The 57671-nt window shown below is 62.6% G+C and carries 46 protein-coding genes and 3 tRNA genes (2 of these 49 cut by a window edge); 27 read left to right on the plus strand and 22 right to left on the minus strand.

The window, feature by feature from the left end:
* The 3 genes from NFG57_RS10870 to NFG57_RS10880 all read left to right on the plus strand — a co-directional run.
* On the plus strand, window positions 1-1126 hold the 3' portion of the coding sequence (locus tag NFG57_RS10870; protein WP_124804832.1) for a TRAP transporter large permease subunit. The gene continues 179 nt to the left of window position 1, outside the view; 1126 of the gene's 1305 nt are visible here — the last part of the coding sequence; its start codon lies beyond the left edge, outside the window; its stop codon occupies window positions 1124-1126.
* A gap of 176 nt (window positions 1127-1302) precedes the next feature.
* Window positions 1303-2319 (plus strand): AraD1 family protein, encoded by a 1017-nt coding sequence (gene araD1, locus NFG57_RS10875; RefSeq protein ID WP_108133192.1) that lies wholly within the window; start codon window positions 1303-1305, stop codon window positions 2317-2319.
* Window positions 2320-2450: 131 nt separating this feature from the next.
* Entirely contained in the window at window positions 2451-4028 is a 1578-nt protein-coding gene (locus NFG57_RS10880; RefSeq protein ID WP_108133191.1) for an aldehyde dehydrogenase (NADP(+)), read from the plus strand.
* Between the two features lie 578 nt (window positions 4029-4606).
* On the opposite strand, the gene NFG57_RS10885 is transcribed toward NFG57_RS10880, so the two are convergent.
* Window positions 4607-5572: a LysR substrate-binding domain-containing protein gene (locus NFG57_RS10885; RefSeq protein ID WP_348814301.1), complete on the minus strand. Its 966-nt coding sequence runs from the start codon at window positions 5570-5572 to the stop codon at window positions 4607-4609.
* 231 nt (window positions 5573-5803) lie between these two features.
* Here NFG57_RS10885 and NFG57_RS10890 point away from each other — a divergent pair, with 231 nt between their 5' ends.
* From NFG57_RS10890 to NFG57_RS10945, 12 genes are all read left to right on the plus strand, one after another.
* Window positions 5804-7117, plus strand: coding sequence for an L-fuconate dehydratase (locus NFG57_RS10890; RefSeq protein WP_348816175.1), 1314 nt, complete (start codon window positions 5804-5806; stop codon window positions 7115-7117).
* A 119-nt stretch (window positions 7118-7236) separates the two neighbouring features.
* Complete coding sequence (locus tag NFG57_RS10895) at window positions 7237-8325, plus strand: TRAP transporter substrate-binding protein (RefSeq protein WP_083970675.1); 1089 nt, start codon at window positions 7237-7239, stop codon at window positions 8323-8325.
* Between the two features lie 59 nt (window positions 8326-8384).
* On the plus strand, window positions 8385-8876 hold the full coding sequence (locus NFG57_RS10900; protein ID WP_348814302.1) for a TRAP transporter small permease: 492 nt from the start codon (window positions 8385-8387) through the stop codon (window positions 8874-8876).
* Window positions 8873-10129 carry a TRAP transporter large permease gene (locus NFG57_RS10905; RefSeq protein ID WP_108450228.1) on the plus strand — a complete coding sequence of 419 codons (1257 nt, stop codon included), beginning with the start codon at window positions 8873-8875 and terminating at the stop codon, window positions 10127-10129. Before NFG57_RS10900 ends, NFG57_RS10905 begins: the two co-directional genes overlap by 4 nt.
* A 58-nt stretch (window positions 10130-10187) precedes the next feature.
* The gene (locus tag NFG57_RS10910; protein WP_222569917.1) at window positions 10188-11609 is read left to right on the plus strand and encodes an FAD-binding oxidoreductase; all 1422 of its coding nucleotides are present in this window, start codon (window positions 10188-10190) and stop codon (window positions 11607-11609) included.
* A 39-nt stretch (window positions 11610-11648) separates the two neighbouring features.
* On the plus strand, window positions 11649-12809 hold the full coding sequence (locus NFG57_RS10915; protein ID WP_108133187.1) for a fumarylacetoacetate hydrolase family protein: 1161 nt from the start codon (window positions 11649-11651) through the stop codon (window positions 12807-12809).
* A 501-nt stretch (window positions 12810-13310) separates the two neighbouring features.
* On the plus strand, window positions 13311-13922 hold the full coding sequence (locus tag NFG57_RS10920; RefSeq protein ID WP_124804839.1) for a cytochrome P460 family protein: 612 nt from the start codon (window positions 13311-13313) through the stop codon (window positions 13920-13922).
* Between the two features lie 747 nt (window positions 13923-14669).
* A complete protein-coding gene (locus NFG57_RS10925) occupies window positions 14670-15419 on the plus strand; it encodes an SDR family oxidoreductase (protein ID WP_108133185.1) in 750 nt (249 codons plus the stop codon).
* Between the two features lie 93 nt (window positions 15420-15512).
* Window positions 15513-16364 (plus strand): fumarylacetoacetate hydrolase family protein, encoded by an 852-nt coding sequence (locus NFG57_RS10930; protein ID WP_222569920.1) that lies wholly within the window; start codon window positions 15513-15515, stop codon window positions 16362-16364.
* On the plus strand, window positions 16361-17416 hold the full coding sequence (locus tag NFG57_RS10935; RefSeq protein ID WP_253028684.1) for a zinc-binding alcohol dehydrogenase family protein: 1056 nt from the start codon (window positions 16361-16363) through the stop codon (window positions 17414-17416). The genes NFG57_RS10930 and NFG57_RS10935 overlap by 4 nt, the downstream gene beginning before the upstream one ends.
* Window positions 17417-17560: 144 nt before the next feature.
* A complete protein-coding gene (locus tag NFG57_RS10940) occupies window positions 17561-19261 on the plus strand; it encodes an altronate dehydratase family protein (RefSeq protein WP_348814303.1) in 1701 nt (566 codons plus the stop codon).
* Window positions 19262-19298: 37 nt separating this feature from the next.
* Window positions 19299-20447: a mannitol dehydrogenase gene (locus NFG57_RS10945; RefSeq protein WP_348814304.1), complete on the plus strand. Its 1149-nt coding sequence runs from the start codon at window positions 19299-19301 to the stop codon at window positions 20445-20447.
* Between the two features lie 162 nt (window positions 20448-20609).
* Here the strand turns inward: NFG57_RS10945 and nanR are convergent, their stop codons facing one another.
* The 5 genes from nanR to NFG57_RS10970 form a co-directional block, all read right to left on the minus strand.
* Window positions 20610-21341, minus strand: coding sequence for a transcriptional regulator NanR (gene nanR, locus NFG57_RS10950; protein ID WP_213226913.1), 732 nt, complete (start codon window positions 21339-21341; stop codon window positions 20610-20612).
* A gap of 143 nt (window positions 21342-21484) precedes the next feature.
* Window positions 21485-22561, minus strand: coding sequence for an Ldh family oxidoreductase (locus tag NFG57_RS10955; protein WP_108133180.1), 1077 nt, complete (start codon window positions 22559-22561; stop codon window positions 21485-21487).
* Between the two features lie 105 nt (window positions 22562-22666).
* Complete coding sequence (locus NFG57_RS10960; protein ID WP_045995039.1) at window positions 22667-24046, minus strand: TRAP transporter large permease; 1380 nt, start codon at window positions 24044-24046, stop codon at window positions 22667-22669.
* 24 nt (window positions 24047-24070) lie between these two features.
* Window positions 24071-24637 carry a TRAP transporter small permease gene (locus NFG57_RS10965; RefSeq protein ID WP_052704549.1) on the minus strand — a complete coding sequence of 189 codons (567 nt, stop codon included), beginning with the start codon at window positions 24635-24637 and terminating at the stop codon, window positions 24071-24073.
* Between the two features lie 46 nt (window positions 24638-24683).
* Entirely contained in the window at window positions 24684-25682 is a 999-nt protein-coding gene (locus NFG57_RS10970; protein WP_045995038.1) for a sialic acid TRAP transporter substrate-binding protein SiaP, read from the minus strand.
* A 441-nt stretch (window positions 25683-26123) separates the two neighbouring features.
* Between NFG57_RS10970 and NFG57_RS10975 the strand changes: the two genes are divergently transcribed.
* A complete protein-coding gene (locus tag NFG57_RS10975) occupies window positions 26124-27983 on the plus strand; it encodes a DUF4231 domain-containing protein (RefSeq protein ID WP_222516435.1) in 1860 nt (619 codons plus the stop codon).
* 250 nt (window positions 27984-28233) lie between these two features.
* Here the strand turns inward: NFG57_RS10975 and NFG57_RS10980 are convergent, their stop codons facing one another.
* The 3 genes from NFG57_RS10980 to NFG57_RS10990 all read right to left on the minus strand — a co-directional run bounded on the left by NFG57_RS10980 (window position 28234) and on the right by NFG57_RS10990 (window position 36759).
* The gene (locus NFG57_RS10980; RefSeq protein ID WP_348814305.1) at window positions 28234-28902 is read right to left on the minus strand and encodes a hypothetical protein; all 669 of its coding nucleotides are present in this window, start codon (window positions 28900-28902) and stop codon (window positions 28234-28236) included.
* Window positions 28903-28904: 2 nt separating this feature from the next.
* Window positions 28905-33170: an ankyrin repeat domain-containing protein gene (locus NFG57_RS10985; protein WP_348814306.1), complete on the minus strand. Its 4266-nt coding sequence runs from the start codon at window positions 33168-33170 to the stop codon at window positions 28905-28907.
* A 247-nt stretch (window positions 33171-33417) separates the two neighbouring features.
* Window positions 33418-36759, minus strand: a complete 3342-nt coding sequence (locus NFG57_RS10990; protein WP_348814307.1) for an NAD-binding protein — start codon at window positions 36757-36759, stop codon at window positions 33418-33420.
* 229 nt (window positions 36760-36988) lie between these two features.
* Between NFG57_RS10990 and NFG57_RS10995 the strand changes: the two genes are divergently transcribed.
* The 3 genes from NFG57_RS10995 to NFG57_RS11005 are packed head-to-tail and all read left to right on the plus strand — an operon-like array spanning window position 36989 to window position 44789.
* The gene (locus tag NFG57_RS10995; RefSeq protein ID WP_222516436.1) at window positions 36989-37816 is read left to right on the plus strand and encodes a hypothetical protein; all 828 of its coding nucleotides are present in this window, start codon (window positions 36989-36991) and stop codon (window positions 37814-37816) included.
* A 51-nt stretch (window positions 37817-37867) separates the two neighbouring features.
* The gene (locus tag NFG57_RS11000) at window positions 37868-39340 is read left to right on the plus strand and encodes a type IV secretory system conjugative DNA transfer family protein (protein ID WP_348814308.1); all 1473 of its coding nucleotides are present in this window, start codon (window positions 37868-37870) and stop codon (window positions 39338-39340) included.
* Window positions 39341-39362: 22 nt separating this feature from the next.
* Window positions 39363-44789 (plus strand): ankyrin repeat domain-containing protein, encoded by a 5427-nt coding sequence (locus NFG57_RS11005; protein ID WP_348814309.1) that lies wholly within the window; start codon window positions 39363-39365, stop codon window positions 44787-44789.
* A 14-nt stretch (window positions 44790-44803) separates the two neighbouring features.
* Here NFG57_RS11005 and NFG57_RS11010 read toward each other — a convergent pair whose 3' ends face one another.
* Window positions 44804-45553 carry a hypothetical protein gene (locus NFG57_RS11010; protein ID WP_348814310.1) on the minus strand — a complete coding sequence of 250 codons (750 nt, stop codon included), beginning with the start codon at window positions 45551-45553 and terminating at the stop codon, window positions 44804-44806.
* Window positions 45554-46090: 537 nt separating this feature from the next.
* Between NFG57_RS11010 and NFG57_RS11015 the strand changes: the two genes are divergently transcribed.
* The 6 genes from NFG57_RS11015 to NFG57_RS11040 all read left to right on the plus strand — a co-directional run bounded on the left by NFG57_RS11015 (window position 46091) and on the right by NFG57_RS11040 (window position 49742).
* Window positions 46091-46735 carry a response regulator gene (locus NFG57_RS11015; protein WP_045994188.1) on the plus strand — a complete coding sequence of 215 codons (645 nt, stop codon included), beginning with the start codon at window positions 46091-46093 and terminating at the stop codon, window positions 46733-46735.
* 112 nt (window positions 46736-46847) lie between these two features.
* The gene (gene uvrC / locus NFG57_RS11020; protein WP_045994189.1) at window positions 46848-48662 is read left to right on the plus strand and encodes an excinuclease ABC subunit UvrC; all 1815 of its coding nucleotides are present in this window, start codon (window positions 46848-46850) and stop codon (window positions 48660-48662) included.
* A 94-nt stretch (window positions 48663-48756) separates the two neighbouring features.
* A complete protein-coding gene (pgsA, locus tag NFG57_RS11025) occupies window positions 48757-49305 on the plus strand; it encodes a CDP-diacylglycerol--glycerol-3-phosphate 3-phosphatidyltransferase (protein ID WP_108133171.1) in 549 nt (182 codons plus the stop codon).
* A gap of 92 nt (window positions 49306-49397) precedes the next feature.
* Window positions 49398-49472: transfer RNA gene (locus tag NFG57_RS11030), tRNA-Gly, on the plus strand.
* Between the two features lie 25 nt (window positions 49473-49497).
* Window positions 49498-49571 (plus strand) — tRNA-Cys (locus NFG57_RS11035).
* A gap of 84 nt (window positions 49572-49655) precedes the next feature.
* Window positions 49656-49742: transfer RNA gene (locus NFG57_RS11040), tRNA-Leu, on the plus strand.
* 6 nt (window positions 49743-49748) lie between these two features.
* Here the strand turns inward: NFG57_RS11040 and NFG57_RS11045 are convergent.
* The gene (locus NFG57_RS11045; protein WP_348814311.1) at window positions 49749-50591 is read right to left on the minus strand and encodes a site-specific integrase; all 843 of its coding nucleotides are present in this window, start codon (window positions 50589-50591) and stop codon (window positions 49749-49751) included.
* Window positions 50592-50641: 50 nt separating this feature from the next.
* Window positions 50642-50965: a helix-turn-helix domain-containing protein gene (locus tag NFG57_RS11050; protein ID WP_348814312.1), complete on the minus strand. Its 324-nt coding sequence runs from the start codon at window positions 50963-50965 to the stop codon at window positions 50642-50644.
* Between NFG57_RS11050 and NFG57_RS11055 the strand changes: the two genes are divergently transcribed.
* Entirely contained in the window at window positions 50964-51152 is a 189-nt protein-coding gene (locus tag NFG57_RS11055) for a hypothetical protein (RefSeq protein WP_306168797.1), read from the plus strand. The two genes, NFG57_RS11050 and NFG57_RS11055, sit on opposite strands and share 2 nt — an antisense overlap.
* Before the next feature lie 287 nt (window positions 51153-51439).
* On the opposite strand, the gene NFG57_RS11060 is transcribed toward NFG57_RS11055, so the two are convergent.
* The 8 genes from NFG57_RS11060 to NFG57_RS11095 all read right to left on the minus strand — a co-directional run bounded on the left by NFG57_RS11060 (window position 51440) and on the right by NFG57_RS11095 (window position 55398).
* The gene (locus NFG57_RS11060) at window positions 51440-51727 is read right to left on the minus strand and encodes a hypothetical protein (protein ID WP_348814313.1); all 288 of its coding nucleotides are present in this window, start codon (window positions 51725-51727) and stop codon (window positions 51440-51442) included.
* Window positions 51720-52358, minus strand: coding sequence for a hypothetical protein (locus NFG57_RS11065; protein ID WP_348814314.1), 639 nt, complete (start codon window positions 52356-52358; stop codon window positions 51720-51722). Before NFG57_RS11065 ends, NFG57_RS11060 begins: the two co-directional genes overlap by 8 nt.
* Before the next feature lie 77 nt (window positions 52359-52435).
* Window positions 52436-52642 (minus strand): hypothetical protein, encoded by a 207-nt coding sequence (locus tag NFG57_RS11070; protein ID WP_348814315.1) that lies wholly within the window; start codon window positions 52640-52642, stop codon window positions 52436-52438.
* Window positions 52643-52644: 2 nt separating this feature from the next.
* A complete protein-coding gene (locus NFG57_RS11075) occupies window positions 52645-52941 on the minus strand; it encodes a hypothetical protein (protein WP_348814316.1) in 297 nt (98 codons plus the stop codon).
* 94 nt (window positions 52942-53035) lie between these two features.
* Entirely contained in the window at window positions 53036-53254 is a 219-nt protein-coding gene (locus NFG57_RS11080) for a hypothetical protein (RefSeq protein WP_045995234.1), read from the minus strand.
* Window positions 53251-53496, minus strand: a complete 246-nt coding sequence (locus tag NFG57_RS11085; protein ID WP_108133166.1) for a hypothetical protein — start codon at window positions 53494-53496, stop codon at window positions 53251-53253. Before NFG57_RS11085 ends, NFG57_RS11080 begins: the two co-directional genes overlap by 4 nt.
* Window positions 53484-53840, minus strand: a complete 357-nt coding sequence (locus NFG57_RS11090) for a phage protein NinX family protein (RefSeq protein ID WP_348814317.1) — start codon at window positions 53838-53840, stop codon at window positions 53484-53486. The genes NFG57_RS11085 and NFG57_RS11090 overlap by 13 nt, the downstream gene beginning before the upstream one ends.
* Before the next feature lie 97 nt (window positions 53841-53937).
* Window positions 53938-55398, minus strand: a complete 1461-nt coding sequence (locus NFG57_RS11095) for a DNA cytosine methyltransferase (RefSeq protein ID WP_348814318.1) — start codon at window positions 55396-55398, stop codon at window positions 53938-53940.
* A gap of 198 nt (window positions 55399-55596) precedes the next feature.
* Between NFG57_RS11095 and NFG57_RS11100 the strand changes: the two genes are divergently transcribed.
* Entirely contained in the window at window positions 55597-55818 is a 222-nt protein-coding gene (locus NFG57_RS11100; RefSeq protein ID WP_348814319.1) for a hypothetical protein, read from the plus strand.
* A 36-nt stretch (window positions 55819-55854) separates the two neighbouring features.
* On the opposite strand, the gene NFG57_RS11105 is transcribed toward NFG57_RS11100, so the two are convergent.
* Window positions 55855-56265, minus strand: coding sequence for a hypothetical protein (locus NFG57_RS11105; RefSeq protein WP_348814320.1), 411 nt, complete (start codon window positions 56263-56265; stop codon window positions 55855-55857).
* 42 nt (window positions 56266-56307) lie between these two features.
* Window positions 56308-57671 carry the 3' portion of a YqaJ viral recombinase family protein gene (locus NFG57_RS11110; RefSeq protein ID WP_348814321.1) on the minus strand. Its footprint extends 256 nt past the window's final position, so the window shows 1364 of its 1620 coding nt (coding positions 257-1620); its start codon lies off the right edge, out of view; its stop codon occupies window positions 56308-56310.

Here is a 57671-nt window from a genome sequence, read left to right on the forward strand (position 1 = left end):
GCTGGTGGCGGTGCCGATGTTCGTGCTGATGGCCTCGCTGCTCGACCGATCGGGTATCGCCAAGGATCTGTTCAACGCCATGCGGGTGTTCGCCGGGCGACTGCCCGGGGGCGTCGCCGTGCAGACCGTGGTGGTGGCGTTCTTCCTGGCCGCGCTGTCCGGCATCATCGGCGGCGAGATCGTGCTGCTCGGCATCCTGGCGCTGCCGCAGATGCTCCGCCTCGGCTACGACAAGCACCTGTCGATCGGCGTGGTCTGCGCCGGCGGGGCGCTCGGTACCATGATGCCGCCGTCCATCGTGCTGATCATCTACGGCCTGATCGCCAGCGTCTCCATCGCCGACCTGTTTACCGCGGCGATCACCCCGGCGGTGATCCTGATGCTGTCCTACATCGGTTATGTGCTGGTGCGCTGCCTGCGCAACCCCGCCATGGGCCCGCCGATGAGCGAAGAGGACCGCAACGCCGGCTTCGCCTCCAGGGGTGCCGCGCTGCGCTCGATCATCGTGCCGGCGCTGATCGCCTTCATGGTGCTGGGCTCGATCTACGGCGGCGTGGCCTCGGTCACCGAGGCGGCGGCCATGGGCGTGTTCGGCGTGCTGCTGGCGGTGCTGGCCCGGGGCGAGTTCTCGTTCTCGATGATGCACCAGAGCCTGTCCCAGACCCTGGTGACCTGCGGCATGATCATCTGGATCGGCATCGGCGCCGCCGCCCTGGTCGGGGTCTACAACCTGATGGGCGGCAACCGCTTCATCTCCGGCATGATCATGGATCTGGACGTCTCGCCCATCGTGATCATCCTGGTGATGATGGCGATCCTGATCGTGCTCGGCATGTTCCTCGACTGGATCGGGGTGGCCATGCTGACCCTGCCGATCTTCGTGCCGATCATCGTGCAGCTGGGCTACAGCCCGATCTGGTTCGGCATCCTGTTCGCGGTGAACATGCAGGTGTCCTTCCTGTCGCCGCCGTTCGGACCCGCGGCCTTCTACCTGAAGGGCGTGGCGCCACCGGAGATCAGCCTCAAGGACATCTTCGTCTCGGTGCTGCCCTTTATCGCCCTGCAGCTATGCGTACTCGCGGCGCTGCTGGTGTGGCCCGAGATGGCCATGTGGCTGGTGCAATGAAGCGGATCGGCCCCTCTCCGGGACCAGGCGCCAGGCTAGACGCCAGCAAAGCCACCTTTCCATAACGTCAACCCATACCTTTGTATGTTGACCATACACCACCCCAGAGGCGTAAGATGCCTCTGGGGCCAACCGTGAACCGGGACAAGGCGCCCACGTCACGCAAGGATATCGCCATGCATCATGACACCCCCGAGACCCTTCGCATCATCCAGTGCCGCCACCAGGGCAGCGTCAGGGCCGCCCTGGTCGAAGGACCGGACTTTGTGCGACTGACCGACGCCGACACCTATACCCTGGCACGCCGTGCGCTGGCCGAGGGCAAGGGCCTGGCGACCACGGTCAAGGCAAGCCTCGGTGACGAGACCCTCGACTACGCCGATCTGGTCGCGAGCGGTCAGCTACTGCCGCCGCTGACCCATCCGGATCCCGCGCACTGCCTGGTCACCGGCACCGGCCTGACCCATCTGGGCAGCGCCGATACCCGCAGCGCCATGCACGCCGACTCGTCCGAAACCGACGACGCCCAGCTGACCGATTCCATGCGCATGTTCAGGCTCGGCGTCGAGGGCGGCAAGCCCGCCGAAGGCCAGGTGGGCGCCCAGCCCGAGTGGTTCTACAAGGGGGATGGTGACTGCGTGGTGGCCCCCGAGGCGCCGCTGCCCTGGCCATCCTTTGCCGAGGATGCAGGCGAAGAGCCGGAACTCGCCGGGCTCTACCTCATCGATGATCAGGGCCGCCCCCATCGGCTGGGCTTCGCCATCGGCAACGAATTCTCGGATCACATCACCGAACGCTACAACTACCTGTGGCTGGCCCACTCGAAGCTTCGCGCCTGCAGTTTCGGCCCCGAACTGCTGATCGGTGAACTACCCTCTCATCTGGAGGGTACTTCGCGTATCACCAGAGACGGCGAGACCCTGTGGGAGAAGCCGTTCTTGACCGGCGAGGACAACATGGCGCACAGCATCGCCAACCTGGAGCACCACCACTTCAAGTACCCAGGTTTCCGTCGGCCCGGCGACGTCCACGTCCATTTTTTCGGCACCGCCACCCTGAGCTTCGCCGACGGTGTCAGTGTCAAACCGGGCGAGCGCTACGAGATCGAGCTACCGGCCTTCGGGCGTCCCCTGCGCAATCCGCTGGCGCCGCCCACCGAGGACGAAGAACAGACCAGCGTCACGCCGATGTAATCGACCGGAGACAGGCTTCGACTGTCCCGAACAATGACGACACGAGCATTGAACGCAGGTCGAGCCGGCGTTGACACTGGTACCAGACAGCACACCGACAACCCCATCCCCGCAAGCGAAAAGGAGCCAACATGACTCTGGAAGGAAAGCAGCTGATCGGCAGCCAGGCCGTCGAGGCCAAGGGCGAGCCCATCCACGCCGTCAATCCGGCCACCGGTGAGACCCTCGAGCCTGGCTACAAGGCAGGTTCCAAGGCCGAGGTCGAGCGCGCCTGCGAACTGGCCTGGGCGGCCTTCGATAGCTACCGCGAGACCGGCCTCGAGGCCCGTGCGACCTTTCTCGAGACCATCGCCGACGAGATCGAGGCGCTCGGTGACACCCTGATCGAGCGCGCCATGCAGGAGTCCGGCCTGCCCCAGGCACGTCTGCAGGGCGAGCGCGGCCGTACCTGCGGCCAGCTGCGCCTGTTCGCCTCGGTGGTGCGCGCCGGCGAATGGCTCGACGTGCGGCACGATCCGGCCCTGCCGGACCGTGAACCGATGCCGCGGGTCGACCTGCGCCAGCGCCATATCGCGCTGGGTCCGGTGGCGGTGTTCGGCGCTTCCAACTTCCCGCTGGCGTTCTCGGTGGCCGGTGGCGACACCGCCTCCGCCCTGGCCGCCGGCTGTCCGGTCGTGGTCAAGGCCCACTCCGCCCACCCCGGCACCTCCGAGCTGGTCGGCCGCGCGCTGCAGAAGGCGGTGGCCCGCTGTGAACTGCCGGAAGGCGTGTTCTCGCTGCTGTTCGGTTCCGGTCGCGAGGTCGGCCAGGGCCTGGTCAGCGACGCGCGGATCAAGGCGGTGGGCTTCACCGGCTCGCGCAGCGGTGGCACCGCCCTGATGAAGACCGCCCAGGCGCGTCCCGAGCCGATCCCGGTGTACGCCGAGATGAGCTCGATCAATCCGGTGTTCCTGCTGCCCGAGGCGCTCAAGGCCCGTGGCAAGGAGCTGGGTGAGGCCTTCGTCGGCTCGCTGACCATGGGGGCCGGCCAGTTCTGCACCAACCCGGGGCTGGTGATCGCGGTCAAGGGCGAGGCGCTGGACGGCTTCGTCGAGGCCGCCGCCGAAGCGGTCAAGGGTGCCGGCGCACAGACCATGCTGACGCCGGGCATCCACGACGCCTACACCCAGGGAGTCAACACCCTGGGCGGCAGCGACAAGGCCCGTGAAGTGGCGCGCGGCCCTCAGGGCGACGGACCCAACCAGTGCCAGGCCGGCCTGTTCGTGGCCAAGGCCAGCGACTTCCTCAATGATGAGGCGCTGCAGGCCGAGGTGTTCGGTTCGACCTCGCTGGTGGTCGAGTGTGCCGACCTGGACGAGGTCAAGGCACTGGCCGAGGGCCTCGAGGGCCAGCTGACCGCGACCCTGCAGATGGACGACGGCGACATCGACGCGGCCCGTGGCCTGCTGCCGATCCTCGAGCGGCGTGCCGGTCGGGTGATGGCCAACGGCTGGCCCACCGGGGTCGAGGTGTGCCACGCCATGGTCCACGGTGGCCCCTATCCGGCGACCTCTGACTCGCGCACCACCTCGGTCGGCAGCGCCGCCATCCACCGCTTCCTGCGCCCGGTGTGCTATCAGAACCTGCCGGACGCCCTGCTGCCGCAGGCGCTCAAGGATGGCAACCCGCTGAACGTCAGCCGCCTGGTGGATGGCAAGCGCGAGGCGTAAACCGCCTGGCACACGTCTTCAACCAAGGGTCTTGAACCGACGTAGTTGAAGACATCGCTGAAGGCATGGCTGAATACATAGCTGAAGCCATGGTTGAAGCGAACGGACGGAGGCGCCGATCATCGGCGCCTCCTGTCTCGTCTTCTTTTTCTTGTTCTTGTCATTCTGTCCTGGTCTTTCTGGCCCCGCCTTTCTGTCATCGTCCTTCGGTCCGCATCGCCTGATAAAGACCTGCAGGGAACGATGGCCTTGGCTCATGATTCAACGACGGCCATTGGCGCGCTTACCTCGCCATCACGCCTCTTATCAAAATAGCCTTGAAGACAGTCATCGAGACATCCATCCAGACGTCTATCAAGGCATCTACCCAGACACCCATCAAGACACCTATTCAGACATCCTCCCGCTACCGTTCCCTCCTGCCTTTGCAATCACATCCGATCCATAATCGGTGACGTTTCACGCTTATTCGGCGAATATCTTGGCCATTATTGCCGGCATGAAACGCCCAACTTATTGGCCAAGACATCCCAGAAACATCCTTTCACGCCCACGATCATTCCTGCCCACGATATTGCTCATGGCGCATCCTCTTCTCCGACCAGGCTGGCGACAAACTCGGTCAGCAGTTCAGGCCAGGGCTCGCCCTTGCGCGTGAGCACGCCGTAGTAGCCCAGCGGCTCACCGATGGTCAGCGGCAGTACCGCGAAACGACCTTGAGAGAAGGTGGTCTTGACCACCGAGCTTGGCAACAGCGACAGGGTATCGGTACTCGCCACCAGCTGAAGCGAGGCCTGGGTGGAGGTGGTCTCGATGACGTTGCGCGGCGAGGCGACGCCGGCCTCGGCCAGGGCCGCCTCAAACAACCCGCGCATGGGACTCGCCATCGGGTGCAGCACCCAGGGCCAGCGCACCACCTCGGCCAACTCAGGCGTCCCCTGACACAGCGGATGGTCGGGTCGCGCCACCACCGACACCGGCTCCTCCTTGAGCGGCAGAAAGTCGAACAGATGACGCTGGGACGGCTCGGTATAGCGGCCAATGACGGCGTCGAGCAGCTTGTATTCGAGATCCACCAGCAGTCGATCGCTGGAGTTCTCTATCAACGAGATGGCGAGCCGCGGCCGGCGCGACTTCAGCTCCGCCATGGCCCTTGGCAACATCACCGGGGCGGCACCGGGTACCGAGCCAAGCGCCAGCCGACCGTGCCCACCTTCGCGCAGTGAAGCCAGTTCTTCGACCAGCCGATCGGTGTCGTTGAGCAGACGCCGTGCATAGCGCAATACCGTCACACCGGCGTCGGTCGGTTCCATCCGCCCGGGCTCACGCAGAAACAGCGGTATTCCGAGAAATCCCTCGATGTCCTTGAGCATCTTGCTGGCCGCCGGCTGGCTGATGTTTAGCTGCCTTGCAGCCGCGTGCATGTTACGACTTTCGTCCAAGGCGACCAGCAATACCATATGCCTGATCCGTAGCCACGTCTTGGCGTGAATACCGCTGTCATGGGGCATGTAGCGCATCATCCCGATGATTGAAAAACACATGATAACCTGAGGTTATCAAATGGCCAAAAACTTGGATTGGCCGTTCTTTTAGCGCTCTGTTTAGACTGCCCTCACTGACAATAGAACGACGAGACAGCAGCAAGAGAGTAACGGGAGAGCAACCAGAGAGGCAGGCGCTTTCCGCAAGCAGCCAACCGCTGATCGACGCCCATGATGCTTTCCCTGGCCACTCGTCGGACAACCAACAATATTCACCACAAGGCCGCCAGCATGACCACCATCACTCGGGTCGACGCCCGCGATATCCGCTTCCCCACCTCACGCCAGCTCGATGGCTCCGATGCCATGAACGAGGCACCGGACTACTCGGCCACCTACGTCATCCTGCACACCGATCAGGAAGACGAGGGCCACGGTCTGAGTTTCACCATCGGCCGCGGCAATGATCTCTGCGTCGCTGCGGTCAACGCCCTGGCACCCACCCTGGTGGGCCGCAAGCTCGAGGACATCACCGCGAACATGGGCACCTTCTGGCGCGAGCTGACCAGTGGCGATAGCCAGCTGCGCTGGCTGGGTCCGGAAAAGGGCGTGATGCACCTGGCCAGCGCCGCCCTGGTCAATGCTATCTGGGACCTGTGGGCCAAGCGTGAAGGCAAGCCGATCTGGAAGCTGCTTACCGACATGAGCCCGGAACAGCTGGTGCGCTGTCTGGACTTCCGCTTCGTCACCGACGCCATCACCCCCGAGGAGGCCATCGCCCTGCTGCGTCGCAAGGCCGGCACCAAGGGCGAGCGCGAGGCCGAGATGAAGGCCGAGGGCTACCCCGGCTATACCACCTCCGCAGGCTGGCTTGGCTATTCCGAGGAAAAGATGCGTCGACTGTGCCGCGAAGCCCTGGCCGAGGGCTGGCAGCACTTCAAGCAGAAGGTCGGTGGCGACATCGAGGAAGATCGCCGGCGCGCGGCGATCCTGCGCGAGGAGATCGGCGAACAACGCACCCTGATGATGGACGCCAACCAGATGTGGGATGTGGACGAGACCATCGTCAACATGCGCCGTCTGGCAGAGTTCAATCCTCACTGGATCGAGGAGCCCACCAGCCCCGACGACATCCTCGGTCACGCCGAGATCCGTCGTCGCCTCAGGGGCGGCCTGGAGGGTGGCATCGGCGTCGCCACCGGCGAGCACTGCCACAACCGGGTGATGTTCAAGCAGTTGCTGCAGGCCGGCGCGATCGACTTCTGTCAGCTCGACGCGGCGCGTCTGGGCGGGCTCAACGAGGTCATCATCGTGGTGCTGCTGGCGGCCAAGTACGGCGTGCCGATCTGCCCCCACGGCGGTGGCGTGGGCCTGTGCGAATACACCCAGCACATCTCCCTGTTCGACTACATCGCCGTCTCCGGTTCGCTGGAAGGTCGCCTGCTGGAGTACGTCGACCACCTGCATGAGCACTTTGTCGACCCGGTGCGTATCCGTCAGGGTCGCTACCTGGTGCCCGAGGCGCCGGGCTACAGCATCACCATGAAGCCCGAGTCCCTCGAGATGCATCGCTACCCCGAAGGCGCGGCCTGGCAAGACGCCTGAGCCGCTCCACCGGCCAGCGGCCCCGGGATGAAACGCTTCCCGGGGCCGCTGGCCAGCACGCCAAGCAAGGGCCAGAGCGCTACGCAATGGCCAGCACGCCACGCAAATTGGAGAGAAGCATGACAACAATCACAACGTCCGTCGCCCCCTTCACCCGTCGCCGCCTGGGCGCGGCCATCGCCGCCCTGACCATCGGCAGCCTGACGCTGGGTGGTGTTGCCACCGCCCAGGCCGCCAGCGAGATGCCGCCGATCCCCGAGGTCGACGGACCCGTGGTCGAAGGTGACGGCAACGACTACACCCTCAAGTTCAGCATCGGCACCACCCAGTCCGGCGCCCAGTACCGTGGCCTCGAGTACTTCGAGGACATCGTCGAGGCACGCAGTGACGGCCATATCCAGGTCGAGCTGTTCCACAGCGCACAGCTTGGCGATGACCTCCAGGCGGTCAGCGCGCTGCAGTCCGGCACCCTGGAGATGACCGCGCCGTCCACGTCGCCGCTGGTCAACATGTTCCCGGAGTTCGCGGTCTTCGACCTGCCGTTCCTGTTCCCCACTCCGGAAGTGGCCGACGAGGTGCTCGACGGCGAGATCGGTGATCGCATGCTGGAAACCGCCAGCACCAATGGACTCAAGGCCCTCGGCTGGGCCGAGAACGGCTATCGCCAGCTGACCAACAGCCAGAACGCGGTGGCCTCGCCCGAGGATCTGGATGGCCTCAAGGTCAGGACCATGCAGAACCCGATCCACCTGGATATCTGGAAGACCCTGGGCGCCAACCCGACGCCGATGTCCTTCGCTGAGCTGTTCACCGCCCTCGAGCAGGGCGTGGTCGACGGCCAGGAGAACCCCTGGATCACCATTCAGTCGTCCAAGTTCAACGAAGTGCAGGACTACGCCACCGAGTCCAACCACGTCTACACGCCCTTTATCACGCTGGTCTCCGAGCGCTTCTGGAGCCGTCTGCCCGAGGGCTATCAGGATCTGCTGTCCGACGCCGCCAAGCAGATGGGCGACTACCAGCGTGAAGTCAGCCGCACCCTCAACGACCAGATCAAGCAGGAGCTGATGGACGAGGGCATGAACATCACCGAGCTGACCCCGGAACAGGTGGCCACCTTCCAAGAGACCCTGTCGCCGGTCTATGACGAGTGGCGCGAGAAGATCGGCGGAGAGCTGATCGACGATATCCGCGCTGTTTCCCAGTAAGCCCTAGCCCGACCCCGCCGCTGTCGGCGGCGGGGTCGTCGTCACCACGGAGGTGACCCATGACCACCCTATCCTCCACTTCCACCCCGGGACTCCTGGGGTGGTTGATTACCACGCTGCGCATCGCCGTCGGATTGCTGGTGCTCGGCGTGGTGTTCTGCGTGACCGCCAACGTCTTCGGTCGCTTCGTGCTCAATACCTCCTACGCCTGGGCCGAGGAGCTGTCCCGGGTGCTGTTCATCTGGCTGGTACTGCTTGGCGCCGGACTCGGCAGCCTCGAGAAGAAACACGTGGCGGTGACCTACTTCAAGGACCTGGCCCCGGCCGGGCTGCGCCGCGTGCTGGGACTGACCGCCGTGGCGGTGATCTACCTCGTCTGCATCTGCATCCTGCTCGGCTTCAAGGAGCTGATCTCCGGCTATACCAGCGCTACCCCCATGCTCGGCATCCCCAAGACCTGGCTCTATAGCGCCATGCCGGTGATGGCAGGGCTGACCCTGATCGCCAACACCCTGGCCCTGGTGGCCCTGCTCAGGAGGTCCGAACCATGATCCTGTGGAGCATCCTTATCGGGCTTGCCATCTGCATCGTCATTGGCATGCCGATCTCGTTTGGCCTCGGCGCCATCAGCCTGTTCATCTTCTTCTATTCCGACTATTCGCTGTCGCCCATCGTCGCCCAGGCAGTCAACGGCCTGGACTCCTTTCCGTTGCTGGCCATTCCGCTGTTCATCCTGGTCGGCGAGGTGATGAGCGAGGGCGGCATCGCCACCCGCCTGGTCCGACTGGCCAGCGCCATGGTCGGCTTCGTCGCCGGTGGCCTGGGTCAGGTGGCGGTGATGACCTCGATGTTCTTCGGCGGCATCAGCGGCTCCGCCGTGGCCGACGCCTCGGCGGTCGGCAGCATGATGATCGAGCCGATGAAGCAGCATCGCTACAGCGCGCCCATGGCCACCGCCATCGTGGTCGCGGCCTCGGTGGTCGGCATCATCATCCCGCCGTCGATCCCGATGATCCTGTTCGGCGTGGTCACCAACACCTCGATCTCTCAGCTGTTCCTGGCCGGCATCGTGCCCGGCATCCTGATCACCCTGGGACTGGCGGCCACCACCTACGTGCAGTCACGCAAGAACGGCAAGGGCCAGGCCTTCTCCTTCCCGGAACTGACCAGTGCCCTCAAGGACGCCATCCTGGCGCTGCTGCTGCCGGTGATCATCGTCGGTGGCATCCTCACCGGGGTCTTCACCCCCACCGAGAGCGCCGCCATCGCGCTGGTCTATGCCTTCGCGGTGTCCTTCTTCGTCTATCGCAGCCTGTCGCTCAAGCGCTTCTTCGAGCTGTGCGTGAGCACCGGTCGACTGACAGGTGTGGTCATGCTGCTGCTGGCCTTCGCCAGCGTGCTGGCCTGGCTTCTGACCGCCAACATGATTCCCCAGCAACTGGTAGTGAGCCTGTCCGCCATCACCGAAAACAAGCTTCTGCTGCTGCTGATCCTGTCGGCCTTCCTGCTGGTGGTGGGCTTCTTCATGGACCTGACCCCTGCCATGGTGATCCTGGCACCGCTGATGACGCCGGTGGTGGTCAAGCTTGGCATCGACCCGGTGTACTTCGGCGTGCTGATGTCCTTCATCCTGGGTATCGGCCTGATCACCCCGCCGGTGGGCACCGTGCTCTATGTCGGCTGTGGCGTCGGCAAGGTCGGCATGGAAAGCCTGGTCAAGAGCCTGCTGCCCTTCTACTTCACCCTGGTGGCACTGCTGGTCGTGTTCCTGCTGTTCCCGGGAGTGGTGCTGTGGTTCCGATAACCCCGAACTTGAACAACCTGGGCGGCCCCTGGCCGCCCGCCGAGCGGAGAAGCCCCCGATGAGCGCCAACGACGACCTGCTGACCTTTCTGCGAGAGACCCTGGGCAGCACCGGCGTGCTGACAGACGACCTCGAGCGCTATCGGGTCGACTGGGCCGGCGCCCGCGGCGGTCTGCCGTTGGCCGTGGCTCGCCCGGCGACCTCTGAGCAGGTGGCGCAGGTACTCGGCTACTGCCATCGCCACGATATTCCGGTGGTCCCCCAGGGCGGCGGCAGCGGCCTGGTCGAAGGCGCCTTGCCGGACAGCCAGACACCGGAGCTGGTCATCAGCCTGGAGCGGCTTAATAAAATTCGCTCCATCGATCCGATCAACTTCACCGTGAGCGTCGACGCCGGCTGCGTGCTGCAGACCATCAAGGACGCCGCCGAGGCCGAGGATTGCACCTTTCCGCTGGCCCTCGGCGCCCAGGGCAGCTGCCAGATCGGCGGCAATATCGCCACCAACGCCGGCGGCCTGAACGTACTGCGTTACGGCATGATGCGCCAGCTGGTACTGGGTATCGAGGTGGCGCTGCCGGACGGCCGCCTGCTCGACGACATGAAGGCTCTGCACAAGAACAACACCGGCTACGACCTGAAGCAGCTGTTCATCGGTGCCGAGGGTACCCTGGGCATCGTCACCGGCGCGGTACTCAAGCTCTACCCCCGTCCCCAGGTGACACGCACTGCGTTGATCGGCTGCCCCGACGTGGCCTCGGTGCTGAAACTCTACGCCCAGGCAAGACGCAGCTGCTGCGACCTGCTGACCGCCTTCGAGCTGATTCCGCGGGCCTGCATGGAACTTGCCCTGGAGGCCGATCCCTCACTGCCGGACCCGCTGGATGCGCCCCACTCGGTGTACGTGCTGATGGAAGTCGCCGCCAGCGGTCCTGCCGATCTCGACAGCATGATCGAAACGCTATTCGAGCGAGGACTCGAGGACGGCCTGCTGGAGGATGGTGTGCTGGCCACAAGCGATACCCAGGCGGCCCAGCTATGGCAGCTGCGCGAGGCCATGCTGGAAGGCCAGCAGCGCCGCGGCGAGCACCTGCGTACCGACGTCTCGCTGCCGATCTCCCAGCTTACCGCCTTCCATGACCAGGCGGAGGCGGCGATCACCGAGGCCTCGCCAGACTCTCAGGTCATCGCCTACGGCCACGTCGGCGATGGCAACCTGCACTTCAATATCCTGCCGCCGGCGCATCTGGACGACGACGACAAGCGCAGTCTGCTGCATGAGCTGGAAGAGCAGCTGTTTGCCATTGTCGCCGAGTTCGACGGCAGCATCAGCGCCGAGCACGGCATCGGTCGCGTCAAGCAGCCCTACTTCCTCGAAAGCCTGTCGGCGCCGGAGCACGACATCATGCGTGGCCTGAAGCGCCTGCTGGACCCCCGCGGCCTGATGAGCCCCGGGCGTATCCTGCCGAGAATGCAGCGCTGAGCCATCGACTTCCCCTTTTCAACAGATAGAGGTCCTAACATGAGTCCCCGCCTTACCGCCCGCGACATCCTGCCCGACGACGCCGACCGTGCCCTGCTGGTCGGCCGAGTGTGGCGCGACGACCAGCAAGGCCCCGTCCTGGTAACCGTTCGCGATGGCCAGCTTATCGACCTGTCGGCCACCATCAATGTCATGGCCGACCTGCTCGAACGCGACGACGCCGCCGAGCTGATCGCCAACGCCGAGGGCGAGTCCCTGGGTAGCCTGGACAGCCTGCTGGAAAATTCCTGCCAGACACCCCAGCGCGCCCCGCACCTGCTCGCGCCCTGCGACGTCCAGGCGATCAAGGCCTGTGGAGTGACCTTCGCGGTCAGCCTGCTGGAACGCGTCATCGAGGAGCAGGCCGGTGGCGACGCCGCCCGCGCCGGCGAGCTGCGCGAGGAACTCAAGCGCGTGATCGGCGGTGACCTGTCGAAGATCCGCCCCGGCTCCGACGAGGCCATGGCGCTCAAGGCCGAGCTTCAGTCCCGTGGCGCCTGGTCCCAGTACATGGAGGTCGGCATCGGCCCCGACGCCGAGGTCTTCACCAAGTCGCAGCCGCTGTCCGCGGTGGGCCAGGGCGCGGCGGTGGGGCTGCACCCGTCATCGCGCTGGAACAACCCCGAGCCCGAGATCGTGCTGGCGGTGGATGCACAAGGCAACGCCCGCGGCGCGACGCTGGGCAATGACGTCAATCTGCGCGATGTCGAAGGACGCAGTGCCCTGCTGCTTGGCAAGGCCAAGGATAACAACGCCTCCTGTGCCATCGGGCCCTTCATTCGCCTGTTCGATGACCACTTCTCGATCGACGACGTGCGCTCGGCCATGGTCAGCCTGCGCATCGAAGGCAACGACGACGACTTCCTGCTCGAGGACCAGAGCGACATGCGCGAGATCAGTCGCGACCCGCTGGACCTGGTGGGCCAGACCATCGGCGCGCATCACCAGTACCCCGATGGCTTCATGCTGTTCCTCGGCACCATGTTCTCGCCGATTCAGGACCGCGACGGGCCCGGCCAGGGCTTTACCCATCACCTGGGTGATGTGGTCACCATCTCGACGCCTAGCCTGGGCGCTCTGGTCAATCGCGTCGAACGCTCCGACCAGCTGCCCCCCTGGACCTACGGTATCCGCGCCTGGCTCGCCCACCAGCGCGGCTGACACCACGCAAGACCCGCACGAACCGACATCTCCCTTCTGCCTCGCCCTCGGCGAGGCTTTTTTGTTTCAGGCCGCCAACTGTGCCATTACGCGCTGCTACTCAAGCATTTGCGCATGCGGTATGCGAGTTCCCGCGCCGGACATGGCGAGTGACATGGCTCTGACATATACCTTCAAGACCCCTCCCGCCGATGTCAGTCAGTGTTTCGACATATGACGGTTGTTCTTGCGCAAGGCGCGTTGCATCGCGAACGCAAGGTCAGGAACAACGCAAGGTCAGGAACAAGACCGGCAACGTCATCGCTGCACTCGCGCGAGCGAGGGGACCAAGGAACATCGACCATCATCAGACAAGGGCCTCAAGGCCCGGATAAAGGACAGGGAGCAAGCCAAAGGCCACCCAAGAAGCCTGCGCCGCCCTTGCCGTGACTCGTCGCCGTCAGCGCAGCACCCGTGGATGGACGCGTCCAGGTGCGCCTCGGTGACCAAGGAGGACAGACCATGCTCAGGATTTCCCGTCTCACCGCCATCGCCGCCGCCATGGGCGCCAGCCTGATCGCCTTCGACGCGGTCGCCGAGACCTACTTCGAGATCACCGACGGGGAGCTCACGCGACCTACCGGTTTCCGCGAATGGGTGTTCGTCGGTACCCCGCTCACGCCCAATGACATGAACAACGGCAAGGCGCCGTTCCCTGAGTTCCACGCCGTCTACATCGATCCGGAAAGCTGGGATCACTGGAAGGAAACCGGTGAATTCCGCGATGGCGCCATCATGATCAAGGAACTGATCAGCGTCGGCAGCAAGCAGGCGGCCAGCGGCAACGGCTACTTCATGGGCGAATACATCGGCCTCGAGGCGACCATCAAGAGCAGCGAGCACTTCCCGGATGAACCCGGCAACTGGGCCTACTACAGCTTCTCGACGCCGGACCACTCGAGCCTCAAGGAGACAGCGGCGCCCTTCCCCACCGCGGCCTGCAACGCCTGCCACGCGGCGGCGGCAGCCGATGACTTCGTCTTTACCCAGTACTACCCGGTACTGACCGCCGGCAAGGGCGCCGGCGACGACGCCGGTGGCGGCACCCAGTCCCAGCTTGGCAACGACGGCTGATCGCCTGTCTGGCCCCGTTCCGACAGTCCAGGGCCTGAACCATCGGCCAGGGAGTCAGAGTCAGGAACGGGGACCATCTGGAATATGGTGCCTAAAGGTGCCAATGAAAGGTGCCAATGAAAGGTGCTATGTAGAAACGTGCGGTACGTGCACATGCGAACCGCAGCCGGCCGTATAGACATATAAACACCCGATACCCAGTAGCACGAAGGCCGGCAAGACAAGCACCTGGCACCACCGAGCATGAAGCGATGGCGTTGACCCTGCGTCACCCTATGGCCTTGCAGGGTACGTCTACCGGCGAGCCACTGGATTCGCCCCGGAGTCCAGAAGTGGCATAGGGGCTGCCCCGAGAGAAGGATGTCTCTCGGCAGCGATATCCGCCATCCTTCTTGCGTTCCCTGCCCTCCTGGCGGCCCTCCCCGGCCGCCTTTTTTTATGTTCTCGGCGCCCTCTTCCCGCGGACCAGCGATATCCGTCCCCGCTCTTTGCTATCAGCCATATTCCGCTACCCCGGCACTCTTGATCCCTTGCGACCAAAGTCGGCCCTTGGCGCCAATTGCAATCCAGCCAACCTGCGCCATACTACGGATAACGTCATGCTAGCAGCCTGTCATACCACCTAGCGAAAACCCGCGGCACCAGCAGGCTTCAGCTAGAGGGAGAGCACCAGGCCTTCGTCACTACGACACCTGATGTTTCGCCGCCATGACAACAACCTCGTCGCCCCTGCCAACAGGAGACATCATGCGTCTGTCAGGAAAGACCGCCTTGATCACCGCCGCCGGCCAGGGCATCGGTCGCGCCACCGTCGAGCGCTTTATCGCCGAGGGCGCGGAGGTCCACGCCACCGACCTCGATCCGGCCAAGCTTGAGGATCTGGCAGATCGCCGGGGTGTCCGCTGCCACACCCTGGATGTGACCGACCCTGCGGCGATCGCCGAGCTGGGGGCGAAGATTCCGACACCGACCATCCTGTTCAACTGTGCCGGTTACGTGCATAGCGGCAGCCTGCTGGAGTGCTCCATCGAGGACTTCGATCGCTCCATGGCGATCAACGTCACCGCCATGTACCACACCATCTCGACCTTTCTTCCCGGTATGCTGGAGGCCGGTGGTGGCAGCATCATCAACATGGCGTCGGTCGCCAGCAGCCTGAAGGGTGTTGCCGGACGCTTTGCCTACGGCACCAGCAAGGCCGCCGTCATCGGTCTGACGCGCTCGGTGGCGGCGGACTACGTGACCCACGGCATCCGCTGCAACGCCATCTGTCCGGGTACCGTGGAGTCGCCCTCCCTGGCGCAGCGTATTCGCGCCCAGGCCGAGGCTCAGGGACAGGACGAAGCCCAGGTGCGCCAGGCCTTCCTCGACCGCCAGCCAATGGGACGCCTGGGCAGGCCCGAGGAGATCGCCGCACTGGCCGTCTATCTGGCCTCCGATGAATCGGCGTATACCACAGGCACCAGCCAGATCATCGATGGCGGCTGGCTGGCGTGACGACACTGATCGACGCAAAGCGATGACATCGGCGCGATATAACACCATCAACTCAGCAAAAACATCCATCCAATCAACGATAAAGGACACCCCATGAAACTGCTGCGATTCGGCGCCCCCGGCCAGGAAGCTCCCGGTATTCTCGACACCAACGGACGTGTCCGTGACCTGTCCGGCGTCATCGACGACGTTGCCGGAGAGGCCCTCGGACGTGACAGCCTGGCGCGCATCGCCGGCCTCGATCTGGAAAGCCTGCCCGAGGTTCCCGCCGACACCCGTATCGGCCCCTGCGTCGGTCAGGTCGGCAAGTTCATCTGCATCGGCCTCAACTACGCCGACCACGCCGCCGAGAGTGGCGCCGAGGTGCCGCCGGAGCCGGTGATCTTCAACAAGTGGACCAGCGCCATCTGCGGCCCCGACGACGACGTCATCATTCCCCGCGATTCCTCCAAGACCGACTGGGAGGTCGAACTCGGCGTGGTGATCGGCAAGGGCGGTCGCTATATCGACGAAGCCGACGCCCTCGAGCACGTGGCGGGCTACTGCGTGATCAACGACGTATCCGAGCGGGAATTCCAGCTCGAGCGCAGCGGTACCTGGGACAAGGGCAAGGGTTGCGACACCTTCGGTCCCCTCGGCCCCTGGCTGGTGACCCCGGATGAAGTGGAAGATCCCCAGGCGCTGAACCTGTGGCTCGAGGTCGACGGCAAGCGATACCAGGACGGCAATACCCGCACCATGGTCTATCAGGTGGCCTACCTCATCAGCTACCTGAGCCGTTTCATGAGCCTGCAGCCAGGCGACGTCATCTCCACCGGCACGCCGCCTGGTGTCGGCCTGGGCCAGAATCCGCCGGTGTTCCTGCGTCCGGGTCAGACCATGCGCCTGGGCATCGAGGGCCTCGGGGTGCAGACCCAGAAGGTCGTGGCGGATTCGGACGCATGAGCCAGCGCGACCAGCCCATGACCGTGGCGGTGTGCGTCGAACCAGGGCAGATGGCCCTGGAACAGCGCCCCCGCCCCGAGCTTGCCGGCGGCGAGGCCCTGGTGCGCATTTCGCGCATCGGGGTCTGCGGCACCGATATCCACGCCTTCGGCGGCAACCAGCCCTACTTCGACTACCCCCGGGTGCTGGGGCACGAACTGGCCGGTACGGTGGAGGCCCTTGCCGACGACGTGGACGAGGCGACCCGTGCCCGCCTCGAGCACCAGCCGGTGTACGTGATCCCCTACCTGCACTGTGGCGAGTGTCGCGCCTGCCGGCGCGGCAAGACCAACTGCTGTCAGGCGATGCAGGTGATCGGCGTCCATCGCGACGGCGGCATGGCCGAGTGGCTGAAGGTTCCGGTCGATCATCTGGTGGCCTGCCCGGCACTGGAACCAGACGAGCTGGCACTGATCGAGTGCCAGGCCATCGGTGCCCACGCGGTGCGCCGGGCCGCGGTGGAAGCGGATGAACTGGTGGCGGTGGTCGGCGCCGGCCCCATCGGCATCGGCGTCGCCCAGGTCGCGCGGGCCCGCGGTGCACGGGTACTGCTGCTCGATACCAGCGCCGAACGCCTGACCTTCTGCCGCGAAGCGCTCGGCTTCGAGCAGACCCTGGTAGTGGGCGAGGACGATCCGCAGGCGCGCCTGGCCAGTCTCAACGACGGCGCACTGGCCGACGTGGTGTTCGACGCCACCGGCAACCCGAGCGCCATGGAGGCCGGCTTCGGCCTGGCCGGACACGGCGGCCGCTACGTACTGGTCAGCATCGTCAAGTCAGACATTCGCTTTGACGACCCGAGCTTTCACGGCCGAGAACTGACCCTGCTCGCCAGCCGCAACGCCACCCGCGAAGACTTCGACTGCGTCACCGAACTGCTGGAAGAAGGCCGTATCCAGGTGCGCCCGATGATCACCCATCGTGCCAAGCTCGAGGCCCTGCCGGAGACCATGCCGGTGTGGTGCGGCGGTGAGGCCGGCGTGATCAAGGCGATGATTCACCTCGATCGATAAGTCGGCACCAGGACCGGCAAGCCCCCTTCGACGGGCACCGAACACTCTTTCACCAGGCGGCGTACGGCACCCACCGTCATCTGCTGCACCCGATCACCAGGCCGTCACGATAACAACGTCAACGCCTTTGCCGAGGACCGTCCCATGTCCACACAGTCATCGACCACCACGTCATCGACCACCGCTGCATCGAACAAGGCAGCGTCGTCCAACGCGACCATCGCCAGCGACCAGCCCGCCCAGGAAAGCCTGCGGGTCCATCCTGCCGACAATGTGCGTGTCGCCCTGCGCGACCTGCCCCAGGGGCACCGCATCGACGAGGGTGCCGACACCCTGACGCTGGTGGAAGCCGTCCGCCACAAGCACAAGTTCGCCCTCGAGGATCTGGCCGTCGGTGACACCGTCACCATGTACGGCGTCACCGTCGGCCGGGCCACCCGGGCGATCGCCCGTGGCAGCGTGATCCGCACCGACAACCTGGAGCACTTCACCCACTCGGATACCCCGGTCACCCGCCGGGAGCACTGGCAGGCACCGGACGTTTCCGCCTTCGAAGATCACACCTTCGACGGCTTCCATCGTCCGGACGGTGGCGTGGGCACCGCCAACCTGTGGCTGGTGGTGCCGCTGGTGTTCTGCGAGAACCGCAATATCGAGGTACTTCGACAGTGTGTGGCGGACGCCCTGGGTGACGACCCTTTCCGCGACTACAAGCAGATGGCACGCCAGATGCTTCATGGCGATAGCCCGAGCCATGTGACCGAGCCTCCCTCCTCGCCCTTTCCCAACGTGGATGGCGTGCGTTTTCTGACCCATACCCTGGGTTGTGGCGGCACCGACGACGACGCCCAGGCGCTGTGCAACCTGCTGGCGGGCTATATCACCCACCCCAACGTGGCCGGCGCCACGGTGCTGAGCCTTGGCTGCCAGAAGGCCCAGATCGCCATGCTCAAGCAGGCGGTGGCAAGCAAGGACCCGCAGGGCCTGCGCCCGGTGCACTACCTCGAGCAACAGGCCAGCACCAGCGAAGACGCCTTGATCGAACAGGCCCTGGGCACCATCTTCGATGGCCTGCGCGAGGCCAACCAGGTGACCCGTCAGCCGGCGCCGCTATCGGCCCTGCGTATCGGGGTGGAGTGCGGTGGGTCCGACGGCTTCTCGGGTCTGTCGGCCAACCCGGTGGTGGGCGGTGTCATCGATCGCCTGGTTGCCCTCGGCGGCAGCGGCATCCTCAGCGAATTTCCCGAGCTCTGCGGAGTCGAGCACGAACTGCTGTCGCGCTGCGTCGACGACGCCACCGCCGAACGTTTCTCGTCGCTGATGCAGGCCTACCAGCGCCACGCCGACGCCGTCGGCGCGAGTTTCTCGATGAACCCCTCGCCGGGCAATATCCGCGATGGTCTGATCACCGATGCCATGAAGTCCGCCGGGGCCGCCAAGAAAGGCGGCGACAGCCCGGTGGTCGAGGTCCTCGACTACACCGAGACCGCCACGCGACCCGGCCTGGCGCTGCTGTGCAGTCCCGGCAACGATGTCGAGTCCACTACCGCTCTGGTCGGCTCCGGCGCCAACCTGGTGATCTTCACCACCGGGCTCGGCACGCCCACGGGTAACCCGGTGGCACCGACCCTCAAGGTCGCCAGCAACTCGGACCTGGCCCGCCGCATGGCGGACATCATCGACTTCGATAGCGGAGAGGTGATCCGGGGCGAGGCCTCCATCGACGAGCTCGCCGATGACCTGCTGGCGCTGTGCATCGAGACCGCGTCTGGGCGCTACACCACCCGCGCCGTGGGGCTGGCCCAGCACGACTTCATTCCCTGGAAGCGTGGGGTGTCCTTGTGAGAGAGCCTGTGAGCTTCCCTTGAGAGAGCCTGACAACATGCAAAACGCAACCACCGTCACCCTGATGCAGTTCGGCATCGGCCGTTTTCTGCTGGCCCACGTCGACCTGTTCGCCAGCCAGGCCCGGGACGAACACGGCAGTGATATCCGTATCATTGCGGTACAGAGCTCGGACCGTGCGGCCGGGCGAACCAAGGCCCACGCCCTGGCCCGGGACCCGGTCTACCCGGTCAAGATGCGCGGCCGACGTGATGGCGAACTGATCGATACCACCCATCAGGTCGACAGCATCACCACCGCGCTGGTTGCCCGCGAAGCCTGGGCAGAAGTGGAGCGGCGTTTTCGCGATGAGGTGACCCACGTGGTCTCCAACACCTCCGAGGCGGGCTATCAGGTCCCGGCGGGCGATGGCCCACGGCGGAACTGCCCCGAGAGCTTCCCCGCCAAGCTGACGCACCTGTTGAAGACCCGCTTCGACGCCGGCCGTCCCGGCGTCACCCTGCTGCCATGCGAGCTTCTGACCGACAACGCCCTCAAGCTCAAGGACGTCATCCTGGAATTGGCACAGGCCCACTACGACGACGATGGCTTCATGGCATGGCTCGAGCGGGACTGCGTGTGGGCGGTGACCCTGGTGGACCGCATCGTCTCCGCCGAGCTGGATCCGGTGGGCGCCGTCGCCGAGCCCTATGGCCTCTGGGCGATTCAGCAAACGCCCGGGCTGGTGATGCCGTTCTCCCACCCGGACGTACATCTGGTCGACGATATCCGTCCCTTCGAGCGTCGCAAGCTGCACCTCTTGAACCTGGCTCATACCTGGCTGGTCGCTCGCGTCATGGATCTCGGTCTCGGCGAGGAGGTGACACTGGTTCGCCAGGCGATAGACGACCCCCGCCTGGGAGACGAACTGGAGAAGATGCTGCGCCAGGAGGTGGTACCGGTACTCGATCAGGAACTTCCGGGCATGGAACTCGAGGACTACGTCGACAGCATTCTGGATCGTTTCCGCAATCCATGGCTGGACCACCGACTGGCCGATATCGCCCAGAATCATCCCCAGAAGCTGGAGCGAAGGCTGGCGCCGGTGGTACAGATGGCCGCCCGCCAGGGTCGGGACGTACCACGCCTGGCCAGCGCTTTCCCCTCGACGGCTTCCGCGTCGACCTCGTCCCTGTCCTCGACCTGACAACGTCCTGGCCAGGCTGGCGGCTCACTCAAACAAGGCACCCTTCAATAACACGCCGCCGCCGGATGTCATCCGGCGGCGGCGTATGGCTTCGGCTCACGCCCTTGGCCCAAGGCCGTTCTCATTGCCCGGTGCAGCACGGGTGCTTCCGCTCCCTCAGGCTCAGGCGTCGTCCTGGCGACCCTTGAGGCGTTGCTTGAGCTGCATATAGGTGCCGTAGTGACGATCGAGGTGCCGTCGCATGGCGGCCTCGGCGGCTTCCGGGTCCCGGGCGGCGATGGCCTCGACGATCTCGGTGTGGGCCTCCAGGGCAGCCAGGTCCTCCCCGGGCTGCTGCAGCGCCAGGGCGCGACGGTCATCGAGCCACTCGGATAGTGCCTGATGGATGGCGTCGTAGATGGGGTTGTGCCCGATACTCGCCAGGACGCCATGAAAGTCGTTATCGGCCCGCTTGACGGCGGCTTCATCGCCGATCACCGAACGCTGATGCGCCAGAGCGTCGCGCAACGCCTGGATCTCCTCATCGCTTGCGTGCTGCGCCGCCTGACGGGCCAGCGCGACCTCGAAAAGCGCCCGAGCCTCCTGAAAGTACTGCTGCCCTTCGGGTTTGGCCAACAACTGCCGGGTGACCCCGGACAGCCTCGCCATCACGGCCTCGGCGGTGGGCCGGATAACCCGTGCCCGGGTGCCGCTGTTGATCGCGATCAAGCCTAGCTGCTGCAGGTAGAACAGCGCCTCCCGCACCGCCGGGCGCCCGACCCCGAACTGCTCCATCAATTCACGTTCGGACGGCAATTGATCATTCTCGCCCAGCCGCCCTTCGAGGATTTCAGCCTCCAGTTGTTCGGCCACCTGCTCGGACAGCGTCTTGCGCTCCACCCGATATTTGCTCATCGACGCGGGTCTCCCTCGATCCATCACCCGGAGCGTCTCCGGGACACGGCGCACATGGTACTGCAAGGCGCACCCCCTGGGCAGCAAGGCGTCACTGCGGCACACTCACCCCCCGGGCCAGGCCAAGCCTCGACGGCGCTCGATCAATGCTCGGTCAGCGCCGTCAGCGCAAAGCGCTCGGCGATCTGGCGATACTGATCGCGCTGGGCATGGTCCAGGGGAATGCCGGTCTGCTTGCGCTCATCGCGGGTCTGCCACTCGCGATCCCCCGGCGCCAGCACCCGCTGACCCTCTACCGGCGTCATCTCGCGCAGATCCTTGAGGTACTCGGCCAGGCGACGCTCGAAGGCGCTGCGCTCCTCGAAGGCGCCCGGGTCCATCACCAGAAAGAAGTGGCCGACGCCGCGCGGAGTCGACATGTCCGGCCCGCCCATCGGCAGCAGGCGAAAACCGTGGACCATGTTGGCCAGGGTCGAACTCAGCACCTCGACCATGCCACCGAGCCCGGCCCCCTTGAAACCGAAGCCGGCGCCACCTACCGGCAACAAGGCGCTGACCTGGCGGGCATCGGTGGTCGTGCTGCCGTCGCTGGTCGCGGCGATGTCCGCCGGCAAGGGCCGTCCGATGGCCGCATACTGCTGCACCCGATTCATGGGCACCGAGCTGGTGGCCATGTCCAGCAGATACGGATCCTCGCCGGCCACCGGTGCAGCGAAGGCGATCGGATTGGTGCCGTGGAAGGCCCGCTGACTACCGTGGAGCAGGACGAACGGATCGGAATTGCAAAAGGCCATGCCGAGCATGCCCTGCTCTGCCGCGGCGAGGGCGTAGCAGCCGGCGGCACCGAAGTGCGACGAGTTGCCGACCGCCACCGCACCGATGCCGACCTCCCGGGCCATGCTGACGGCATGATCGATGGCCCGATACCCGGCCAGGTGGCCGAAGCCATCATCGGCGTCCAGTACCGCAGTGCCGGCCAGACGCTGCTTGATGCTCGGCGTCGGGCTGCCCTTGATCCGCCCGCCTTGCAGGGCGTTGAGGTAGTGCGGCAATAGCCTCAGGCCGTGGCTGTCGGTGCCCATCAGCGAGGCCGTGACCAACGCCTTGGCCACCGCTTCCCGGGAGGCCTGATCGGCGCCGGCAGCCGCCAGCGCCTGTTCGATAAAGCGATGCAGATCCTTGTAATCGACCCGACAGGCCTCGTATTGACTGGCACTCATGGGGATTCCTTGTGAGGGGGATAAGGGCCGCAAGGCGCGCGCCGATCGCTCGGCGCCGCCTTGACTCGGCCATACCGCGTCACCGCCGCAGCGGCGACCCGGGACTCAGCGGTAGACCAGCGTCGGCAACCACAGCGAAATCGCCGGAATGAAGGTCACCAGCAACAGCGCCACCACCAGAGGGATCAGGAAAGGCAGGGTGCCGCGCATGCACTTCTCGAAGGAGATATGCGACACCCGCGACAGCACGTAGAGCACCATGCCCACCGGCGGGGTCAACAGGCCGATCATCAGGTTGAGCACCATGATCACACCAAAGTGCACCGGGTCCACCCCGGAGGCCACCGCTACCGGCAGCAGCACCGGCACCAGGATGGTAATGGCGGCGATGGTCTCCATGAAGCAGCCCACCACGATCAGCACCAGATTGATGATCAGGAGCACGGCAATGGGATTGTCCTGGAAGGGTCCCAGCAGCCCCATGACGTGCTGGGTGACCTGGTTGCTGGTCAGGATCCAGGCGAAGATCGAGGCGCCGGCAACGATGAACAGGATCACCGCGGTGGTCTCGATGGTTTCCATGCTGACCTTCAACAGTCGCCGCCAGGTCAGGGTACGGTAGACCAGTCCCCCCAGAATCAGCGCATAGACCACCGCCGCGATCGCCGCCTCGGTCGGGGTAAAGGCACCGGTGACGATGCCGCCGACGATGATCACCGGGGTCAGCAGCGACAGGAAGGCCCGCGAGAACGTCTTGCCCAGCACCGAGACCGAGAACCGCGCGTCACGCTTGTAGCCGCGACGCCGCGACAGCCAGGTGATCATCACCATCAGCGTCAGACCCATCAGCAGGCCCGGCACCAGGCCGGCGGCGAACAACTGCCCCACCGAGACCGACGCCATCACTCCGTAGATCACCATGGGCAGGCTTGGCGGAATGATCGGGCCGATGGTCGAGGACGCTGCGGTGATGCCTACGGCAAACTCCTGATCATAGCCGGCGTCGCGCATGGCCTTGATCTCGATGGTGCCGAGGCCACCGGCATCGGCCACGGCGGCACCGGACATCCCCGAAAAGACAATGCTGGCACCGACGTTGACGTGGCCCAGGCCCCCACGCATCCAACCCATCAGCGCCTTGGCGAAGTCAAAGATGCGGGTGGTGATGCCGCCGTTGTTCATCAGGTTGCCGGCGAGGATAAAGAAAGGGATCGCCAGCAGCGGGAAGCTGTCAATGCCGTTGACCATGCGGTGCACCACGACCACGTCGGGCACGCGTCCTGTCAGCAGAACGTACATCAGGCAGGAGCCGGCCAGGCTGATGGCGATGGGCACCCCGCAGACCAGCAGGGTAAATAGGGCGGCAAACAGAAACGAAAGGTAGTTCTCGAAAAACGCCAGCGCGATGCAGCCGACGACCGCCAGTGCCGCCACCACCGGAGGCACTGGCGATCCGCGCCGGGCACTGATCATTGCTTCAGTCATGGGGTTGTTCCTTGTTCGTGGCGCTCAGTCGTCATCGTCGCGAAACATCAATTCGCTCTCGCCGGTGCGCCAGTGACGCACCGCCAGCTGGATCGAGCGCACCAGCATCAGCACCACCCCGAAGAGCACCACGTAATAGAGCAGACTCTTGGGCAGGTCCACCGACACCATCATCGAATTGGTGCGCTGGGCCAGCTGCCAGGTGATCCAGGCCAGCATGCCGAGAAAGGCGATACGCACCAGATCCACCAGGGTCCACATGACCCGGGCGGTGGGCTCCGACAGGTAGCGATAGAAGAATTCCACGGCGATATGCGAGCCCTTGCGGGCGGCCATGGCGCTGCCGAGAAAACCCACCGCTACCAGCAGGTAGCGGGCGATCTCCTCGGTCCAGGCGATGGAGTTGCCGAGCACGTAGCGACTGAAGAACTGAACAAAGACGTCCAACGCCAGAAGCCAGAAGACCACCAGCGTCAGATAGTCCTCGATGCCGTAGTCACCCGGCCGGATCCGGTCGTCGTCATCGGGCACCTCGAAGGCGCTGGTGGTCTCGTGTTCGACGCCAGGGTCACTCACGTCAGATCGGGTCATGAAGGATCTCCCGAGGGAGGGCGCACGGCGCCCTCCCCTCCGTCGTTTACTGGCCGATAGCCTGGAGGCGATCGTAGGTTTCCTGGTCCCAGGTCGCCGCGTCACCGTTGTGAGCCGGCATCACCGCCTCGCGGAACGGTGCGGTGTCGACCTCGTTGACGGTGACGCCCTGCTCCTCGAACCAGGCCACCAGGTCCTGCTCCTGCTGCACGATGTCGGCGGTGATCTTCTCGCCGGCCTCTTCATAGACGTCGCGGAAGATCTGCCGATCCTCTTCGGACAGGCGATTCCACAGCGGACCGCCGGCAATCGTGATCAGGGAGTCGGTGATATGACCGGTCAGGTTGATGACGTCCTGCACCTCGTAGAAGGCCTTGGCCTTGATCGTGGGCAGCGGGTTTTCCTGGGCGTCGACGACACCCTGCTGCAGGGCCAGATAGACCTCGGCGAAGGCGATCGGCGTAGGATTGGCGTCGACCTGCTCGGGGAACATCATGTACATCGGCGCGTTGGGGACGCGGATCTTCAGGTCCTGCATGTCCTCCGGCGTATTGATCGGCTCGTTGGACGTGGTGTGGCGCTTGCCGTAGTAGTTCATCGCCAGCGGCACGTTGCCGGTAGCGTCCTCATAGCCCTGGGCGATCTCGGCGAACAGGTCGCTGTCGACGTAGGCCTGCCAGTGATCGAAGTCACGGAACATGTAGGGCGCACCGGCGATGCCGATGGGACCGTAGGAACGGCCGGCGAACTGATTGCCGGTAAAGATGAGGTCGACGGTGCCGAGGCTCAGCCCCTCGTTGATGTCGGCTTCCTTGCCCAGTGAAGAGGCTGGGTGCACCTCCACCGAGTAGCGGCCATCGGTGCGTTTCTCGATCTCTTCGCCGGCCCAGACGGCCCACTCGTGGTAAGGCTCCGAGGTCTCGTAGACGTGGGCGAAGGTCAGCGTTTCCGCCTGGGCGGCCGCCGACAGGCTGACGCCGACCATGGCGGCGATCAGGCTACGACGAATGAAGCGGGCGGGCGGCTGGCAGTGATTGGGGCGCATCTTGTTGTTCTCCCGGGCTCTTGTGGCGTGTGGAGTGTGCAAGGTGGATGCACGCAATCGAATCGACAGGCTCCATGCCTGGGCGACTGTATACGTGTCATACCACCGAGACTGAATCTAGTTGTCCCCACTGGCCCATGCAAGGAAGTGACGACGAGACTTTGGTCGATGCTCCACCAACGTCGGCCATGAAGAGGCACCAGTGCAAGGGAGCTTTGCAGGCGTGTGCGGAAGATCATGGCGCCTACCCACAGGACCTGGGACTTATCCTGCATCGCCCTGACATCACCGGCCTGAGCCTGGTCCCGCAGACGCTCGCCCTGGACGCCAGCAGCCTGCCGTCAGACTCGCTGGCCGGCGAAACGAGGCGACCTCACCTATGCTCCAGTAAGCCACGACGCGATCCCCAGAGGATCCCTTCGACGAGCCCGGAGACACGCCGTGACCGACAATGCCTATCTTGCCCCTCGACTCACCCTGCGCGTGGGCGTGACCGGGCACCGCCCCAAGGACCTGGCGGAGGCCGACCATGATGCGCTGGGCAAGGCGGCTCAGGACATACTCGAACGCCTCGCCACCGAGACGCGCCGGCTGGGAGCACAGGCCGAACCCGGCCTCTATGCCGATGAGCCTGCCTGCATGCGACTGGCCAGCGCCATCGCCGAGGGAGCCGACCGGCTGGTCGCCGAGGCGGCGGCCTCACGTGGCTACGAGATCAACCTGATCCTGCCCTTTCGACGTCGGCAATACGCCGACGACTTCAATGGCGACGCCCTGGCCGACTACTGGCGCTGGTTCGAGCATCCGGCGGTGACCAGCTGTACCGAACTCGACCTCGGCGAGCCCGGCGATCAGCGGGAAGCCGGTTACGAGGCGGCCGGCCATCTGGTGCTGGCGCATTCCGACGTATTACTGGCGGTATGGGACGGCAAGCCCTCCCGAGGGCGTGGAGGTACCGCCGAGATCATCGACGAGGCACGCCTGCGTGGCCTGATCACACTGTGGCTCGACCTGCAGGGCCAGTTGCACCTGTGGGTCCCCCGAGAGCACGTCGTCGAGCCCCTGGAAGACGGCGACTGGAAAGCCCTGACGCCAGGTGACATCAGCCAGCTACTGAACGACCGACTCGAACAGCTGCTGTTGCTGGGCCGCGGCCCCGACGACGCCAGCTGCCCGCTCAAGGGCCTTGGCGACTTTGCCCGCCAGACCCTACGGCCGCGCACCCGTCACTGTGTTCATGAGTGGCTGCGTGCCCTGCTGGTACGCGACATACCCTTCGCCGCATCGGTCGACCTGGGGCTTGAACGTGAACGCAGCGGAGCCTGGAAGGAAACACTCAGAGCCGCACACCATCTTGGCGGTGATAGCTACGAGGCGACCCTGGACCAGCGCCTGCGACAACGCTGGATCGCCGCAGACAATCGCGCCATCGACTACGCTCACCGCTTTCGCAGCGCCTACACCACCAACTTCCTGCTGGCAGCGCTCGCCGTGCTGGTGGGTCTGCTGGCGGTGCTGGCGTGGGACAGCAAGGGCGTCAAGGCGCTGCTGGTCAGCATGGAGCTTGCGATCATCGCCAGCATCCTGCTCATCACCTGGCTCGGGCGTCGTGGGCAGTGGCAGAGCCGCTGGCTGGCCTACCGAAGCCTGGCCGAGGCGATCCGCCCGGCACGGCTATCGCTGCTGATCGGTACCTCACCCGTCGGCGCCGCCGAGCCGCCGGTGGACAACGGTCGCTTCGACTGGATTCCCTGGTACGTGCGCTGCTCACTGCGGGAAATCGGCCCACCCGACGCCGTCGTCTCCGGTGATAGCCTCAGGCGGGCCCTGGACGTGGCCCTGCACGAAGAGATCGACGGCCAGATCGGCTATCACCAAAAAACCGCCGAGCGCCTGGAGACTCAGGACGATCGCCTCGAGTACCTGGCGAAGGGGGCGCTCTGGCTGACGCTGGCCAGTGGCGTCCTGTATCTGGTGTGCTATCTGGTCTACCTCAACGGTCCGGCACTTCCGGCGGAGCTCTACAAGCCCGTAGCCACCCTGCTCGGCGGCTTTCTGCCGGTGCTGGGCGCGGCCATCTTCGGCATCCGCGCCACCGGCGATCTACGTGCCGCCGCTCAGCAGTCCCGGCGCATGAGTCAACGCCTGAAGCGCCTGGGCAGCAAGCTGACCTCTCGCCTGAACACACCGGAGCGCCCCGTGGTCCGTCGTCTGCTCGGTCAGCTGCAGCTGACGATGGCCGACGACCTCAAGGTCTGGAGCATGATTTACAGCGAGCGGGAACTGGTACCCGGATTCTAGGGCTTGTCTGAAAAGTGCCTGCACTCGGTAATACGGCGTTAAAAATCGGCTGGTGCGCCAGCCCGGTCAAAATGCTCATTTACACCCCGTAAACTGCGCTTTCTCACCGATTTTTGCCTTGTCTAACCTTCGCTCGTCGACTTTTCGGACAGCGCCTAGGCACGAGTTCTAGCCCTCGCTTCCAGCACCTTGAGGCTTTTCAGTGGCGGGCACCCACTTTGCGGCGCTCCGCCACTCCTGAACCGTCAATTCAATGAACGGTCGGCACTACCTTCAGCGGAAAGTTGCAAGCGACCGGCAGTTTCTCGATCAATGGGTCGTCATTGATCATCTCGATGTTTCCGCGAAAAAATACTTTCATATCAGCAGCGAACAGCGCGTTTCCGTAAAAGATCAGAGTGGACAGCAAAAAACTGCTGGTCGCCTCATCGGATCGATGGAGACGGGGAGGCCGGTAGAGCGCATCTGGAGTCGGACCTTCCCCTCGCCCTTCCTTGGTGGCTGACCAGAAGTCCGCTGGTACCAGGGGATCGTCTTTGCGCTCTAGCACATAGAAGGGCCCGGCATCGCCTCGAACAAAGAAGCAGAAGAATGACAGATAGTCCACCACATTTGCCTCGTCAAGACGCAGGCTGGCCTCGGCATTGGCTTGATGAATCGGTGCCGAATCTCCGTTCAGCCTGAGCCTCGCACCACCCGCATGCTCCAGAAAGCAGACTCTTGTCTGGTCTTTCCAGTCGTCACAGACAAGGCTTAGCAGAAACATGTCATCATAAAATGGTAACTGCCTTCGCCAACAGGTAATTTGTGAGTCACGCCAAGGCAAAAGATCGATAGGCGCCTCCTTCTCCAGGATACTGTCAACGATATCTGAGCCAACCTTCTTCCATGAGTCCTCATTACAGAACAATAGCGACATTATTATGTTCCTCTAGACCTTGGATATTTCATCATGGATTCGATAACATCAATGCAGCTCTCTGGCGCGAGGTCTGTCAACCTCCTCCCATACTCATCAACGAGGTCATCGACCTCGATTTCACTCAGTTTCTCAAGTTCCACTCGCAGCGCCTCGACGTTACCTCGCCTTGCCAGATCGGCCAATTCCTCGAACAGGGATTTAGCCTCATGCAATTCATCATTCTGCTCCGCGGGAAGGTCGACAGGATCAGGAGCGCGTTCAAATTCGTGCTGCAATGTCTCAGGCGCAAGATCACCCGGCGTCAACCCCCATTCGTCGGTCGGTGCCTCCTTGTCGCAAGCCTCCACCAGTTGTTGATAGGCAATGAGGTCTCCATACATGGCAGCGGTATGCAGCAACGTACGTTTGGTATTTTTTTGCTTATAGAGAGGGCGCGCGCCCATTTCCAACAGCACCGATAAATAGCGTGATGTTTGACCGGTGCGGATAGTGGCTATGACCGCCTGATTCAATAGATGGCTAAACCCGCCTTTACCAGGATGTTCTTTCGCTTTCCATTTATCAACGATCAGATCGAATATACAGGATGATCTCGCGTAGATCGCCGCGACAAGGCCATTGGACCTTACGCCATACCTTTCCCAAGGGTCAAATTTAGACAGCTTCATAAGTCTAACGGCAATATCACCCATTCCATGTTGAATCAGCAATTCCAATGAAAGTTGTTTATTCTCTCCCGAAGCTCCATCCGTGACCTCTCCTCCTGCCAGAAGAGATTCGACCCCCCTTCGATCACCCGTCGTGATCATATGGTTGAATACCGAACTACCGTCTGGCAATGCCCCTACTATCTTCGTCATAAGATACCGCCGAACGAGCGGAAGGAACTTTGCTCTTTCCAAGACATGGATGCCATCTTCTGTTCTTATGCTAAAATCTATATCTGGGCATGAATCCAACAAAGCCTTTACAGTACGCAATGCCGCTTGTCGTGAGGCTCTGGTTTCGGGTTCCTTGTTTACTTCCTGACCTGACGCTACTCTTTTCTCCGTGTAAAATTCTCGATTCGCACCTGCCAAGGCATAATGCAATGCGGTCCAATCCTTCTCTTGAATGTTGACCGCATTACTGTTCTGTCGATTGACATCACAGGCCGGAGCGAGCAAGGCAACCACCGCCGCATGACGATTTTCGGCGGCAAGCATCAAAGGCGTTTTCCCCGCTTTATTCTTGGCCTCGAACTGGCCGCTAAAGCTCGGGAATCTCTTTATTCTTTCAACAACTTTAATAGATCCATGTGCCGCTGCCATATGAAGCACGGTATCATCAAAGTTTGAAATAGCATTAATGGGCAAACAGTGACAAAAAATCTCGAAAGTGTCAGTCTTGTCTGTCATGGCTGCGTAATGCAACGGTGTAAAACCCTTGCGATCACGAAGCTTTTCAGGATCGAATCCCTGAATGCTCATGAGTCGTTTACAGATTCTTGATGCCCCCCTCAGAGCGGCAATATGAAGCATCGTCGTACCATCCGGCCCTGAAAGACTGTCCCACCCCGCATTTTCATAATTGGGTAAAAGTAACTCAAAGATATCCAGGTTTTTTTGCCATATGGGGGCCGCTATTGTCGGCCATCCATTCACGTCAGTATTTAATGGATGGTGATCATGTCTTAGCAACATCCTGACAGTGCTGCTACTCGTCCAGGCGGCGGCATCCAGTGCCTTTCGCCCTTTCCACGATCGGCATTCTATACATTCTGGACACCTTCGTATAAATTCTTCCAGGGTGTCGTCCATTCCGTACATTGCTGCGATATGTGCGTAAGTTGCAAAGACCTTCCCGCCCCTTTCGACCGGCGTCTTTGGCGCATCACTTCTGGACAGAAGCGATTGGCAGTAGTTCTTCAATGCACGATCTTCTTCCGTCATATCATCATCTAAGATAAACGGCCAGTATCGTATATAACCGTATAGAACAACAGCGGCTTCATGAATGGATTCACGATCTTGCGGATTTTTTTTATCTCCTCGGGTTTCCCGCCAGGTCAGTGAATCCCTACGAAACCGCCTGTCCAGTTCAAGTTCGTCTGCATAGCTTTTCAGCCATTCGTTTGCCAGCGGCCATTGCCGGATAACTGACTGATGAATGAAGCGTTTCAGACCGTTGCTTTCATTGACGACGAGTCTGACATCTGCGAGCGCCTTGATCCTGTCGCGAAAATCCCTGCTACCTCCGTCGCCCACGGCGCGCAGCGTTATTGATTCTTCGACGGAGTTCGATAGGCCGACAAGTGGTTTGAACAGGAAATTCAGGTCAGCGAGTCGCTGAACCTTCTCATCTTCTACCAACTCGGCGTTAAAAGACTTGGCTTCACCGGGCAATGCCTGCTCAACCAACAGCCCAACTTCATTGTCAAGGTCCAGGTAATCCTTTACTTCCTCATAGCTAATAAAGTGGTCCGCACCGTGAAATCGGCTCCACAATGACGGAGACGCTCCGCCTTCATTTTCGGTGTTTTTTTGCTCGACCAACCCGGCTCCGACCAACGACTGCGCCCTTTCATAAAGTTGCTCAAGCAGCAGCGATAGCAAAGGAAGTGGTGACGATAGATGGCCATGCTTCTGATTGTAGTTTCCAAACGAATCAATCAGGCTCCGTGTTATTTTTCCATCCAACTGAATATCTGGAAGAAACGGGCTCTCTATGACTTCCGTCAGGAATTCGTCACCGCTTGATAAACGGATAGTCGCTCCGGGCTTCAAAAATACCGTCGGAATTGATATTAAACTGGGTGAATGACTAATGTTCGCTTCAGAATCAAGATAGTCTACTTTCAATTTCTCGATGGTGTAGAGGCAACAGACCACTCCGCGCTTCGTTGCCTCTTCGATAAAAGCCAGAAAAGGACCCCAAAAATCAGCATAAGGCCGCCTTTCCGCATTTGCCAGATCATCGACAATTTCTTCAAACTGATCCAGCCCAACGACCAGAGGTTTTCCGCCAAAATTATGTTTAATCGCCTCTTCGATAATATTCGTCACTACCGTTGGTGCTCTAGGCCCCACAAGGCGTCCCTCAAGTCTCGCTTCCGCAAGCTGTCCTCCAAATAACGGGTATCTGATTGTGACCTGGTCCAGGAATTTCTCAAGCACGTTGGCATCGGGGCGACCCGTACTATCATGAAGATCGCCTGGGCGTACCGCTACGACAGGAAAAGGGTTCCTCCTGTCCTTTCCGTTGCCTGCCAGTTCCGCCAGTAGCCCTCGACGGAGAAAAGAAGACTTGCCGCAACCACTTTCTCCTACAATGCGAACCGAATAGGCTCTACCATCGTCTAAAAAACATCTAATCTTTAATGCCTCATCGACGGCCCTATGGCTTCTACCCGGCAGTGGACAAGGATCATCCATATCATAGTAGTCCAGTCCTCGATAGGGATTTTCAAATGATGCTGACTCGGGGGTCAATCGCTTGACGAACTTGCTGATTTCCCCACCAGCCTCATCAAAGCTTTGAAAACAATGTAGAGGAAGACTTCTTTCAGAAAATGCCTTGATAAAATTGATCAAAGCACCAGTCTGAACCATATAAACATCTTTTGTCCACTTAATCTGCTTTTCATGATCATCTGTTTTATCGAGTATTTCCTTACTTTCTTCGCTGTACCAACTTCTACCATTAAGGCACACTCCTTCATCTTTGTCGCAGGATACAGGAGAATCACTAAAATAACAGACAAATAGTCGGCTTATTTCTTCATTTGGCTTGTCTTTAAAACTCTGCCAAGCGTCGAGAACCTCAAAGACAGGACCTGTGAGCGGATACCACCCTTGATCTACGAGATCTTGTTGCTCTTTGGGTTCGGAAGGCCAATCACCCGGCATTTTGAGTCGGTAGCGATATACATTATTGGTCTCTGTCCATAACGTAAAATCAGGCATGGGCTGGCACTGGAAATTCGATAACGGTTCACCAATCCTTTCGCCAAGCAGACAGATAACGCCTATACATCGCGGATCGGAGGGACGTAGAATATTTTCCTGATAGGTCTTTAGTTGATCAATCCCCTGTTCCTCGATCCAGGTTCGCCATTCCATAGCTTCGATAAAATTATGCCGCGCCGCCCGCTGCAGTTTCGCACTGGACGTGTCGCGCACCCTTTCCATATAGTCTTTCATATCTCGGGAATAAGAAATGAAAAGCTGATCGTTATCCGCCCGAGAACGTCCTGCCTCTCTCGGCATGATGTTTTTAATTGGCATACCTCCTCCTTCCCGATTTTTTGCCATCTTATATCTGTCGCCATACACTTCAGAACAAAATACATTCTAGAATGCGACTGTTGTAACAAATCTTCCTGTTGGAAATTTTGTATTTCCTCTCTTTCTTGTCGACACCACCCATCAATCATGGCTCGCTAAACACACACGAGCCTCCATGTCGACAAACGCAGTAAATTTAGCGATTCGATATATCCAAAATTTTTTACCTCTCTCGACCGCTCATTACTTATTCAAGCAACCTCATCTTGAGAAGATTGCTTTCGTGCAAAAGACCACCATGTAAAATCGATTGTGGGCTTTTCCATTGAGCCTTCCCGGGCAAATCGCTAGAGAGCGATTCCAGCCTGGCCCAGCGGTCGTCATCTGCTACCACCACCATGTCGCAATACTGAAGTAGCCAGGCATCCGCCAATTGGTACTGTTGGTACAACGGGCACCTTTGCTCCTCCTTGTCACGGCGATGACCCAACCGTTCAAGATTGCCAAAGCGCAGTGGCATTTCCAGATGACGCGTCGCCCTGGCCGCCATGGCGCAATACTCTTCCACCGACTCCAGGCGCTGCTTGTCATCCTCGGCGAAGTCCTGGTACAGAATGTCGAAGGGCAGCGGCAGCACCAGCATCAGATCAGCGTCCAAAGCGTCGATCAGATAGCCGGTCAACTCACGCTCTGGTCCCTCGGTGAGTGCACTATGGATCTCGTAACGGATCGGCATACCAGCGGCAATCGAGGCGGCTCGATCCAACAACGGCTTGAGATCGACAACTGATGTCTTCCCCGACTGCTTGCGTCGCTGACGGCGTTCTTCCCGATCAAGGGTCGCCTTGCCGAGTCGCTCGCACCACTGGCGTCTGACGTCACTGTCCTGGGTCAGACGATCCCGGGGGTGACGAAAACCTCCCGTCACACCGATTCGGATACAGCGACATACCGTCTGCTGGTGACCTGTGGCTTCGGCCAGCAGCATCGGCAGTTGGACGATGCCCTTGCGATCGTAACCCCGGGTCTGATCCGACAAGTCGTCCCAGGAGACCAGGTTGTCGTGGACACGGGCCGGATCGACGCGCGGGCTCCCGCCTCGCCAGCCATTCAGATAGTGAAAGAGGTTCCAGCGATCATGCTCGACTCGCGACAGTCGCTCCCAGGGCGTCAAGGCCGTCTCCGTCGCATCCTGGTGGTCCACCGGCTGTGGGCGCCTCGAAAGCAGCAAGCGCTGCCAGGGGCTGCCCAGTATCAGGTGGGCGGGTCGCGATGGCCCACGCTCGATTTCTACAGCACCGCTCGCTCGACCAATGGCTACCCACCAATCGCCACCTTCTTCCACCAGCAGCGCCAGCGCCGTCAGCCGCGCCCCCTGCTCCAGCACGATGCACTGTTGTCCACCATCGGGAGTCTCCACCTGCAGCTCTCCCTCGCGTGGCGACGATAGCCGGCCACCCTTGTCCACCACGCCAAGGCCAAAGCAGGCTGATACCCAGGATTCCGCAAGTCGATCGAGACGAAGATCTGTCCCTGCCTCGACTCGTTGCTCACCGTCCGACTTCCAGTCCTCGCACGGTTTGAGCGAGGAGTTTGCCTGGTGCTTTTGCCCGTGGGGCAGATCCCACTGCATGACATTGCTCGGCAAGGCCTTGCCCTCGCTACCGAAGGCCACCAGCAGGCGACGATGCTCAGGCTCAAACGCCAGGCCCCAGACCGGCTCCGAGCTGATCCGGGCGTCCTTTTCGGCCCTCTCGATCATGCTCTTTGCCTCGCTCCGCCCTTGTTGCCTGTGACCATCGTCGTCAGGTGTCAGTACCACCGAAGGCTCTGAGGCGACGCAGTGGAGTGCCCGCAGCTTGACCGGTACGTGGTCGGCCTGGGCTCGACTGGAGCGTTTGAAGAATATCTTAAGCTCCTCCCACCCCACCTTGGTCTGCTTTTTCCAGACATTGCCTGGCGCTGCTGCCATCGGGCTGTAGCTCTGTTCATGGAAGGTTCGAGCCAGATTGTCGCGGCGCTCATTGACCAGCGCTTCCCACTTCATGACCTCGTCGAGCATGCCAAAGGGCGTCAGGCCATCGGGTATCTCGTAGCGCCTGGCGTCGCCCTGACGAGTCCCTGCCTGACACCGAGTCATGACATCAAACAACCTGGCGAGTCCTTGACGCCTCTTGAGCCTGACAAAGACGGGGGCGTTCCATGGGCGGATCTCTGCGTTGACGCAAAGCGGCTCACGGGATAGCAATTCGCCCCTTAGTGCCAGGGCAAGCCGTGCCGACAGGCTGTCATCATCGATGCACACAAAGTGCTGTGTCGGAGGAGTCCCGGCGAAACGCGCGCATTCGGTGAGGCCTGCCCTCGGTACCCGACACGCATCCTCCAGAGGGTAGCGTCGAAACTCCACCCAGGAGGCAAGCTCCTCGCGCGCCGGCAGTTCGGCCAGTGAATCCGGCCAGGCGTCTCCTGGTTCTCGCGTAAAACGGCTGATGCACAGCGAGGCACCGCCATGCCGCATCGCGGCAGACAGCTGCAAGAGGTGAATGATCAACGCCTCGGCCATGGGATTGTCGCCGTACAGGGCGATGTGGATTCGATCGGCGTCGGCGACCCGAGCGTAGATGTCCGGTCCGTGCTTCGCCAACACCTGACGCGCGCTGGATTCGAACAGATTGAAGAAACGCAGGCTGACGCTCTGTTGCAGCGACAGCCGACTGGCATCTTCAGCCCGACGCGCCAGGGCAATATCGTCCACGTGCACCATCAGTATGGTGCGGCTGTCATTGGGATCGTTCGACGATGGCCGTTGTGTGAAGCACCCATTGCGAATGGCAATGGCCAGCTCGATATTGCGGGTATCATCGGGCAGGGTCAGCAGAATGGTTCGAGCACGCCCCATGCAGGCGCGCTGGTGAATCTTGCTATCAAAGACGTCGCGCACCAACACCAGATAGCCGCGATCGAGGCACCAGTCGATACCGGGATTCGAGGCATCCTGCTCGATCACCACCAGCCCGCTGCGGTGTCGCAAGCGCTGCAACAAGGGCAATGCCTGTCCCTGGCGGTGGTAGGATTCGACAAACTGCATTCCTAGCTCACCCAGACCACAGACAACGACGCGCCCCTTGCCATGGACGATTCTGGCGGTAGCCTCCAACAGGACCCCGTGGCAATTGCGAAACAGCGCCAACACCAGCGACAGCGTGGCCAACAGGCCGAGCAGTCGAACCCCATGTATTAGCCTGTCTGGCGGACCCTCACCGTGAGCACGCGCCAACAGAGTGCTCGTCCAATCCGCTTGGCCGGCGAACAGCTGCAAGGTGCGATAGACGTTGGTCAACCCCGGGCCGTCATCCACGTGAGTCGCGAGATAACTGCCGAGTATCAGCACCATTGCCGCAGCAAACTGCGGAACACGACCAAGCCAGCGCCTGCGATATTGCAGCACCAGCACCAACAACAGCAGCACCAGCAACAGAGCGCTCAGCGTGCCCCAGGTCTCCAGCACCTGATACAGGTTCTCCCCGCCACCGAAGCCGGCGGGCTCGCGCTCGCTCAGGCACTGTTTCGATTCAGGGTCACACGCCATCGTCGATGGCCTCCCGCCTCACCTCTCCTATCTATAAGAAGATAGCGGCTGACTTGCTCCGCCTTGGCACGGAATTCATGATCACGAAGAACCAGTTTTTTGACGCTCTGTTTGGCGCCGAAGCCGTTGCCAAGACGACAGCGCCTATCTAGGGTGAAGACAGCCCCCCGGCCCCTGCTGCACCACCGGGGCTTCTGAAGCGGTAGCCCCAATACAGGCGGAGGCCTGCATGGACCGAGATCGCTGGGAGACATTTCTCGAGAAGCACCTCACGCCTGCAGACCAGGCCTTTCCCAGCGTGCCGCCCGTCCCGGGGGACTGGAAGACGCTGTCCCCCGAGGACAGTCTGCCGCTGTTGCTGGACCTGACCCAGGCCCAGCTCGCCGACGATATCCGGCCCACCTGCGAGTGCTTTACCGCCCTGGCGATCCGCGCCATGCCACTGTTGTGCTATCGCCGCCATCTGCTCTGCGACGTCCTGCTGGAGACCGAAGAAGGCCCCGGCCTGTTCGCCTTCATCTATGGCCAGAGCGGTGTCTGGCCGCTGGACCTGACCAGCAAGGCGCTGTTTCGACTGAACAGTGTCTATGGCGATCCTGCCACTTCCCCAGCCGCGGCGCTGGAATACCTGCACCTGTTCACCGGGTTCATCATCGGAGGTGCCGAGAGCGGCCGTTTTCGTGTGCTGGAATCCGCCGACTATTTTCCCTGGGTCGATGCCGATCCGCCGCCTCAGGCACTCGATGCGGTCCGTCAGGCGCTGGCCAAGGTGAGCTATCCCCCCCGTGTGGTTTGCGCCAACGACGAAGCCGACGCGCCAGCCCCCATGACCTTGCACAGCGGGGATCTGGCTGAACAGCGCTCTCTCAACAGCGACGTCGACAGTCCGGTCGTCGCCTGGCATATCCAGGTACCGGTGGTCTACGGGCGCTCGCTGTGGGACTGCGACTTCACGGTGCTGCGCGACGGCGAGGTCCACATGGAGGAGGACCGCACCCTGCTCGACGATCTGCCGCTGCGACTGGAACGCTTTATCGGCGCGGTGCGCCTGCCCTGAACCTGTTTGCCCGCGCTGAGCCCCCTTGCCTGCCAACGAGGACCCCACACCATGACCCTGGTACCGGATGATTCGCCTCTGCCCCCTCGTCGCCTGCCGTCATCGGTGGAGGGGGACGGTCTGCTGGTGGGCTGGTCGCTGGAGCAGGGTCAGCCTCATCAGCCGTTCGGTTTCCGCATCGGGGCGCCAAGCACCAACGCGAACCAGGAGCAGCTCGATCCGATCCTGTTCGAGGGCAGCGGCCATCTGATGACCATTGCCCCCACCGGCTCGGGCAAGGGAACCGGCTGCATCATCCCCACCCTGCTGCGTTATCCGGGGCCGGTGATCGTGGTCGACCCCAAGGGCGAGAACGCGGCGGTGACCGCCCGTCGCCGCCGCCAGATGGGCCACAGGGTCATCGTGCTCGACCCCATGGGCATCACCGACCTGCCGGCGGATCGGCTGGACCCCACCGACATCGTCATCCCCAATTCACGCACCGAGCTCGATGACATCGCCATGCTGTCGGAGCTGATGATGGAGTCACACGGCTTCGACGGCCGTGACCGCTTCTGGCTGCAGCGCGCCCAGCAGGTGCTCAATGGTCTGCTGCTCTACCTGATCCGCAGCCAGCCGGAACAGCGCAAGGGGCTGCTCGGCAAGCTACGCAAGATGGTCAGCCAGGATACCGAAGAGCTGGCCAAGCTGGCCGAGCGCATGCGCCAGATGCAGGATCCGGACCTGGAAGCCACCGCCGCCAGTCTGACTCTGCCGGCCGAGACCACCCTGGCCGGCTACATGGCCTTCGCCCAGAACAGTCTCGGCTTCCTGCGCGGTGAAGCGGTACTGGAGGCTACCCAGGACTCCACCTTTTCGCTGGACGACGTCACCCGCGGGGAACTGTTATCGATCTACCTGGTGATTCCCCCCGAGAAGCTCGAATCCCACGGCCGCCTGCTGAGACTGTGGATCGGCGTACTGATCGCGGCGGTGGTGCGCCGACGCCGGGCGCCAGCGCTGCGCACCCTGTTCCTGCTCGACGAAGCGCCCCAGCTCGGCCCTCTGCCGCAGCTGCGACAGGCCATCACCCTGCTGCGCGGCTACGGCCTGCAGACCTGGAGCTTCTGGCAGGACATGAGCCAGCTGCGACAGCTGTATCCCCAGGACTGGCAGACCATGCTCAACAACTGTCGGGTGGTGCAGTCCTTTGGCGTACCCAACATGAACGCGGCGATGGACCTGGCGACCCTGACCGGCTTCCCGCGCCCGGAGGAGCTGCTCGACCTGGATTTCGACGAGATGCTTTTGCTGATCGCCGGCGACGAGGCACGCCTGGCCAGGCGACCGGAATACCGCAGCGACCCGCTGTTTCGTGGCCAGTTCGACCGCAACCCCTTGCACGACAGCAGCCGAGAGATCATGCCCCAGGCGCTGCGTCCGCAACGTCGTCTGCGCAGAGTCAGTCCGGCACGGCCAAAGCCTACGACACCACCGGTGGTCGATCCTGCCTTCCTGGATCGACTGCTGGCGCAGTGGGCCTGACGCCCGGGACAGGACCCAGCCCATGAGCGACGTCTCCCGCGAGCCCCCGAACGCCACAGCGACCGACCTCCCCCCTCCCGGGACAGCCGGTTCATCCGGTTCATCTGAAAACACCTTTCCGTCGCTGAAACACCCCAGCATCTTTCTTGCGTCACCCGGTGACGTGGCCTACCTGCGCCGCGCCTGCAGGGACGAGATCGAGACGCTGCATCACCAGGCCGCCGACGATCACGGCCTTCGGCTCTACGCCTGGGAGGTCGATACCGCCGAAGACGGTTTCGATGATGCGGTGCCGGCCCAGCAGCAGATTCCCCACCCCTCGGATCCCCTCTGCAGAGGGGTGATCTGCCTTTTCGGTGAAAAGGTCGGTAGCCCTCTGGCAAGCCATCACCCCATCGATGACCTGCGGGTCCTCGATCCCATGAAGCCCGACGACGGCGGCGATAGCCCAGGCCTGGTGATTCCCTGGGACAACGCCTGGGCCGACCGTGGTGGATTCGCCCTTACCGGTTCCACCTTTGAACTGCTGGCCACCCTGGCCTACCGCGAGCGACAGCGCCAGGAGGCATCGGCAGGATCTCGCGCACTGCCACTGCTGCTGTGTCTGGTCGGGCCGAGGGAACTGCTGGACACCACCGAGCCACTGAAAGCCGCCTGGGGCAACTATCGTCACTTTCATGAATGCCAGGACAAGTGCGGAACGGATTCAGCCTGCATCACCAGGCGACTGGAAGACCGCACCCAGCAGCTCAAGCAACTGATCAATCTGGTGGCCTTCGTGCAACGTCGCGGTCACGTCATTCGTGTCATCGATTCTCAGGACGCCTTTATCGGTGAATTGAGACGTTTCATGGAGCGGGACCTGAACCTGGCCCTGACGGCGTCTGATCGAGACCCCTTCAAGGGTCTGGAGTCCTACGACGTCGGGGACCACGCGCTTTTCTGCGGGCGCTCCGACCAGCGAAGCACCTTGAGAGAGGAACTCAAGCAGCGCTGGAACCAGCAGGACCGGGTCCCCGTGGTCTGGGTCGAGGGCGGAAGCGGCTCGGGCAAGTCGTCGTTCCTGCGTGCCGGCATCATCGGGGCCCTGGTAGCGGACAGCGCCGATCATCGCTGCCTTGATTGCATATTGCGCCCTTCCGACCTGGCCCCGGATAGCCGAGCCACGGACACAGCAAGCGGCGACAGATGCGTGCTGACGATGCTGTTCGACGCCATCGTGAAACGCCTGGAAGGCGCCGGCTGGTGCGATGAACCAACTGCCAGGCGAGCTCGCCGTCTGCTGGGAAGGACGTCAACGGACCTGCGTATCGAAGCCCTGAACGAGGAGTTGTGTCTGCTGCTGGACGCCGCCACCACGCGCCTGGCTCGACCTCCTCGTCTGCTGCTGGGGTTCGACCAGTTCGAGGAGATCGTCGACGCTCTGTATGGCGAACAGCAGGAAGCCGAGTTCTGGGATCCGCTGGTGCAGTGGCTCCACGCGGCCCATTCATGCCGCGCCCTGGCCCCGCGTCTGGGCATCTTTGTCACCCTCCAGGGAAACCGTCAGGAGCTGGTGGAGCGCGACAGTCTGCTCAACGAACTCCATGCCACTGGCCAGGTAACGAGGATGTCGTTTCCTCCTGACAACAGTCTCGACGAAATTATTCGCAAGCCCTTTCGGCTGACCGGACGCCTGGCCATCAGCGACGCCCTGGTGGCCCGGCTCAAGGACAATATCCAGCGGATTCGCGGCCATCATGGTCGAGGCGACGCCCAGGACAGCCTGCTGCCGCTGTTGTCACTGGCGCTGCGCAATCTCTACGAGCACGGCCTGCGGCTCGCCGAAGAAGCCACCATCGCTGACTCGGCGTCCCTGGGTGACGCTATCACCACGAGCTTTGGCCGCAGTGGGGACCGCCAGGCCGACGACGACACCCAAGGGCTCAGCACCAGCGCCAGAGCAGGTTTCACCGAGAGCGCGTCTGGCTCCGAGGCCTTCCAGACCACCGGTCACCTTCGTACCCCCGACGGGGGCGACCGCCAGCGGGAGCCCCCCCTGTGGGTACTGGACACCGCCAACGCCGAGGGCCACGACAGTATCGAAGGCGCCATCACCCAACTCGCCAATGAGGCCTTCGAGCAGGCCAAGGCGGCGTCCGGCGCACTGTGGTCGGATAGCGTCGTCGGTGACCTGCTGCGTCGCCTGGTGGATTGGCGCCAGGTCGGCGAAAAGCATTTTACGCTACCCGCCACGGTCTTCCCCGCGGCGGATGCCACAGACGCCTTTCAATTGGCCCGGGCGTTGCGCGAGCGGCGCCTGCTGATCGATGAACGCCACGGGCGTGTCCGCCTGGTCCACGAAGCGGTACTCCATCACTGGCCCCAGGCCAGCGAATGGCTGGAGCGAGAGCGCCCGGTACGCGAATGCGTCCGTCAACTGGTGGGGGAAGCCGAGCACTGTCTTGCCAGCCCGCCCGACGCCGCGCGCTGGAACGCCTATCGCCTGCTCTACCTGGATCGCGCGGCCCGGGTGCTGGCGATCTGGCATGATGTGCTCGGCGAAGGCCCGCCATCGACCAAGGAGCTTGCCCGCCTGCGGGACTTCTGCCTCACCCTGCTGCTGCTGGAAGCCGATCCTGCTGCGGTGGTCACCCAGAGCCCTCGCAAGCCGACACACCTGATCCTGGCCACCTTCTACCAGCGCGCCGATATCATCGCGGCAATGGTGGCCAGAAGGCCCGAGGCGGTCGATCTACCGCGCAAGGATGGCCGCACCGCGACCTTCTGGGCGGTCTGGAAAAACCGCCTCGACCTGTTGCAACCGCTGCTGGCGGCCGGTGCCGATCCTGACCACGCCGATGAGGACCACTGGCGCCCCGTACACCTGGCGGCACAGGCAGGAGCCGTCGACTGCCTGCAGCGTCTGGTGGAAGCAGGGGCCAGCCTGGACGCACAGCAAGCGCCCCACGGCCAGACACCGATGCACCTGGCCGCGCTCGCCGGCCAGCACAGGGTGCTCGACTACCTGATACAGCAACGCGGCCAGAGCCCCGACCTCATCAACGCCAACCGTCAGACCCCGCTGGAACAGGCGATCGCCAACGATCGAGCCGACACCATCAGCCACCTGATTGCCCTCGGGGCCGACCCGGCAGCCCCCCATCAGACGCACTGGAGCTATCTGCACTTCGCCGCCCGCGGCAATCATGTGAAGGCCGCCGAGGCGCTGGTGGCCCAAGGACTCGAGATCGACGCCAGGTTGGCCAACGACGCCACGCCGTTGCACCTGGCCGCCTACAATGATCATCCGGAAATAGCCCGCTGGCTGATTGAACGCGGCGCCGACCTCGGTGCCCTCGCGCTCGCCGCGGACTGGGGCAAGGAAAGCAGCGCCCGGGAACGGCAGGATGCCTGGCGCAAGGAAGGCGCAAAGGGAGTCCCGTCAGGCAAGCTCGGCGACTTCGAACACACCCCCTTGCACATCGCCGCCGCCCGCGGAGCCACCAGGGTGGCCGAGCTGTTGCTCGAGCACGGGGCCGATCCCGCCGCGGCGATCGGCGACGGCCGCACAGCGCTGCACCTGGCCGCCGAGCACGGCCACCCGGATACCCTGGCCCTGCTCTGCCATACAACTGCCACACTCGACGCCAGAGACCATCGAGAAGACACCAAGGCAGAGCAACCGATCCATCAGACCGCGCTGCAGGCATCGGTGACCGGTGGTCATGTCGCCTGTGCCGAGGTACTGCTACGCGCCGGCAGCGACCCGAACACCCAATTGCACTGGCCTGGTCGCAGCCCCTTTGCCGGCTGGAACCTGGTGCACCTGTGCGCCGATCAGGGACATGCCGAGCCAATCAGGCTGCTGGCTCGCCACGGGGCCGACATGCAGGCCACCACCCCGGATGGCCGCACGGCGCTTCACCTGGCCGCCCTGGCCAATCGAGCCGAGGTCGTCACGGCATTGCTGGATCTCGGCGGCGTATCGGTGGATGTCCTCGACAAGCACGCCATGAGCGCCCTGCAGCTCGCCTGCCTCAAGGGCGCGAGCGAGGCGGCCAAGGTCCTGCTCATCGGGCAGGGGGTCATCGAGCAGGCGGACATCGAGCAGGCAACCGAGCCAGGCGTTGCCACAAGAGGAAGCGCCAAGGCGCCCCTAGCCCCCACTCTGCTCCACCTGGCCTGTGTCGGCGGAGCGCTGGACCTGGTCGAGACGCTTATCATGGCGGGGGCAGACTGTGACGCCAGCGACGCCGAGGGCTGGCACCCTCTGCACCTGGCCGTACAGCTCAATCACCAAACCCTGGTCGAACGGCTTGTAGCCGCCGGCGCAGAGGTCGATGCCTGCGCAGAACAGCCAGGCGTCACCGCCTTGCAACTGGCCGCCGAAGGCGGTTACAAGGACATCGCTATCGTGCTGGCAGACGCCGGAGCCGATATTGACATGGCCACTCGTGACCGCGATGCACCGGTGCTGATCGCGCTGTCACTAGGCCAGTTTCCACTGGCGCTGGCCTTGATTCAGCGAAACGCCGATGCGGCCATGCGAACTCGCGACGGACGCAGCGTCGCCCAGGTATACGCTGAACGTCTGACCCGGACATGCACTCGCGACGACGCTGGACGCGCCCTCGAGGACGGCCCGGTGGCCGACCCCAGGATACTTGCCTGGCTCGAAGGCGCGGGTCAGTCCACCGCGGTTATCGAGAAAGCGGTGGCGGCCTTGCGCGCCCCTGCGGCGGATGGGGACCAGGAACAGTGCGCAGGCACCTCGCCCAACGACATGGACCCCGATCCAGCGATTGCCCGCGGCGCTCTCGCCCCGACCCTGGAAGGCAACCCCTGGCAGTACCCCTGGCGGCGCTGCAGGCCGGCATTTGTCGAGTCCCACTGGCCCTGCGGCAGCCGTATTGATGGAAAGCATCTCGCCGACAACAGACTGGTGGCCGACGCCTGCCGACTGCCCTGGTACCCCGACGCCACCCTGATACGCCTGCAACATCCCGACTGGATGCAGGGCCTGGCGCTGTACTTCGTCGAGGAAGGCGCTGCTGGAGACCACGTGCCGCGCCCGCTGACCCGGCTGACCGGTACTGCACCGCCGATCCACGAGTTGAACGCTCGCCAGCCGATCCAGCTTTGCGCTGCCAATGCGCTCGGCTACCTGCGCTTCTTCTGCTTCTTCGTCAGGGGGCCGGACGGTCCCTTCTATATTGTCGATTCGCTCGAGGATCCGCTGCTACCGGTCCATCCCGATATTCAGGCCATCGTCGCCGGAAGCTGTCACGCGCCGCGCCAGGACCCGGCCGATGACGAAGACGTCTATCGCTACCTGGCGACGCTCTACTATGCCGACGCCTTTTTTCTCGCCCGCTTCATGCTGAGCGCCAGCGGCAACATCGAGATGCTCGATGACGAACCCATCGCTGCCGGATTGCCCGAGCGCATCCACGCGCCGCTGGACTGACCAAGCTACGGACGTCAGGACGACGGAACCGAAGAGGCGGTGGCATCTGAACCGCCCCCGGCCATCAGCCGCGATTCGCTCATCGCCAGCGCTTCGGCGATTCGCTCGCCCCCTAGCGGGCCCTTCCTCGAGCGCCAGTACGCCAGAATCTGCGGGAACTGATTGAAGCAAAGCCCCTGTTGACTGACGACCCGCCGATCCAGCGGAAAAAGGCGCAAGCCTTGCTGCATCAGGCCGTACGCTCGCCCCTCTCCCCTCGCTCTCAGCAACTCGACCAGGGTCAGTGGATCGTCGCTACCGAAGCGTTCTCTGGCGGCGGCTCGCGCCTCCATCACACGCTCCAGCAGGACGCGTGCTCGCAGTTGCAGCCGCCTGTCGAGGCGCGCAGCAAAAATGACGGGGGCCAGCCGATTGAGGTCCGCCTGGGTCACGCCGGGCAGCCACACCAGTACACCGGAACGCATGGAAGGCACTAGATCCAGGCGATTCACCTGATCACAGAACAGACAGGCCGTCACGATATCATCGACATTGCGACTGTCAGTCCCCTGGGTCACCGCCTGCTGATACTTGGCGCTGCGAAAGCCACAAAAGCGACAACGGTAGTCGTCCCTGGCCCAGACCGCTTCACGCGCGCCTGGCGGGGCGCAAGGTGTCCCCGTGCACTGATAGCCAAGGACGTCATAGGCGCTGGTGGGGCGCGCCAGGCGAAAACGCAACTTGTCGGCGAGCAGGGAGTCTGGTTCAGACAGGGGACAGGACATGGCGCAACCTTGGCCAGACTGGCCATCCAGAGGACTCGATCGGGACACGGGGCCGCACTACGCAGCCAGTGCGCACCAGATCAAGGCGTGTCGTGGACGCAATCGTGCTTTCATTGACGCCGGTCAAGTTCAGCATAGCCTGCCGGCGCGTCCGCATGACGGTTTCGCCCGTCCATCGCCATGGTCTCGCCTTGGCGGCGCCCGGTTCACGCCTACGACACTGCACACCCGCCCTGCGGCTGGTAACATGAAATGACGCGACAGGCGGCATCACATCAAGCCAACCAGGACGTTGGGGCTCATGCAGCAGTCCCGGGCGGCAAGCGCCCGATACCGCGGCGCGCCGCTATCAGAGATATAGCACACTATCAATGCAGCTATGCTGAAAACGCCGTCGCCCCCCGGAGACCCAATTCCCCTTAGGATCAATTTGTGACAGTCTACTGCGAATCATCATGAGAAGACCCCGCAATGAGCATTGGCTCGCCTCGGTCAAATCCATGATCCCAGTTTTCACCTTTTCCAGGAGTATCGGCATTGATCAGGGTTCTTGTCGCTGACGATCATCACCTGGTACGCACCAGCATCGTTCATCTGCTCAATGCAGAGAAGGACATCAATGTCGTCGGGGAAGCCGCGGACGGAGAAGAGGCCATTGCTCAGACTCGCCGCCTCAATCCCGACGTGGTGGTGATGGACATTCGCATGCCGGGCATCGGCGGGCTCGAGGCCACTCGCAAGATCCGCCGACTGACCTCGGACATCCGTATTCTTGTGCTGACGGCCTTTATCGAGGAAGCCTTTGCCCAGCGGCTGCTGGAGGCCGGTGCCCACGGCTTCATCAGCAAGGGTTCCCAGCACGACGAGATGGTCAAGGCCATCCGCGCGGTGTTCGCCGGACAGCGCTTCGTCAGCCCGGAGATCGCTCAACGGCTGGTACTGTCGCGCATCGACCACGAGGAAAATCCGTTCGATCAGTTGTCCCAGCGCGAGCTTCAGGTCGCGATGATGATCGTCAATGCCCAACGCGTCGCCGACATCGCCGATCGCATGTTCCTGAGCCCGAAGACGGTCAACACCTACCGCTATCGCATCTTCGAAAAGCTCGGCGTCAATTCCGATGTCGCCCTGACCCACCTGGGGCTGCGGCATGGGCTTGTCGAAGGCTTCAAGGAAGACTAGAAGCCAGCCTGAGGCTCTTACCCAATGTGCCGTCGGGGACGATACGTCCCCCGCCAGGCTCTGGTAGCATGAGCTCCCTGACGTGATGTGACAGGGTGAGCCTTACCAGACCATGACCTTCGATGCCCGACGCTTTCTCGAGACCGTCAGCGAATCACCCGGTATCTACCGGATGTTCGATGACCAGTCCAATACCCTCTATATCGGCAAGGCTCGTCGCCTGAAGGCTCGCCTGGCGAGCTATTTTCGCGGCGCACTCAATACCAAGACTCAGGCGCTGGTCGCTCGCATCCACGACATCCAGGTCACGGTGACCAACAGCGAGACCGAGGCGCTGCTGCTCGAACAGACCCTGATAAAGCAGCTCAGACCGCCCTACAACATCCTGTTGCGTGACGACAAGTCCTACCCCTTCGTGTTTGTCACCGACCGTCATCCCTTCCCCGCTCTGGAACACAAGCGCGCAAGGACCCGCCACGATGACGGCCGCTATTTCGGGCCCTATCCCTCCAGCGGCGCCGTGCGCGAAACACTATCGCTGATGCAGAAGGTGTTCCGTATCCGCAACTGCGAGGACGGCGTCTTCGCACACCGCACCCGGCCCTGCCTGCAGTATCAGATTCAGCGCTGCAGCGCCCCCTGCGTGGGCTACATCAGCGAAGAAGACTACCGCCGCGACATCGAACACGCCATCCAGTGCCTGGAAGGACGCAGCGAATCGGTCAGCCAGGAGCTGACCCGCGACATGGAGGCCGCAAGCCAGGCCCTCGACTTCGAGGAAGCGGCACGTCTGCGCGACCAGTTGCAGGATCTGCGCCGTCTGCAGCAGCGCCAGGTGGTGGATACCGGCAGCGGAGACGCCGACGCCTTTGCCCTGGCCTCCCAGCCGGGTGCCCTGTGCATCTCGGTGCTGTCGATTCGTCAGGGGCGTCTGCTGGGGGCGCGGCACTACAGCCCCGCCAACAGCCTCGATCTCGGGGAGCCGGAACTGCTGGGTGACTTCGTCAGCCAGTACTACCTCGGACAGGCCCGGGAGATCCCCACCGAAGTGCTGACCAGCCACGCCGTACCCGACGCCGAACTGATCGCCCGGGCGCTGAGCGAGCATGCCGGACGCCGGGTACGCATGACCGACAAGGTCCGCGGTCACCGCGCCCAGTGGCGTGAACTCGCCCGCACCAACGCCGAGCAGCAACTGGCCGGCCAACTGGCCAACCAGACCCAGCTCGCCAAACGTTTCGAAGATCTTCGCCAAGCACTCGAGCTCGACGAGACGCCGCAACGGCTCGAATGCTTCGATATCAGTCACAGCCACGGCGAGGCCACGGTGGCATCCTGCGTCGTGTTCGACCAGGACGGCCCGCGCAAGAGCGACTATCGGCGTTTCAACATCAAGGGAGTCGCCGCCGGCGATGACTACGCAGCGATGCAGCAGGCGCTGACTCGTCGCTTCAAGCGCTTCAACGAAGGGGAAGGCGTATTACCCGACATCCTGGTCGTGGACGGCGGCAAGGGCCAGTTGAACATGGCGCGGGAGGTGCTCGCCGAGCTCGCCATCAACGGCGTGATCCTGCTCGGGGTGGCCAAGGGCACCACCCGCAAGGCTGGCCTCGAGACCCTCTTTGTCGAGACCGTGGATCGCTCTCTGGCGCTGCCACCGACCTCGCCGGGTCTTCACCTTATCCAGCACATCCGCGACGAATCGCACCGTTTCGCTATCGCCGGCCACCGTGCCAAGCGAGACAAGGCCAGGCGCACCTCGACACTTCAGGATATCCCCGGCGTCGGCCCCAAACGCCGACGTGAACTGCTGCGCTTCTTCGGCGGACTCCAGGGCATAAAGCAGGCCACCCGCGATGAACTGGCTCGGGTCCCCGGCATCAGCGCCACCATGGCAGACACAATTCATCGTGCCCTGCATGGATGAGTTGAGGTATCACGGATAGAATGAACCACTTTGACGGGCGCCAACGTCGTCCGTCGCTTCTTGTCGCCCCCCTCCAGCAAGGACAGCGGTATCGATGAACATTCCCAATATTCTGACCCTGGCACGCATCGTCTTCATCCCCCTGCTGGTGGTGCTGTTCTACCTGCCCTTCGAATACAGCATGCTGACCGCCGCCGCCCTGTTCGGCCTGGCCTCCATCACCGACTGGCTGGATGGCTATCTGGCGCGCAAGTGGGACCAGTCGACGCCATTTGGCGCCTTCCTCGACCCGGTGGCGGACAAGCTGATGGTGGCAGTGGCGCTGGCACTGCTGATCGAGCGCTATGACGCCGCCTGGCTGACGTTGCCGGCGCTGGTGATCATCGGCCGCGAGATCGTCATCTCGGCACTGCGCGAGTGGATGGCGGAGATGGGTAAGCGCGGTTCGGTCGCGGTGTCCTGGATCGGCAAGGTAAAGACCACCCTGCAGATGGTCGCCCTGCTGCTGCTGCTGGCCTTCCCTCCCGGCCACCTGATCGCCGAACTGGGCGTTGTCACCCTGTACGCCGCCGCCATACTAACGCTGTGGTCGATGATCCAGTACCTGCGTGCCGCCTGGCCGCACCTTAGCCGCTCGCTGTAGGCAGCGCTCTGGCGATCCGGGGCCTATTCGAAAATTCAGGGAAAAGCGTTTGACAGTCACCGACTTATCCGTATAATACGTCCTCGAGTCAGGCGGGAATAGCTCAGTGGTAGAGCACAACCTTGCCAAGGTTGGGGTCGCGAGTTCGAATCTCGTTTCCCGCTCCATCATCAGACGATGGATGACTCATGAGGCTGGATGGCAGAGTGGTTATGCAGCGGACTGCAACTCCGTGTACGCCGGTTCGATTCCGACTCCAGCCTCCATTTTTCCTTTCAGGTGTGCCCCGCTTCCCAGAAGCCGTGTCCGATCCCTTCGGACCCTATCGCCTTACCTCTGGCGACGTTCCTGCCCGGATGGCGAAATTGGTAGACGCAAGGGACTTAAAATCCCTCGGTGGCAACACCGTGCCGGTTCGAGCCCGGCTCCGGGCACCAATAGTTTCAATGCCTTACGCTACCTAGTCCCTCGACGCCCTCCTCTCTGGTCGCAATTTGGTCGCAAAGCTTCGGCAGCCTGCCAGCCACTTGATCCAGACGAGAGTCGAACATATGCGCGTACCGGCTGGTCACCACCAAGCTGCTGTGGCCAAGTAGCGCCTGCACCGTCGTCATCACCTCCCCCGCCTCAGCCAGCAGGCTGGCGTAGGTGTGGCGAAGGTCATGAAAGCGCAGATCATCACGCTTTATAGCCCGCCGGGCAGCTTCAAATGCTTTCCGCAATTGATGAGCGTCAGATGCAAACGGCAGGTTGGCCACCAATGCCGCACCATCCTCCGGCAGCGGCACAACCCTGGCCTTGCCACTCTTGGTCTGCCCTGGTCGCAACACGATGCGACCACCCTGGATGTTGCCAGGGTCCAGCGCCAGGAGTTCGCCGCGGCGCAGCCCCGTCAAAGCAGCCAGCGTGATGATTCGCCGCTCCTCCGGATACTCTTCCGGCACAGCCTCAACCAGACGCCGAATATCCCCTGCGGTCAGGTAGACGTGGCGCTCGTTTTTCGGGGTAGGCTTGCGCAGCTTGCCGTCCAGCGGCTGATCCAGCCAATCCCACTCCCGATACGCCAGGCTCAGCACTCGCTTGACCACCTGGGTCCGGTTATTGATTGTGCTTTGGCTGAGCCGCTTCCTGCGCATATCTTTCTGCATCGACCGGGCGGCATCCAACACCTCTTGACCAAGAAGCACGTCTTGCGCGTTCTCGTCGAACCAACTGGCGACTGCACGAATGCTCGCGCCCTGGCTGTTCGTGTCGTACTCGTCGACCCAGCGCAGAAGACCCTCCATGAAGGTCCTCCTCTCCTGCCGACCCATGAGGCCATTGAATTGAGCCTCGTTTAGTTCAGCCTCTCGCTTCGTGGCGAACTGCCTTGCTTCCTTTTCCGTGATAAACGTTCGCTGATATCTGCCGCGCTCACCCGACTCGGTGACGACCCACCTGTTCCGAGATGCGCGGTATCGAACCGTGATACCCATTTGTGTTGCTCCTCTCGTGAGGGGCCGCGCTTGCAGCTCTCAATGTAAGCGTCGACCGCCTCTCGCTCAAACCGTACGTTGCCGCCCAGGGCGACATAGCCAATCAGGTGCTTGATCGCGTAGACCTTGCGCTCACTGATGGCCAAGAGTTCCGCCACCTCGCTCGGCGGCATCAGGGGTGTCATGATCAAGCTCTCCTTCAGGGCAAAAGAAAGCCGCCTCGGTGGGCGGCATGATGATCGGCAGTTCACTGGCGGTATCGTCGCCGCCATTCAAGGAAGTCGCGTAAACAAGGTTCATCTGCAAGGCGGTAGTACACGGTACGGCCTGACCGATCCGCCTTTACAAGACCTGCTTCGCGCATTTTGGTGAGATGCTTGCTGGTCTGATTCTGGGTCAGAGATAGCACCTCAGAAATCCTAGACACACAGATCGGATCGAATTTTTGGACTACATTAAGAATTTCGGCACGAGTAGGGAAAGCGGCTAGATACAGTAGCTCGTCGACATCGAAGGACATGAATGGCTTCCAGTTTTTGCGTTTCACCTACTATACCCCGCAACCCTTGCTCGGGTGGGCACAATGATGCTCACCAGGCTCACTCTGTTTTCCACGGGCGCCGCTGAATCTATACCTGGCATACCAGGAACCGCACCAGCTAAGGTTCATCGCCTCCTCCCGGCTTCGGCGCCGCTGCGAGCATGTCCCGCCATTTGAAGTAGATATTTGACGAGGCTTTTCCGGCATCCAACATTTCGCCAGTTGGCTCCACCGGCACGCACTGCCACGGCTCGCCCGGCGTCGGGATGCGCGGGCCGGCTTTGATCTCGTCTCCGTCTGGGATGAGACTATCCCACCGAGCCAGCCTGGAATCCCAATAGCTGGGCGACCAGTCGTCACAGCCCAGCATGCCTTTCACCCAGTACCACCCGGCCTGCCTACTCATCGCCACCTCCCTCGGCCTGTTGGCGGAATTGGTCGCGAAGGCGTGCGAGGCGCTGAACGATAGTGCTGGCAGTCTGGTGCTTGATGCACTGACAGCCGCCGTTCGTGTGCATGCCATCGGGCTTCTTCACAACGCAGCCCCCATCGGTACAACCAGGCAGCCCTTCGAACGGCCTGTTCAGAAGCTCTGCATCGCGGCGGGCGAGGCTGGTAGCGATTGCGCCCTCTCCGATAGCGTCAAATTCGTCCATGAGATTGCAATCCGCCAATCGCAGGAACTCTCCTGTATCGGCATCTTGGGTCAGCTCGGAATTGGTCAGCCCCACATAGGCGTTACGGTATCGCCCCACATGCGCCGCCAGCGCATTCCTCTCGGCTTCCACCTCCCGAAGCCTGGCACGCAGCGCTGCCGGCTCTCGTTCGCTGAACCTCAAGCAATTATGCGAATCGTTATCAAACACAAGAACGTCTGACCGAGGGTAGTTGCTGGCCAACAGCTTGGCCGCCTTGGCGGTCGCCTGCTCCAGGGTATCGGCATTCTCAATCTGGATGCCTTGAGCCATTTTCTGGCCATCCCTGTACCGATCAAATCTGTAGAATTTCGCCGGTTCTTCCTTGCGTTTCGCTGTCATCACCCCGCACCCCTTCTCGCATCTGTGGCTGGTGTCGTATCGCGTCCCGCCGCAGCGGCTGCATTGCAATGTGGCCATCACCGATCCTCCAGCGCTTTCGCCAGCTTGCCGACCATCGTCAGCCCGACATTGGCCGGCAGGTTGTCGCCCGCCCATTCCCGTGCCGCCCTGACGTCCTCACGCAGCCGCCAGAGTTTCCGCTCCAGCACCCGCTCTCGTTCGCTCTTGCCATCGGGGTCCAGTTCACCCTCTGGCATCCTGGCCTTCTCGATGCATCTGCTCACGATCACCTCCCGCGCTCGCCTGGCATCCAGGCAAGGCTATCCAGCGCTGGCCGCCACTCCACACGCTCGCCGCGTTTGCGCAGCTTCCGAGCGCGCCTAGCGCAGACTGGCCGCCAGCCTAAAATTCGATCTGCGAGGACTTCGTTCCAACCCTTCATGCTGACCCTGATCGGCCCCGGCGCTGGCGAATTGTCTGTGAGGCTGTCTTCGCCAATGCGATATTCCTCGACACTGAAATGAGCAATGGGCACCGTGCTGCCACCCAGGCACAGCACGGCGTTCCCGCTTCGAATGGTCATACCCTTCTCCTCTGTTCTCTGTACGCCCGCCTCGCTTCTCTCAGGGCCAGCGCCCCGCCCGCCATAATCAGCAGGCCGAGAATGATAGCCGCGATCATGCCGCCACCAGGCTGATCTTCTTCTCGGGGCCGCAGTGCGACACGTACTCCCAGGCATCCTTCGGCTCATAGACACCTGCCTCTGCTTCATCGCCGGTATAGCCGCGACCAGCGGGTCTCCACCACATATGCCATTCGCCGGACCAGATCCGCACTTGGTCGAATCGCCCCAGCTTCTCGGGGTGCTTCTTGAGGTGCTGCTGTGTCAGCTTCATCCCGCCTTCCTCCATGCCGGTATCCCGTCGAGCGTGCCGTCGCGCTGGATCCGCCCGTGCTCGTGCCACTGCCGGATCGCCTCTTGGGCTGCCTCCGGCGCTTTCACCAACCGGTACTGGCCCATCACGGCACCGAGGCCCGCCGCCACGTGCCGGGCGCTGAACCGCACCGGCAGCCCCTCCCGCACCCTGATCTCCTGCTGCACGGACACCAGGCCGCGCAGTCTGTCTACTCGCTGCATAACTCCTCCGGCACGTCGACTTCGTCGCCCAGTTCGGCAGCCGCGATGGTTCGCATGGCGGCAACAAGGTGGCTGGTTGCCCAGAGGGCTGATTCACTCGCCGAGCAAATGGCCACAAACCCATCCTGGTGGCCCATGAACTTCATGGCGTAATGTGCAATCAGCGGGCCACCTTGCGACCAGTTACTGGATGGGCAAATCCGGCCCTCCTCAACCTCACGCATGATCGACCGACCGAGGATGTGCACACCATATATCTCGGTCATGATCGGCTTGCAGTTGATAGCGACACCAACCGCCCAATCCAGCGCCGCCCCTTCCAGTTCGCTCGTCTTCACTCGCATACCCACTCCCTCCACATCTGATCGGCCAGCGCCTGCTCGACAGCTCTGGCGCCGACCTCGCCCAATACCTCGATGTCTTCGACCCACTCGGCTGGTGTCATGCGGCCTCCCCTTGCTCAGTTGCCGGCATGAACCGACGCTCGTGGGTGAAGTTCGCCTCAACGATGGCCTTGGCCAGCGGCGGGCACACGCTGTTGCCGATCAGCCGAACCTGCTGATACTTCGGCACCGGCTTGCCGTTTACCTGGGCGAACTCGTAGTGATCTGGAAAGCCCTGCGCTGCAGCCAGCTCATGGGGCTGCAGCATCCTCATGCCGATGTCGACGATGGCGTACTGCTCGCCGGCGATGGTCACGGTGACCAGCCCGAAACGATCCTTCGTCGGCATGGTGTGCATCGGATCATTCATAACCTGGCCAACGCCCTGCCCGTAATATTTCACCAGGAAGGCAGCCACGGCCGCCGCATGGGTGCCGCCGGCACAGATGGTGGGCATCGGCTGCCGCGGATCCCGACCGCCTCGCTCACTGCCCTTGAGGTTCACCAAGCTGACGGCCACCGGCGCGTTGTGATCAGTGGCAGTGATTGTCGGCAGCGGCTTGCGCAGGTCGTCGCCGACAACGCCGGTGTAGTGTTTACAAAGAAATGCGGAGACCAGCGCGAAGCTGCCGCCCTTGGGCCAGGCCGTGACGGTGCGTAGAGGTTCGCCTATGGCGTTGACCAATTCCGAGCCATTGCCGTAGTTGGCGATTGGCACGATTAAGGGGTCGCCACTCTCGACCACGTACCGCATCACGCCCTTGGCAATGCGGCGCAGAGTGGCGTCGGCCAGGGGGCGCTGCCGCTCGAAGATGCTGGGACACGGGATCGACCAATCGATACACTCCGCGGCGGCACGCCAGGGCTGCAGCTTCCCCCTCCGAACGGCAGGCGAGCGCGGGTCGCCATGAGTTGGCTTCGGCCACGTGATGGGCAGCCCATCACGGCGGGCCACCAGGAACAGCCGACGGCGAATGGTTGGGGCTCCGAAGTCGCAGGCTTTCAGGATCCGCCAATCCACCTGGTACCCATGCCGGCGCAAGGCACGCACAAAGCCATTGAAGGTCTGCCCCTTTCGAGCTGGATCCGGCACCAATTGTCCCTTGGCGTTCTTGATCAGCGGGCCCCAGTCCAGAAATTCTTCGACGTTCTCCAAGGCGATGACCCGAGGCTTCACCTTGGCTGCCCAGCGCGCGGCAACCCATGCCAGGCCGCGCACGCTTTTGCTGACGGGGCGCCCGCCCTTGGCCTTGCTGTGGTGACGGCAGTCCGGCGAGAACCAGGCGAGCCCCACCGGACGACCAGCGGCGGCCGTCTCGGGATCGATGTCCCACACGTCAGCAACACTGTGCTCAGAGCCTGGGTGATTCGCGGTGTGCACGGCGATGGCCGTGGCGTCGTGATTGATGGCGAGGTCTACTGGCCGGCCCAGGGCCTGCTCGATCCCCTCACTGGCTCCGCCGCCGCCGGCGAAGTTATCGACCACCAGCTCGTGGCCGAACAGGTTCAGACTGGTCATGCGCTTCTCCATGGCATAAAAAAAGCCACTAGATGGTGGCCTCTAAGAAACGGATGGGTTTTATCTATCGTTAGGCCGGAGTCGGAACCTGAAGACAGAGACTTTCGTACAACCATCTTCAGGCTGCGCAAAAAAGTTCAGCGACAAATTTTTCGAGTTGGTACAGTTAGATTCTCAACCCCGAAAAGGACACACCAAATGATTGATAAGCATAAGGAAATCATCGGAATACCAGAAACAAGCGACCTGGTTAGCAAGGGTAGCACTTGGAAACAAAAGCACGGATGGGATACTGATACGTATGTTTACGAAGAGCGAGATAAGGCAGGGGCTCTTCTAGCGAAATACGAAGTGGATGATGCAACACATATGTATCCGCCCTTTGAAAACGAGGTCACGTTTCGAAAATTCACGAACTAGTACCTTGGCGCCAGGTTAGATACCTGGCGCTTCCTGCTAGGCCGCCCGCTTGATCCGCAGGCGCATTCGATAGGCATTGCTGGCTTGACGACGGGCCGCGTTGACGCGGGCCTGAAACTGGACCGGCGCGGGCATCTGCTTGACCCGCTTTAAGATGCTGGAGTAGCTGGTCGATATGCCCTGCCGCTGCAGATGGCTGACGACCTGACGGATGGACATGCACTGGACCTCGATGCAGTCCTGTACTGTCTGGTCGATCTCGGTCCAATCTCGCCGACGCCAAGCGCCGCGGCGACGGGGGTCAGTAAAACCGCTGCGCTTGGCCAAGCCATGTACCTGGTCTCGCCCAAGCCCCAACTCTGTTGCGATGTCCTGGTAGGTGGCGCCCTCATCGAGACGGCGCTTCACGTACTGTTTTTCTGTGGTCTTCCATTGGTGTTGTTCCATACCGCCTCCCACAAAAAAGGCCCCGGTGTGGGGCCTGTTTGCTCAAGCGGCGCGAAGATGCTCCATGGCATCGTCATACCCGCTCCAGTTGTCGACGCCGGCGGCTTCCAGCGCATCCAGCTGGTCCCGAGCAGCCAGTAGCGCCTCGTACTCCTTGCGACTGATCGTCACCGTGTCAGGCTGCTCGACTTCGCGGGCTGGCTTGAGTGCGGCACCACGTTCGGCAGCGGCAGCGATCTTGCTGGTGTCGAGGGGGCGGCGCTCCTCGGTAGCGGGCTCTTCCTTGCCGGCGGCGATGGACTTGTCGATGGCTTCCTTGTTGGCCGCCTGTGCCTTCGCCTTGGCTTCTTCCTCCTGCCGGATCTTCTCCCGCTCCGCCTCGAGCCGCTTCTGCTCCTCCTGCTTGTGGTGCGCGATGCGGTTCTCGACCTGAAGCTTGATGAACTCGGCATCCCGCTGGATCAGGTCGCGCCAGTCGCTAAACAGGAAGCCGTAGTCGCCCTGATGCTTCTCGATCAGCGCCTTGTTCTCGCTGATCTGGTTGGCGAGTTGCTGGCACTCGACCTTGGCCCGGGCCACCTCGTCATCGGCCGCGGACTGCAGGGTGGCGATGGTCTTCTTGCCCTTCATGGCGCCGGCTACGTTGAGGCTGTGCCGGGGCTCAACCGGGCAATCCAGCTTGGCCAAGAAGTCGTCAAAGGCCTGGTGCGCCTTCTGCTGGATCTCTAGTCGGCGGTTCTCTTTCTCGGCCTTCACCAGCTTGTCGAGATGCAGGCGCTTCTGTCGCATGGTCTCGCGCAACTCGTCGATGGTGCTGAACAGCTCAGAGATGCTTGCCGTCTGTTCCAGAGCAGCCTTCTTGCTGGCCTCAAGCTGCTTCTCGCCCTTCTGCAAGAACTTCACGGTCTCGGCGGCATCGGCGAAGTGCTGATCGGTAGTCAGCTTGGTGCGGATACCTTCGATCATGCCCATGGCACGGGCCTTGAAGTCGGGCAAGTTACTCGCCTGAACTGCCCCGGTAAGGTCGATCTTGAGCACCGGCAGTGCTTCGGGCGCCTCGCCCTGGGGCGCGACAGTCTGCTCGGTAGGTTGGTAGGCTTCGAGATCTGAACTGAACTGTTCCCAGCCGGCGACAAGCTGGCTGGCATGGAAATCATCGAGAGTGACCCAGATGCTGACCGTGTTTTCCTCGGTACCGTCCGTGACCATGTAGAGCCACTTGTCTGCACCGCTCACTACCAGCTGCTGAACCACCTGCCAGTAGTCCTCTTGCGGCACCTCGCCCGCTCTCACTTCCTCAGCCTTCGAAGCGTTCCACTGCTTGCACTCCCAGCCAACATCCTCAAGCATCGTGATGCCATCGAACGAGGCTAGCAGAGTACCGTCATCAGACACCGCGGTGACCG

Origin of the sequence: Halomonas sp. H10-59 (assembly GCF_040070555.1) — a bacterium.
GTDB classification, from domain to species: domain Bacteria; phylum Pseudomonadota; class Gammaproteobacteria; order Pseudomonadales; family Halomonadaceae; genus Halomonas; species Halomonas litopenaei.

Coding starts and splice junctions, on each gene's coding strand:
- NFG57_RS10955 (WP_108133180.1), bottom strand. CDS start 22,561: ATGAGTGCCAGTCAATACGAGGCCTGTCGGGTCGATTACAAGGATCTG.
- NFG57_RS10965 (WP_052704549.1), bottom strand. CDS start 24,637: ATGACCCGATCTGACGTGAGTGACCCTGGCGTCGAACACGAGACCACC.
- NFG57_RS11000 (WP_348814308.1), top strand. CDS start 37,868: ATGACCCTGGTACCGGATGATTCGCCTCTGCCCCCTCGTCGCCTGCCG.
- NFG57_RS11085 (WP_108133166.1), bottom strand. CDS start 53,496: ATGCAGCGAGTAGACAGACTGCGCGGCCTGGTGTCCGTGCAGCAGGAG.
- NFG57_RS11090 (WP_348814317.1), bottom strand. CDS start 53,840: ATGCGAGTGAAGACGAGCGAACTGGAAGGGGCGGCGCTGGATTGGGCG.
- NFG57_RS11045 (WP_348814311.1), bottom strand. CDS start 50,591: ATGGAGGGTCTTCTGCGCTGGGTCGACGAGTACGACACGAACAGCCAG.
- NFG57_RS11065 (WP_348814314.1), bottom strand. CDS start 52,358: ATGACAGCGAAACGCAAGGAAGAACCGGCGAAATTCTACAGATTTGAT.
- NFG57_RS10980 (WP_348814305.1), bottom strand. CDS start 28,902: ATGTCGCTATTGTTCTGTAATGAGGACTCATGGAAGAAGGTTGGCTCA.
- NFG57_RS11060 (WP_348814313.1), bottom strand. CDS start 51,727: ATGAGTAGGCAGGCCGGGTGGTACTGGGTGAAAGGCATGCTGGGCTGT.
- NFG57_RS11105 (WP_348814320.1), bottom strand. CDS start 56,265: ATGGAACAACACCAATGGAAGACCACAGAAAAACAGTACGTGAAGCGC.
- NFG57_RS10890 (WP_348816175.1), top strand. CDS start 5,804: ATGACCACCATCACTCGGGTCGACGCCCGCGATATCCGCTTCCCCACC.
- NFG57_RS10880 (WP_108133191.1), top strand. CDS start 2,451: ATGACTCTGGAAGGAAAGCAGCTGATCGGCAGCCAGGCCGTCGAGGCC.
- NFG57_RS11055 (WP_306168797.1), top strand. CDS start 50,964: ATGATCAAGCTCTCCTTCAGGGCAAAAGAAAGCCGCCTCGGTGGGCGG.
- NFG57_RS10985 (WP_348814306.1), bottom strand. CDS start 33,170: ATGCCAATTAAAAACATCATGCCGAGAGAGGCAGGACGTTCTCGGGCG.
- NFG57_RS10995 (WP_222516436.1), top strand. CDS start 36,989: ATGGACCGAGATCGCTGGGAGACATTTCTCGAGAAGCACCTCACGCCT.
- NFG57_RS10900 (WP_348814302.1), top strand. CDS start 8,385: ATGACCACCCTATCCTCCACTTCCACCCCGGGACTCCTGGGGTGGTTG.
- NFG57_RS11075 (WP_348814316.1), bottom strand. CDS start 52,941: ATGACCATTCGAAGCGGGAACGCCGTGCTGTGCCTGGGTGGCAGCACG.
- NFG57_RS10905 (WP_108450228.1), top strand. CDS start 8,873: ATGATCCTGTGGAGCATCCTTATCGGGCTTGCCATCTGCATCGTCATT.
- NFG57_RS10960 (WP_045995039.1), bottom strand. CDS start 24,046: ATGACTGAAGCAATGATCAGTGCCCGGCGCGGATCGCCAGTGCCTCCG.
- NFG57_RS10925 (WP_108133185.1), top strand. CDS start 14,670: ATGCGTCTGTCAGGAAAGACCGCCTTGATCACCGCCGCCGGCCAGGGC.
- NFG57_RS10930 (WP_222569920.1), top strand. CDS start 15,513: ATGAAACTGCTGCGATTCGGCGCCCCCGGCCAGGAAGCTCCCGGTATT.
- NFG57_RS11050 (WP_348814312.1), bottom strand. CDS start 50,965: ATGACACCCCTGATGCCGCCGAGCGAGGTGGCGGAACTCTTGGCCATC.
- NFG57_RS11005 (WP_348814309.1), top strand. CDS start 39,363: ATGAGCGACGTCTCCCGCGAGCCCCCGAACGCCACAGCGACCGACCTC.
- NFG57_RS10940 (WP_348814303.1), top strand. CDS start 17,561: ATGTCCACACAGTCATCGACCACCACGTCATCGACCACCGCTGCATCG.
- uvrC (WP_045994189.1), top strand. CDS start 46,848: ATGACCTTCGATGCCCGACGCTTTCTCGAGACCGTCAGCGAATCACCC.
- NFG57_RS10895 (WP_083970675.1), top strand. CDS start 7,237: ATGACAACAATCACAACGTCCGTCGCCCCCTTCACCCGTCGCCGCCTG.
- NFG57_RS11095 (WP_348814318.1), bottom strand. CDS start 55,398: ATGACCAGTCTGAACCTGTTCGGCCACGAGCTGGTGGTCGATAACTTC.
- nanR (WP_213226913.1), bottom strand. CDS start 21,341: ATGAGCAAATATCGGGTGGAGCGCAAGACGCTGTCCGAGCAGGTGGCC.
- araD1 (WP_108133192.1), top strand. CDS start 1,303: ATGCATCATGACACCCCCGAGACCCTTCGCATCATCCAGTGCCGCCAC.
- NFG57_RS10970 (WP_045995038.1), bottom strand. CDS start 25,682: ATGCGCCCCAATCACTGCCAGCCGCCCGCCCGCTTCATTCGTCGTAGC.
- NFG57_RS10945 (WP_348814304.1), top strand. CDS start 19,299: ATGCAAAACGCAACCACCGTCACCCTGATGCAGTTCGGCATCGGCCGT.
- pgsA (WP_108133171.1), top strand. CDS start 48,757: ATGAACATTCCCAATATTCTGACCCTGGCACGCATCGTCTTCATCCCC.
- NFG57_RS10885 (WP_348814301.1), bottom strand. CDS start 5,572: ATGTGTTTTTCAATCATCGGGATGATGCGCTACATGCCCCATGACAGC.
- NFG57_RS11080 (WP_045995234.1), bottom strand. CDS start 53,254: ATGAAGCTGACACAGCAGCACCTCAAGAAGCACCCCGAGAAGCTGGGG.
- NFG57_RS11100 (WP_348814319.1), top strand. CDS start 55,597: ATGATTGATAAGCATAAGGAAATCATCGGAATACCAGAAACAAGCGAC.
- NFG57_RS11010 (WP_348814310.1), bottom strand. CDS start 45,553: ATGTCCTGTCCCCTGTCTGAACCAGACTCCCTGCTCGCCGACAAGTTG.
- NFG57_RS10910 (WP_222569917.1), top strand. CDS start 10,188: ATGAGCGCCAACGACGACCTGCTGACCTTTCTGCGAGAGACCCTGGGC.
- NFG57_RS10920 (WP_124804839.1), top strand. CDS start 13,311: ATGCTCAGGATTTCCCGTCTCACCGCCATCGCCGCCGCCATGGGCGCC.
- NFG57_RS10935 (WP_253028684.1), top strand. CDS start 16,361: ATGAGCCAGCGCGACCAGCCCATGACCGTGGCGGTGTGCGTCGAACCA.
- NFG57_RS10990 (WP_348814307.1), bottom strand. CDS start 36,759: ATGGCGTGTGACCCTGAATCGAAACAGTGCCTGAGCGAGCGCGAGCCC.
- NFG57_RS10915 (WP_108133187.1), top strand. CDS start 11,649: ATGAGTCCCCGCCTTACCGCCCGCGACATCCTGCCCGACGACGCCGAC.